This is a genomic window from Neorhizobium sp. USDA 3394 (assembly GCF_056280385.1).
The window spans coordinates 1,132,076-1,188,665 of record NZ_JBWCDU010000002.1 but is presented as its reverse complement, the minus strand read 5'-3'; the positions used below and the strand labels follow the sequence as shown (position 1 = coordinate 1,188,665).

Here is a 56,590-nt window from a genome sequence, read left to right as displayed (position 1 = left end):
CGCGAAGGGCGGGGCAGGGTGCATCTCGAGCCTGAAGCCAAGATGTGCGGTGTAGAAATCGATCGCGGCCTTTACATCGTTGACGATATATCTGAAGCATGCGGACATGGTCTGCGCCCTCCCGGTGCCAGATGGATATCCGAAACGCGGAGCCTAACACTCCAGCAACAGAGGGCAAGCGCCTCTGCTTTGCTCAGCAAGGCCCGCTGGACGTCTGCCGCGAACGTATGGAAACCGCGTAAATGCGCGGGGAAAGCCCGAAACTGCGGGTGAAGATGCGGGTCATGTGGCTCTGATCGGCAAAGCCGCTGGAAAGCGCCGCCTCCGCAAGCCCCGCCCCACCAGCGATCAGTTTTCGCGCCAGCTCGACACGCCGCTGGATCAGGTAGGCATGCGGAGTGAGGCCGATCGCCTTGTCGAAAGCACGCAGGAGCTGGAACTGGTTGATGCCGGCGAGGCCTGCCAGATCGGCAAGGCTGACCGCTTCGGTCGGATCGTCATCAATCCGCTCGCGCGCTGCCCGGACCCCTCGCGGCACCGCTTTCGGCTCCGGCGCCTCCCGCATCACCTCGGCCAGCAACGTCAGCAGCAGTTCCTGGCGGCGGAGTTCGGCGCCCGCTTGCTCGGCGATCATCTCGGCGAAGAGCTGCCGCATCGTCGCGGCCTGCGGCGGTTGCCGCAGCACCGGATCGGCAAATTCGAACTCGCCGGGCTGGCCCTGGCGGATATCCGCGACCGCGCCGGTTATCACATCCGGATCGAAATAGAGCATCTGCCAGAAACGGCCCCCATCGCCGATTGGCGCGCCGTCATGCACTTCACCGGGGTTGACAGTGATGACGTCGCCCGGCCCGGCTTCCACCGGACCGCGTCCGCTTGCGGATTTCTGGGCTCCGCTCTCGATCACGCCGATGCCGAACTGGTCGTGGGTGTGACGGGAAAAATGGTGGTCGGAGCGGGCCACGACCGCCTGCACGCCGGTCATGCCGCATCGAAACATCCGAAATCCGTTTCGTCCCTTCGCTCGCATCGGCTCCTCGCGTTCGAGCCAGCATAACCCGGCTCAAGAAGATCACCAACCGGCGCTCCCAGCCGCGCGCAGCTTACAGGACGGTGCGCACCCGCCAGAGTTCGGGGAACAGTTCGACTTCCAGCATCTTCTTGAGATAGGACGTTCCCGAGGTGCCGCCGGTGCCGCGCTTGAAGCCGATCACCCGTTCCACCGTGGTGACGTGATTGAATCGCCAACGGCGGAAATAGTCCTCGAAATCGACCAGCTTTTCGGCGAGTTCGTAAAGCTCCCAATAGGTGCCGGGCGCGCCATAGACCTGTTTCCAGGCCTCCAGCACCTGCTCGTTCTCGCTGCGTTTTGTGCGCCAATCGGCTCTCGCCGCGTCCCCGCCGATATCGAACCCGCGCCGGGCAAGCAGCATCAGCGCCTCGTCGTAAAGGCTCGGGCGGGCGAGAATGCCTTCCAGCATCTCGATGATGTCGGGCCGATGCGTATGCGGGCCGAGCATCGCGAGATTGCGGTTGCCGGCAAGGAACTCGATCGCCCGATACTGATAGGACTGGAAACCGGACGACTGGCCAAGCGAGGCGCGGAATTCGGTGTATTCGCTCGGCGTCATGGTGCGCAGCACATCCCAGGCATTGTTCAACTGCTCGAAGATGCGGGCGACGCGGCTGAGCATCTTGAAGGCCGGCTGCGGATTGTCGTCGCGGATCGCCGAGATTGCCGAAGTGATCTCGTGGATCGCAAGCTTCATCCACAGTTCCGACGTCTGGTGCTGGATGATGAACAGCAGTTCGTCATGCGCCGCCGAAATCGGCGCCTGCGCGTCGAGCACCTTTTCGAGATGCAGGTAGTCGGAATAGGACATCTTCTCGCGGAAGGACATTTCCGCGCCATCGGCGCTGGGATCGTAGGGTTTCGAGCTCATGATGTCCGATATGTCTTCCGCCGCTTAGAATTCCACTTCCAACTCGACGATTTCGTCGGGTTCCGCAAGAGCCCCCTCCGTCCATTCCAGCATCAGCGGCCAGGCAAGGACCATCTCCGCATAAGCCGCCAGCTTCGGTTCAAGCTCGACCGCGTAGGTGCGGAAACGGCTGCAGACCGGCGCATACATGGCATCCGCCACGGTCGGATTTTCGCCGAACAGCCATGGACCGCCGCTTGCCTCCAGGCACTCCGCCCAGATCGTCTTGACCCGCTCGACATCCGGCCGGGCGCCCGAAAAGATCTTGAACCGCTCGTGCCGTGCCTTGAGGTTCATCGGCAGGGCGGAACGGAGATTGTGGAAGCCCGAATGCATTTCCCCCGAAACCGCGCGACAGCGGGCGCGGTCGGCGATGTCGACCGGCCAGAGACCGGCATCAGGCGTGACCTCGTTCAGATATTCGGCGATCGCCAGCGTATCCCAGACAGTGACGTCGTTATGGGTCAGCCGCGGCACCAGCACGGAGGGCGACAGAAGTAGCAATTCCTGGCGCGCGTCGTCATTCATCTCGACCAGCACTTCCTCGAAATCAAGACCTGCCATGCGGCATAGGAGCCAGCCCCGCAGCGACCAGGAGGAATAGTTTTTCGAAGAGATCGTCAGTGCCGCCTGCGTCATCAGTTTTCAACCCTTGCCGGACAATCATACTTGTCGCTTACAATCTTCTCGCATCGCGAGACATATTGCACTAGCATTTTTGCACTGCCGCATTTTAGCGGCGCGGGGGTCCGTTCATGCTCTACCAGGCCTATCAATTCCAGGACGACATCCTCGCCCCGATGCGGGATATGGCCCGACGCCTGCAACTGATGTCCTCCACCCTGTTTTTCGGTGCGGGAAGCGAGATGGGCCGACATGCGGCCGCCGCACTCGAACTGATGTCGCGCTTCAAGATCACCCATGAGCGGCCGGAATTCGAGATTACCTCCGTCACGATCGGCAATCGCGACGTGCCGATTGCGGTGGAAACGGCGCTCGACTTGCCCTTCGGCCGCCTGCTGCATTTCGTGGCCGATGTCGATACGCCCCGCCCTCGGGTGCTGGTGGTCGCGCCGCTGTCGGGCCATTTCGCGACACTCCTGCGCGGCACGGTCCAGACGCTGTTGAAGGATCATGACGTCTATGTCACCGACTGGGCCAATGCGCGGGACGTTTCCACGGCCGCCGGCCGCTTCGGCATGGACGACTATGTCGATTATATTATTCGTTTCCTGGAGGAAATCGGACCGCGCGGCCACATCCTCGCCGTCTGCCAGCCCTGCGTCCAGGCGCTCGTCGCGGTCGCCGTGATGTCGGAGGCAAGGAACCCGGCGACCCCGCGCACCATGACGCTGATGGCCGGACCGGTCGATACCCGCGAGAGCCCGACCAAGGTCAACGAACTGGCCGTCTCCAAGCCGCTGTCCTGGTTCAAGAGCGAGCTGATCACCGGTGTTCCGATGGGCTTTCCGGGTAGCGGACGGCGCGTCTATCCGGGCTTCCTGCAACTCGTCGCCTTCATGAGCATGAACATGGAGCGGCATGTGGAGGCGCATCGCAAGCTCTACGGCCATCTCGCCAAGGGCGAGACGGCCGAGGCGAACAAGATCAAGCATTTCTACGACGAATATTTCGCCGTGCTGGACATGACCGAGGAATTCTACATCGAGACGATCGATCGCGTCTTCCAGAGGGCGGAGCTCGCGAATGGCACCTACACCCATCATGGCCGGAAGGTGGATCCCAACCACATCCACGCCACGGCGCTTCTGACCGTCGAGGGCGGACGCGATGATATCTGCGGGCTCGGCCAGACCTCCGCCGCCCACGACCTCTGTCATTCGCTGCGGCCGCATCTGCGACGCCACCACCTGCAGGCCAATGTCGGACATTACGGCGTCTTCAGCGGCCGCCGCTGGGAGAAGGAAATCTATCCTGTCGTGCGCAACCTGATCCTCGCAATGGAATAGGCCCGAGGGCGGCAAGTCTCATGCCGCAGCTTGCATACGATCCTCTATCTGCTGTATGCAATGAACGGGTAGGAGAAAAGAGATGAGCAGCAGGGATCCAGTTTTTGGCTGGTGGGACGCTCCACCGTTTATCGGCGAGCTGATCCAGTCCTTGTCCGGCCGCGGCCGGGCCTTGTTCGGCCTCTCGTCGCCGCCCGTGCAGAACCGCGACCTTACCGGCCTTGCCGAGATGATTCTGTCGCGCCGCGGCGAAGTTTCAGGTGCCATCCTCGCCGAAGCCTTCCTCGAAGCCTACAGACAGGCGAGCGCCCCGGACCGTGTCGTCTTCATGCGCGCGCTTCTGGATCGTTTCGGTCCCGATCGCACGGCCCTCGATGCCGCGGCGGCCGCCTATAACACTGAGCCGAGCGCTCAGAATATTGCAAGGCTGCACGAGACGGCCGAACCGCGCCGGCAGGAGCTTTTCCGCCGCATCAATTTCGCCAAGCGAGGCACTGCGACGCTGGTCGAGATGCGCGAACACCTGATGGACATGCTGTCCAAGGAACCGGCGCTGCAGCCGGTCGACCTCGATTTCTGCCATCTCTTCTCTTCATGGTTCAACCGGGGCTTCCTGATGTTGCGATCGATCGACTGGACCACGCCCGCCAATATCCTGGAGGCGCTGATCCGCTATGAGGCCGTGCACGATATCGACGGCTGGGACGATCTGCGCCGGCGGCTGGCACCGGCCGACCGCCGTTGTTTCGGTTTCTTCCATCCGCAATTGGAAGACGAGCCGTTGATCTTCGTCGAGGTGGCGCTGACCGATCATCTGCCGGCCTCGGTCGATGCGCTTCTCGCCCGAGACCGCCAGCCGCTGGACGTGCAGCAGGCGACGACGGCGGTGTTCTATTCGATTTCCAACTGCCAGCGCGGCCTTGCCGGCATTTCGCTCGGCAATTTCCTGATCAAGCAGGTGGTGAACGATCTGAAGCGCGACCTTCCGCGGCTTGAAAATTTCGTGACGCTTTCTCCCATCCCGGGCTTCGGAGCCTGGCTGCGTGGCGAAAGCCGCGTGACCGACAGCGAAGAGATTGCCCAAGAAAAGCAGCGGCTTGTCGCGCGGCTTGAAGGTGATTGGTCATCGGCCGGCGAGCAGCAACTGGACCAGATCCAGCGCGCCATGCTGCCGCTCGGAGCGCATTATCTGTTGAACGTCCGGCGTGGCAATGGCCGGCCGGTGGATCCGGTGGCGCGGTTCCATCTTGGCAACGGCGCCCAGGCCGAACGGCTCAACTTCCTCGGTGATCGATCGCCAAAAGGCATGCGCCAGTCCTACGGCCTGATGGTCAACTATCGCTACCGGCTCGGCGAGATCGAGAAGAACCACGAGGCCTATGCCGAAAATGGCCATATCGCAGCCACGCCGGCGCTGCGCAAACTGGCCCAACCGGTTTCCCAGGAGGTATTTTGATGGCTGGTAATCTCTACGACGCGCTGCTCGGCGGGCTCGACCGGGAGGACCGGCTGCTCCTGACGGACGAAACCGCCGGCACGATGAGCTACCGCGCCTTCGCCGAACAATGCGCGCGGCTGGCCGGCGCGCTTCTCGAAGCCGGCCTGCAGCCGGGTGACCGGGTCGCCGTCCAGGCGGAAAAGTCGGTCGCGGCTTTGGCGCTTTATCTTGCGACAGTCAGGGCCGGCGGCATCTATCTGCCGCTCAACATCGCCTATACACCAGCGGAAATCGAATATTTCCTGACCGACGCCGAGCCCGCGATCTTCGTCTGCGATCCTTCGAAACTCGAGGCTCTGCAGCCGATTGCCAAGGCGGCCGGTGCGAAAATCCTGACGCTCGACCCGGTGGGCCAGGGGACGCTCACCGACGCGGCCGCTGTCGCCACGTCGATTGCTAAAACCTCGGCGCGGGGAGGGGCGGATATTGCCGCGATCCTCTACACGTCCGGCACGACGGGGCGTTCCAAGGGCGCCATGCTCAGTCATGACAATCTTCTGTCGAACGCGACGGCGCTGGTCGAAAGCTGGCGCTTCACGAATAAGGATGTGCTGATCCACGCGCTGCCGATCTTCCACACACACGGGCTGTTCGTCGCCACCAACGTGGTGCTCGCCGCGCGCGCCTCGATGATTTTCCAGGCGAAATTCGATCCGAGCAAGATCATGGAGGCGATGCCGCAGGCGACCGCGCTGATGGGCGTGCCGACCTTCTACACCCGCCTGCTGCAGCACTCGGGGCTGAACAGGGATAGCACCGCCCATATGCGCCTGTTCGTCTCCGGCTCGGCGCCGCTTCTGGCCGAGACCCACGAGGAATGGCTGGCGCGCACCGGCCACGCCATTCTCGAACGCTACGGCATGACCGAAACCAATATGAACACCTCCAACCCCTATGACGGTCGGCGCGTCGCCGGCACGGTCGGCTTTCCGCTGCCGGGGGTTCAGGTGCGCATCACCGACCCGGAAACCGGCGCCTCCCTCGGCACCGAGGAGATCGGCATGATCGAGGTACGAGGCCCCAATGTGTTTTCGGGCTATTGGCGCATGCCGGAAAAGACCGCAGCTGAATTCCGAAAGGACGGCTTCTTCATCACCGGCGATCTCGGCAAGGTCGACTCCGACGGCTACCTGCATATCGTCGGCCGCGGCAAGGACCTCATCATCACCGGCGGCTATAATGTATACCCGAAAGAGGTGGAGATGGAGATCGACGCCATGCCAGGCGTCATCGAAAGCGCCGTCTTTGGGGTCACGCATGCGGATTTCGGCGAGGGCATCATTGCCGCGATCGTCCTGAAACCGGGTGTGAAATTGACCGAACAGGAGGTCATCAAGGCGCTCGACGGCCGGCTCGCCGGCTATAAACGCCCGAAAAAGGTGGCGTTCCTGGCCGAACTGCCGCGCAACACAATGGGCAAGGTCCAGAAGAATATACTCCGTGATCAGTTTTCCCGAGTTTTCGAGTCCGCAGCCACCGCAAAATAAACGATCGTGATTTTAGGACTTGACGGTTCATGTATACGCGTGGACTATGAATTGCATACCAGCACGGATCATTTCGGGAGGAAATGGGATGTTGCAGCAGGGAAAGCCGGAGAGCGCTCAGCCGCTCGTCACTGTCCACAACCCGATGGGTTATCCGCCGAAGGTCAGCCGCAAGCAGCCGGCCGATCGGCCCGCCAGCCTCGACGGTAAGGTCATCTATCTCGTCGACAGCCGCTTTGACGATTCCGTCGAGCTCCTGAAGGAGGTCGAGGCCTGGTTTGTACGCAACATGCCGTCGGTCGAGGTGCGGATACGCCAGATGGCGAACACCTATTCCAAGGACGATCCGACCCTCTGGGAAGAGATCAAGGCGAACGGCCATGCCGCGATCATCGGCGTCGGCCATTGCAGCACCTGCGCGCCGGCCGTCACCACCCACGCGATCACGCTCGAAACCAAATACGGCGTGCCGACCGCGGCGATCCATACCGAAAAATTCGACAAGGTGGTCCGCTCGGTGGCCAAGATGGGCGGGCTTTCGCAGCAGCCGCTGGTCTTCGTGCCGCAGCCGGTCATGGGCAAGACGCCGCAAGAGCTGCGCGCCTATGTGGAAGGCACCGATCCGATCAGCGGCAAGCCGGTAATGAAGGAGATCATCGAGGCCCTGACCGTCGGCCTTTCGGCAAGCGCCGAGGACGCGCGGTTCGAGCGCAGCACACCGCGCCTCATTGAGCCGGATACGGAGGACAATCTCCAGGCCGCTTTCCTGCGCAACAACTGGACCGACAAGCTGCCGATCATCCTGCCGACCGACGCCCGCGTCGCCGACATGCTGGCCGGGACAAGTCGAAAGCCGGACGAGGTTGTCGGCCATATGCAGCCGACCACCAATCGCGGCCTTTGGGAATACACGGTCGAGAAGGTCGCCGTGAATGCCGTCATGGCCGGTGCATCGCCCGAATATTTCCCGGTGATCCTGGCGCTGGCAGCGGCCCAGGTCTCAGCGCGCGGCTCGACCTCCTCGTCGGCTGCGGCGATGGCCGTCGTCAACGGACCTGTCCGCAACGAAATCGGCATGAACTGCGGCGTCGGCGCACTCGGGCCTTATAGCCATGCCAATGCCACGATCGGCCGCGCCTTCGGGCTGCTGTCGCAGAACCTGCAGGGTGGCTCGGTTGTGGGCGAGACCTTCATGGGTTCGCTCGGCAACAACTACACCTACAACAATCTCACCTTCGCGGAAAACGAGGAGCGCAGTCCGTGGGAGCCGCTGCATGTGCAGAAGGGCTTCGACGCCAGGACGAGCACGGTCAGCATCTTCCACGGCTGCCGTTCCACGACCTTCAGCCTCGGCCTGCGCAAGGAATACTGGCGCGAGCATGTGCGCGACATGCTGCTCGGCACCGATGCGATCACGGCGCCGACGCTGGTGCTCGACCCGATCTGCGCCAGGCAGTTCATCGATCGCGGCGGCTTCGTGAACAAGCAGGACCTCTTGAACTTCATCTACGAGACGGCGCAGATGCCGGCGGGGCGTTACTGGGATCTGCAACTCGTCCAGAATTATATCTATCCGCGCGCCACGTTCGGCGAGGAGCCGATGGCGGGCAAGCTGAAGCCCGGCAAGGACGAACTCATCCACATTTTCCGCCCGCAGGACATCAATGTCGTGGTCGTCGGCGGCGAATCCAACGGCTATTGGCAGATCTACGGCGCGCATTACCGCACGACCGTTTCCATCGACGATTGGCGCTGACGATGGCGAATGACTACGACATCGCGGTCATCGGCGCCGGCGTGGCGGGGCTCAATGCGGCGATTGCGGCCGCCCGGCATGGCGCGCGTACGATGATCATCGACATGCTGGGCGCCGGCGGCCAGGTGATCAATGTCGACCGCATCGACAATTTTCCAGGGCCAGCCGAGGGCATGTCCGGTTTCGAACTTGGCCCGATGCTGCAGATGCAGGCGGACGAGGCCGGCGTCGAATTCGCGCTCGATACGATCGAAACCATCTCAAAGACGGATACCGGTTTCCGCATCGCGGGTAGCGATCTCGATCTGACGGCAGGCGCGGTGATCATCGCCGCCGGCTCGGCCAAGCGCACGCTCGGCATTCCGGGCGAGGCGGAATTCGAAGGCCGCGGCGTGTCCCATTGCGCCTCCTGCGACGGACCGCTGATGCGCGGCAAAGACGTGTGCATCATCGGCGGCGGGGACTCGGCACTGGATGAGGCCTTGGCGCTCGTTCCCCATGCCGCCCGCATCACCGTTATTCATCGCGGTTTCCATCTCACCGCTTCCGCCGCGCTGCAGACGAAAGCGCGGGAAGCCTCCCACATCGAAATCAAGCTGAATACAATCGCCATCGCCATCAGCGGCGAAGGCGGCGTCAGCGCCATAACCGTCCGCGATCTTTCGACCGGCGCGGAGAGCGAAATCCCCTGCCACGGCGTCTTCGTGTATGTCGGGCTCGAACCCAATACGTCTTTCCTCGGCGATACCGTGACGCTTGCGGCCGATGGCCGGATCGTTGTCGATCTCGACATGCAGACCTCGATGCCGGGCATTTTCGCGGCCGGAGACATCCGTGCCCGCTCGGTCGCACATCTGGCGGCCTCCGCCGGCGACGGCGTGACGGCCGCGATCTGCGCGGTGCGCCATCTGGCGGAGCGTCAGGGAAATACCCAACAGGCGGAACCGCGTTTTGCGGTGGTCGCACCGGCAGGATAGGCCCATGAACGTGCAGATCAAAGGCAAGCAGGGCAAACCGAGCGTTCGCGATGCGATCGAGCAGGATATCGTCACGGGTTTTTATTCTCCCGGCGACCGGCTCGACGAGGCGGGGCTTGCGGCCCGACACCAGGTCTCCCGCACGCCGGTACGCGAGGCGCTGATCCAGCTCAGCACCATGGGCCTCGTCAAGATGGTGCCCAATCGCGGCGCTTTCGTCACCCAGCTGTCGATCACCGAACTGGTCGAGATGTTCGAGGTGATGGGCGAGCTCGAGGCCATGTGTGCCCGGCTTGCCGCCCGCCGCATCCGCCCGGAACAGCTGAAGCTGCTCGAAGAGGCGCAGGCCGCCTGCGCCACGGCCCAGCAGGCCGGCAATTCGGACGATTATTATTACGCCAATGCGGAATTCCACCGCCTGATCTACGAGGCGAGTGGCAACGGCTTCCTCGCCGAGAACGCCCATGCGCTGCAGCGGCGGCTGAAGCCCTATCGGCGCCTGCAATTGCGGGTGCCCGGACGCGTCAACAGTTCGCTGTCGGAGCACGGGGAGGTGCTCGCGGCGATCCGTGCTCGCGACGACGCCCGTGCCCGCGATGCGATGCGCAACCACGTGGTCATCCAGGGCGAATATTTCAGCGACTTCCTGGCGTTGATGCGCCCGGTGGAACGCCAGTTGATCCCCGGCGAATGATGAGGAGCATCCCCACCAGGATCGAGCAGGACGGGACCTACGCATGAATTTTTAAGCTCGGGAGGGTCGAGCTTATCGCCGGCAATGGGCCGGAATCAAATGGAGGAGAGATCATGAAGCATGCCATTACCTATATGGCCGGCCTGGTTCCGGCATTCTTGCTGGCGGCCGGTCTTGCCGGCGCGGCCGATATGACGGCCAGCGAAAAGCAGCTCTACGACGCCGCCAAGAAGGAAGGTTCTGTCACCTGGTACGTCTCCCAGACGACCACCGAGTTCGCCGACGGCATGTGCGGTCTGTTCAAGGCGAAATATGCCGGCGTCGGCTGCAACGTCGTACGCGCCTCCGGTCAGGTCATCTTCCAGCGCCTCGTCCAGGAATTGCAGGCCAAGGCCGTGCAGGGCGACCTGATGTCGACCAATGACGACGGCCAGATGCTGCAGCTCAAAGAACAGGGTGCGCTTGCCCAGTTCGCACCGGAAAACCTCAAGGACATGGTCCCGGAACTTCGCGCACTTGCCGACAAGGAAAATTACTGGATCACGTCGGGCGTCTCACCGCTTGTGATTGCCTACAACACCAAGCTGGTAACGGAGGCGGAAGCGCCGAAGAACTGGACCGATCTTGCCGATCCGAAGTGGAAAGGCCAGGTGGCTATCGGCCACCCGAGCTTCTCAGGCAGCGTCGGGCTCTGGACGATCCTGATGAACGACCTCTACGGCTGGGACTTCTTCAAGAATATCGAGAAGAACAAGCCGCAGATCGGCCGTTCGGTGGCCGACGGGCATAACCTTGTCGCCTCAGGTGAACGCAAGGTGGCGCTGGCGCCGCTGCCGCTGATCCTGTCGGACTCGATCCTGAAAAAGGTGCCGATCGGCGTCATCTATCCGGCTGACGGCGCCCTGCTGCCGCCTTCGGCAACCGCGATCATGAAGGACGCGCCGCATCCGAATGCCGCGCGGCTGTTCGAGAACTTCCTGCTCGGGCAGGAAATTGCCGAGTATTTTGCCAAGGATTACCGCTACCCGCTGCGAGCCGGCGTGCCGCTTGCACCGGGCATGCGTCCGCTCGACAGCTACAAGACGAAGTCGATCGCGACGGCCGACGGCATCAAGAAGCTGCCCGAGGTCCAGGAAAAATTCCGCGACACGTTCGGAATCTGAACCGCAACCCGGCGGCCGGCATCTGCTGGCCTCCGGCCACCACGCCGGCTGGCATGCCCTGTTTCCGACGTCTCCAGTGACAAAGCGAGCGCCGATCATGACGAGTGTTTCCCATCCCGCAGCCACCACCTGGTCGCAAGACCAGCCGGTAAAGGCGCGCGTGCCCTGGCACCAGCGCCTGCAGCCAGCCAATCTGCTCTGGGTGTTCCTGGCGGGCATCCTGGTCGTATTGATCGTCGCGCCGATGTGGACGCTCGTCGTCTCCAGTTTCACCGACGCCAAGACGGGCGGCTGGACACTTCAGAACTATGTCGAGGCTTATGGCAAGGAACGGCACATCACGGCGCTCACCAACACGCTGAAGATGGGAGCCGTCGTCGTCGTGCTGAAACTGGCTTTCGGCGTGCCGCTCGCCTGGGCCTGCACCCGCACCGATATGCCGGGCCGCAATTTCGTGCGCTACAGCGTGTTCGGTGCCTTCATCATGCCACCCTATCTCGCCGGCGTCGGCTGGATCCTGCTCGCCGGCCCCAATACCGGCTGGATCAACCGCGTCTGGCACAGCCTTTCCGGTTCCACCGAGCCGCTGGTCAACATCTTCTCCTTCGGCGGGCTGGTGCTGGTCACCGCGATCGGCGGCTTTTTCCTCGTCTTCGTGCTGGTAAGCTCGGCCTTCGAGATGATCAATTCCGAGATGGAGGATGCTGCCAATATCCTCGGCGCCGGGCCGTTCAAGACGGCGATGAAGGTGACGTTCCCCCTCGTCATGCCGGCGATCATCGGTGCCGCACTCCTCTCCTTCCTCGGTGCGATCGCGCTCTACGGCGTGCCGGCGCTGATCTCGATCCCGGCGCGCTATCCCGTCGTGGTCATCCAGCTTACCGAATTCTTCTCGTTCCCGCTGCGAATCCAGGTGGCGGCCGCCTATTCGATCCCGCTGCTGCTGATCACCGCCGCGATGCTCGGGCTGCAGAAACTGATCCTGCGCCGCAAGGGTTATGTCTCGGTCAGCGGCAAGGGCGGCGAGCGGCGCATCGTCAAGCTCGGCCGTTGGCGCTGGGTGCTGTTTGCCTATTGCTTCTGCGTCGTGGCGCTGTCGGTGCTGATGCCGCTATTCGTGCTGCTTCTTGCTGCCTTTTCCGACTCCTGGACCACAGGCTTTTCGTTCAGCAACCTGACGTTTTCCAATTTCCACTACGTGCTCTTCGAGCATTCCAGCTCGCAGAAGGCACTGATCGGCAGTATCGGCCTCGGCATTGTGGCGGCGACGGTGGCGATCACCCTGGCGCTGTTCATCGCCTATATAGTGCAGCGCAGGCTGATCCCGTTCTCGGGCCTGCTCGCCTTCCTGGCGGTCTCGCCCTATGTCGTGCCCGGCATCGTGCTCGCGATCGGCTTTTATGCGGCTTACGCCCTGCCGCCGATCGCGCTTTACGGCACCTATACGATCATGGCGCTTGCCTTTATCACCCGCTTCCTGCCGATCGCCTTCACCACCAGTTCGGCCGGCGTGCGCAGCATCCATCCGGAAATGGAGGAGGCGGTGCGCATCCTCGGCGGCGGACGGGTGACGGCGCTCCGCCATGTAGTCGGGCCGCTCCTGAAGCGGACACTGGCCGGTGGCTGGCTGCTGATCTTCGTGCCGGCGGCACAGGAACTCTCGACCGCCATCTTCCTGGTCGGCCCCACCACGCGCGTCGTTTCCGTTGTGTTGCTCGATCTCAGCGAGGAAGGCGAGCTCGAAAAGCTCGCGGCGCTGGGCTCTTTGTTGTTGATCATCATTGTCGCAGTCGTCGCCATCGGGATGCGTTATCTCGGACGCGACTTCATGTTGAGGAGAAGCTAATGGACGGACTTGTCCTCAGGAAACTCGGTCGCCGTTTCGGCGCCGTGGATGCGGTGCTCGATTTCGACCTGCATATCAAGCCCGGCGAATTCGTCTCGCTGCTCGGTCCTTCCGGTTGCGGCAAGACGACAACGCTTCGGATGATCGCCGGCTTCATCGACCCGACCTCCGGCTCGATCGAGCTCGACGGCAAGATATTGTCCGCACCCTCGGGCTCGGTGCCGCCGGAAAAGCGCGGCATGTCGATGATCTTCCAGTCCTATGCGATCTGGCCCAACATGACGGTTTCGCAGAACGTCGCCTTCGGCCTCAATCTGCGCAAGCTGCCCTCCGACGAGGTCAAAAAACGCGTCGGTGCGGTGCTGGAAACCGTGCGGATGAGCCATCTCGCCGACCGTTATCCGGCCGAGCTTTCCGGCGGCCAGCAGCAGCGCGTGGCGCTCGCCCGCGCCGTCGTCATCCGCCCGGCGGTGCTTCTGCTCGACGAACCACTCTCGAACCTCGACGCAAACCTGCGCGAGGAAATGCGCTTCGAGATCAAGCGCATGCATGACGAGTTCAAGATCACCTCCGTCTACGTCACCCACGACCAGGGCGAGGCTATGGTGACCTCCGACCGCATCGCCGTGATGAACAACGGCCATCTCGAACAGATCGACACGCCTTATGCTCTCTACAGCCGCCCGAAGACGCGGTTCGTGGCGAGCTTCATCGGCCGCACGAATTTCCTTTCCGGCAATTGCGGCAACCACATGATCGACTTTGCGGGCTTCAGCGTGCCGGTTGCGATGATCGGCGAGGAGGTGACGGGCGGCGGGCCGATCACGGTATCGATCCGGCCACAGGCGATGAAGCTTTCGGCGACCGAGGCCCCTCGCGACAAGGCCATCAACCTGCAGGGCTCGGTCCAGCAATCCGCCTTCCTTGGGGAGACCTGGGACTATGTCTTCCAGTCCAAGGACAGCGGCCTGCAGTTTCGTGTCGCAGCGCCGCCGGCGGATGTTTTCCAGGTCGGCGCCCCGGCTTGGCTGCAGATCGACCCGGCCCAGATCGTGCCGATCGCGGATTGAGGCCTGTCTCGGACCGCTATTTTACCTTGAAGCCCATGCGGCGCACGACGTCGAGCAGCACGTGCCGGCCTTTCAAAGCCGGTGCGTCGGCAATGCGGCTGGCGACGACGCTGGTCCAGCCCCGCACCGCCATGCCCTGGCCGGTCTGAAAAGACCGCATCGTGTCATCGTATGTGGCGAGATCCGCTTCCGGCGGTGCTGCCTGATATTGTTCGCGATGAAGCACGACGGATTGCGGCAGGCGAGGCTTGACCTCAGTCTCGACCGCCGGGTCGGGATATCCGACCGTCATCCCGAACACCGCCAGGGCCTCCGGCGGCAGGCCGAGCAGTTCGCTCACTTCGGCCGGATGGTTGCGAATACCGCCGATATAGCAGGTGCCGAGGCCGAGCGATTCCAGCGCGACCAGCGCATTCTGGGCGGCCAGCGACGCGTCGATCGTCGCCAGCAGGAAGCTTTCGAGATAATCGAGGCCTTCACCCGTCTTGCCGTTCTGGGCAGTGATTTTCCGGAGCCGTGAGAGATCTGCGATCCAGACCAGGAACAGTGGCGCGGAGATGATCTGCGGATTGGGGGAGGCGAGTTCGGCGAGTTTCGCCCGCCGCTCCTGGTCCTCGACCGCCACCACACTCCAGGCCTGCAGGCTGGAGGAGGTCGGCGCCGATTGGGCGGCCGCGACGATCAGCTGCAGCACGCTTTCCGGCACTGGTTTCGGCAGGTAGGTGCGGACGGAACGGTGCGAGAGGATGGTGTCGAGCGCGGCATTCCACTCCGCCGTCGCGACCGGCTGGTCCGATCCGTAGCGCCGGCGCACCAGATCGACCGGGTTCGGTGAAGTCTCAGGGGCGGAGGCGAAGCGGGAAACGGACATCGAAGAACTCCTTTGAATATGAGAGAGGCATCAGGCCGGCATGCGGGGAATGCTGGCCAAGAGTTTCTGCGTATAGGCATGGCTTGGAACGGCAAGGATATCGCGGGTCTTGCCGCTCTCGACGATCCTGCCGCGTTCGAGAATGATGGTTTCCTCGCAGAGCGAGGCGACGAGGCCAATATCGTGGGAGACGAGCACCAGGGTCACCGTCTGCGACAATTGCTTCAGAAGCTCGACGATGCGGATGCGGGTCGAGAGATCGAGCGCGCTCACAACCTCGTCGGCGAGTACCACGTCCGGCCGCGAGACGATCGCCCGGGCAATCGCGATGCGCTGCCGCTGGCCACCCGAGAATTCGTGCGGATAACGCTCCGCCGCATCGGCCGGCAGCCCGACCGAGGCGAGCGCGGAACCGACAGCGGCCCTGGTGTCGCCCGCTATCTTCAGTGAGCGCAGCGGTTCGGCGATGATGTCGAAGACGCTCTGGCGCGGATCGAGCGAGGAATAGGGGTCCTGGAATACCGCCTGGACGGTGCGCCGAAAGCCGCGCATGAACGCGCGATTGCCGGGATCGAGCGGGGTATCGTTGACGGTGATCGAGCCCTGTGAAGGACGGTTGAGGCCGAGAAGCAGGCGCAAAAGCGTGGTCTTGCCGGAGCCGGATTCGCCGACGATGCCGAGATTGGCGCCCTGCTTCAGCGTCAGGCTGACGCCGTCGAGGGTCTTCTGGCTGCGGCTGTAGCTGAAGGAGACGTCTCGGACATCGATCAGGCTCATGGCGCGATCTCCAGCGCATCATCGAAGGAGCGCGCGGCCGCGACCAGGCTCTGCGTATAATCGTGCGCGGGCTCGCGGAACACTTTGGCCACCGGCCCCTGTTCGACGATCCGGCCATGCCGCAGCACCACGACCCGGTCGGCGGCGCTTGCAACGACAGGCAGGTCGTGGCTGATGAACAGCAGCGCCATGTTGCGCTCGCGGACCAACTGGCCCAACAGTTTAAGAATTTCCGCCTGGGTGGTGACGTCGAGCGCCGTGGTCGGCTCGTCGGCTATCAGCAGTTTCGGACGGCAGGCGAGCGCCATGGCAATCGCCGCGCGCTGGCGCTGGCCACCGGAAATCTCATGCGGCCAGGACTTCGCGATCCGGTCCGGCTGGGGCAGGGCGACCTGGTCGAGAAGGTCCATCACCTCGCGCATGACGCTCTTTTCGTCGGCTGGCCGGCCGTCCCGCCTGGCGCGGCGACGGACGGGTTCGGCGACCTGGCGCCCGATCTTCATCAGCGGATCGAGGGCGGTCAGCGGTTCCTGGAAGATGACGGCAGCCGTCGTGCCCCGCAGGGCCACGAGATCCCGGTCGCGGGCACCAACGACTTGGCGGCCGTCCAGCAATACCGAACCGCTGGCACTGAGCCCGTCCGCGAGCAAGCCGATCGCGGCCAGCGCCGTCAGCGACTTTCCGGAACCGGATTCGCCGATCAACCCAAGTCGTTCCCCCGGCGCGACCGAGAAGGACACGTCCGAGACAAGCGCCTGGCCGCCGGCATGCACCGACAGGCCGTCGATTGCGAGAAGGGGGCTCACCGGCGCCTCCTGCGGGTCGGATCACCGATATCGCGCAAGCCGTCGGCGAGCAGGTTGATGCCGATTACCAGCGAAACGAGCGCGATGCCCGGAGCGATGGCGCCGAAGGGTGCGGTGTAGACCGTCCCTTGCGCCTCCTGCAGCAGCCGACCCCAGGAGGCGTTCGGCGGCGGCGCGCCGAGGCCGAGATAGGAAAGTGAGGCTTCGGCGATGACCGCCAGCCCGAATTGCAGCGCCAGATTGACGAGCAGGGTCGGCCAGATGTTCGGCAGGATATGGATGGTCACCACGCGAATCCAGGAGGTGCCGGATATTCGCGCGGCTGTGATGTAATCCATCCGCAGCACGCGTTTGGCAAGGATCCGGGTCAGCCGCGCGACGATCGCGGAATTGGCGATGCCGATCGCGACCACCGCCGTCCAGAGGCTCGCGCCATCGCTCGAGGCGACGATCAGCATGGCGAGAAGCAGGGTCGGGAAGGCGATCAGAATATCGAGGCCGGCGGCCAGCACGTCGTCGAGCGTCTTCGATGCGAAGGCCGCCAGAAGGCCGATCGTCACGCCGAGTGCCGCGCCGATGATGACCGCGCCGGTTCCGACGATCAGCGCGATGCGAGAGCCGATCATGATCAGCGTGAAGAGGTCGCGGCCGAGCCGGTCGGTGCCGGCAAGGTGGGCGAACGAAGGCGCCTCCAGGCGCCCGCCGGACATGGCGGTCGGATCATAGGGCGCCCAGAACAGCGTCAGCAGGCCGATGACCAGATGCAGCCCGACGACAACAGCGCCGATGGTGAAGGTCAGCGAGCGACGAGTTCTGCCTTCGGGGGAGGTGGCGATGAGGCGCGTATCGGTCATGGCTCGGTCCCCGCTGCCCGGCCGCGCAGCCGTGGATCGATGAGACGCTGTGCGAGATCTGCCGCGAAACCGACCAGCAGGACCAGCAGCGTCGAGATGAACAGCACGCCCTGCACGTTCGGATAATCGCGCTGTTCGATGCCGAGCAACAGCATCGAACCGAGGCCCGGCAGCGAGAAGACCCGCTCGACCACCACGGCGCCGAGCAGGGTCGAGGCGAGTTCGATGCCGAGAATCGAGATGACCGGCGCCGCGCCGTTGCGGATACCGTGGCGGATCAGCGCTTCGGGATAACTGGCGCCAAGCGCGCGGGCCGTGCGCAGGTAGTCGCTGCCGAGCACATCCTGAGCGGCGGAGCGCACATAGCGGATCAGCGAGGCGGACATGACGATGGCGATCGTTATGACAGGGAGGACGAGGGCCTCGAACGCCGCATCCGGCCGCTGCCAGCCGCGCGAGGGGAAACCGCCGGAGGGAAAAAGCCGCAGGTTCACGGCAAACACGGTCACCAGCAGGATGCCGATCCAGAAGACCGGTACGGCGATGCCGAACTGCGAGACGACGGAAATGAAGGAGCCGTACCAGCGGTCGGATTTCACAGCGGCGATAATACCGAGTGGCACGGCGATGACGATCGCCAGTAGAAAGGACATCAGCGTCAGCGGCACGGTCACGGTCAGCCGCTTGCCGATCTCAGGCAGAACCGGCGCGCGGCTGACGAAGGACTGGCCGAGGTCGAAACGGGCAAGGCTCGACACGAAGCGGACGAACTGTTCGGATAGCGGCAGGTCGGAACCGACCTGCCGGCGGGCCGCCTCGATCTGCTCCGGATCGGCGCCGACCGAGACCAGCGCATTGGCCGGATCGCCCGGAAGCAGGCGCAGCAGCAGGAAAAGCACCGCCGCCGCGATCAGGGTCGAGACAATCAGGATGGCCAGACGACGCAGGAGATAGGAGAGAATGGCCGGCACCTTTCATCGGAAAACCGCCCGGTTCTACAGCGCCGCCCCGTCGATGACGGGGCAAGCTGCAGCATTTCAAACACCGGGCGGGCAGGTATGTAGCGCAAGTTCGGGACTTGCCGATAGGGGCGATCAATCGTCCTTCTTGATGCCGGCGACGAAGAATTGCGAGTTGAGACCGTTCAACGGATAACCCGTCACCGACTTCGCAGAGACGACGATCTGCGGGTAGAGATAGAGCCAGTTGCTGGCGGCGTCTTCCGCGATGATCGTGTTGGCTTCCTTCAGCCTCGCGGTCTGCTCGTCTGTGGTGGCGCTCGCCTCCGACTGCTTGATCAGATCGACGACCTTTGAATTGTTATAACCCCAGTAGAAGTCGGGATTGCCATAAAAGACGATGTCGCGGTGGTTCACGTGTTCCTGCAGGGTCGCCTGGAAATCATGCGCCTTGTAGACCTTGGTGTACCACTCGTTGGCGGTGATGACGTTGATGTTCACCTTGACGCCGACTTTCGCGAGCTCCGTCTGCAGAAATTGTGCGGCAATCGGATGCGGATCGTAGTTCGGCGTATCGATGGTGAAGGTGAAGCCGTTCGGATAACCGGCCTCGGCCAGCAGTGCCTTGGCGCTTGCCGGATCGTAGGCGTCGGACTTGGTGAGGTCGACATACCAGGGGTCGGTCGGCGGAACCATCGAGCCGATCGGCGTGCCGGAATCGCCCCAGACCGCCTTCAGCAGCCTGGCGTCGTCGACCGCGCGGGCGAGCGCCTTTCGGACCTTGACGTTGTCGAACGGGGCGACGCGATCGTTGTAGGCGAGCAGGAGCTTGGTCGTCGACTTGCCTTCGGCGACGGTGAAATCCTTGTTGCCCTTGAATTGAGCGAGCGAATCCGGGCTCTGGACCGAGGTGATGATGTCGACCGAACCGGTCAGCAGCGCGTTGTTGAGCGCCGTCGCCTCGGTGAAATACTGGAAGACCACGTCGCCATTGGTCGGCTTCCGGCCCCAATAGCCGTCGAAACGGGTCAGCGCCAGCGAGGAGCCGCGGCGCCAGTCTTCCAGCTGATAGGGGCCAGTACCGTCTTCGCTCGCGGTCAGGTTGGTCGCCTTGTCGTTGACGATCCACACATAGCTCAGATTGTAGGGCAGCGAGATCGAGCGCGAGGCAAGCTTGACGACGACGGTCGCCTCGTCCGGCGTCTCGATGCCGGCGATCGGCTTCAGGCTGTTCTTGCGCGAGCTCTTGGAATCGGCGGCGGTAACGCGTTCGATCGAGAATTTTACGTCCTTGGAGGTCAGCGGATCGCCGGAATGGAACTTGACGCCCTGCTGCAGCGTGAACGTATAGGTGAGGCCGTCTTCGCTGACCTTGTAGTCCTTGGCGAGAGCCGGCACGACGGTACCCGCATCGGTCAGCTGGAAGAGCGCTTCATAGACGTTGCTGTTGAAGGCCTCGTTGATCCCCTGGCCGGCGCCGGCGGTGTTGTCGAGGTTCTGCGGTTCATAGAGCGAGCCGATGTTGATCGTCGCGTCGGCGTCGAAATCCTGAGCCTGAACCGACCCGGCGGCAACCGCGCTGACGATAAGCGCCGCGGCGGTCACCATGCGGACATGGCGCCGGCTGGTCTTCAAGCTTGCGTCACGATGGATCGTCAAACCGGTCATCTTAAACTCCCTGATCATGCTGGCCGTTTTCAGCCATTGTATACCGGCGCGGAGAATATCGCAGTCCCGTTCAGCCGGAAGGGTGGCGGAAGATGATTTTGGGCAGGGGCGGGAAACGCTCTTCGTCGCCATGGCAACATTCAGGAATTTTGTTCCACCCGCTGGCGATTTGATCGGAGGCCGGCTAAGGCCTTGAGGAAAGACGGATTTGGAGAATGCGATGAGTGATATCGACCGCCGCCATGCAGAGCGCCTGATGGCGCAAGCCGGCCTCGACGCCCTGGTCGTCTTCCAGCCCGAAGCCTTTCGGTATGCGGTAGGCGCGCCGGCCGGTGTCGCGACCATGTGGGGCAGGGCGGGTGCCGCAATCGCGCTTGTACCGGGCGACGCCTCGATGGGTCTGGCCGCAATCGCCAGCGACCACGCCGCCGGATCCATCCGCAAGGCTGCGGCAGACATGGACCTGCGCACCCATCGGATCTGGATCGACATGCTCGATCTGACGGGAGCCGAAAGCGTCGGGCAGATAAATGCAGCCTATCGCCGCCTCGGTTCTGGCGGCCCCCGGCCGGAAACCTTTGACCGGTCCGCCTGTTTCGGCCTGCTCGGCGATCTGCTGAACGAGCGTGGCCTTGATCGCGCTCGGATCGGCGCCGACCTGGAATTCATGCCGGCTGCCGATTTCGAGGCCCTGAAACTGGCCTTGCCGACGGTCACCTGGACCGATGGCTCGGACGTGCTGCGCCGCCTGCGCGCCGTCAAGACGCCGCGCGAAATCGAACGGCTGCGGCGTGCCGCCAAGGCGGCGGAGGCCGGGCTCGTGCGCATGGCGGCGGCGGTGAAACCCGGTGCGCGGCTCACCGAACTCTCTTGCGCCTGGAAGGCGGGCGCCCAGGCAGCTGCGGCGGAAGGCGGTTTTGAACTGAGCGGCCACTGGGATTTCATCTCGGTCGGCGCCGATCTCTCGGACATGTCGGCGGTCGTGACGCCGGGTGCGCTGATCAAGGCCGACGTCGGGACGCTGGTCGACGGCTATTCCTCGGACGGTGCACGCACCTTCACCCATGGACCAGCCTCGCCGCTGGCCCGCGACATCTTCAGGGCGCTGGAAAACGCGTTCGCGGCAGGACTTGATGAACTTCGTCCCGGCAATACGTTCGGCGCCGTTCACGCGGCCATGCTCGCCTCGATGCGCAGGGACGGCTTTGCGGAATATGAGCGAGGACATTTCGGCCATTCCGTCGGCGGCGGCGTCGGCATCGAGGAATGGCCGTTCTTTTCTGCCGGCAACCCGGAGATCATCCAGTCGAACATGGTGGTGGCGCTGGAGACGCCGTTCTACGGGCAGGGCATCGGCGCGCTGATGATCGAGGATCAGTTCCTGATCACCGGAACGGGAGCCGAATGCATGAATACGCTGCCGCGGACGTTACGCGATCTTTCGGCAGAATAGGGCCGACGAGCAAACCGACATTGAACCTTTGGCGCCGGTCCTGTATCGGTGTCACACCTTCGGCGATCTCGTCGGGAAGGACACCAGTCAGGCGGAATTTCGATACTCGATGCTTACGAAAAAGGGAAAATACGGGCTCAAGGCGCTTGTCCACCTGGCACAGCTTGAACCCGGCAAGACCGCCTTCGTCAGCGACATCGCCCAACAGAACAATATTTCCAAGAAATTCCTTGATGCGATCCTGCTGGAACTGCGCAAAGGCGGCATCCTGCGCTCCAAAAAAGGACCCGGCGGTGGTTATGCGCTGTCCAAGCCCGCGTCGCAGATTTATGTCGGCCAGGCAGTCCGCATTCTCGATGGTCCACTCGCGCCGATCCGCTGCGCCAGCAAGACGGCGTTCGAACCTTGCGACGATTGCGACCACCCGGAAGATTGCCAGATCCGCCATTCGATGACGGAAGTGCGCGATGCGATCGCCGCGGTGCTCGACAACATGACGCTGGAGCAGATGGTCGCCAAGCGCTCGAGCGGCCTTCTCGACGAGACCCAGACAAGCAGCAAATAGATCTCCTGCCGCGGCGGCAAGCCGACCCACGCCCGGCGGCAGAGACTAGAACTGTCCGTTCGGCCGCGGCACGTTGCCGTTCAGGTGGAAATCGCCGATCGCGTGATGTTTCCAGCGCACCGGATCATGCACCGTGTGCGTGCGGGCATTGCGCCAGTGCCGGTCGAGGTTCAGGTCTTCCTTGGTCGCGGACGTTCCGGCAAGTTCGAAGAGGCCGTTGGTCGCGTCGAGCGCGGCTTCCGTGGTCAGGATTTTTGCCGCAGCGACGATGAGCGATGCCTCGATGGCCGTCTCGGATGACGGGTTGATCTGGGCGATGTCGACCTTGCGCCCGGCACGATCGAGGACCGCACTTGCCGCTTCCAGTTTCACGGCGATCGAACCGGTCCGCGCGATGGTCAGAGGGTCGGCGCTCGCGGTCTCGACGCCGACATTGCGGATGCCCCGGGATTTGCTCCGCACGAAGCCGATCATGTCGGCAAAAGCGGCGCGTGCGATCCCGAGGTCAACGGCGGCGTGCAGCAACTGGCCGAGCGATCCGAGCGGCGCATGCCGCTCGAAACTCCGGTAATAGCTGATGACGGAATCCGGAGAAACGTAGACATTGTCGATCACGACGGTGCCGCTTGCGGTGGTTCGTTGACCAAACCCGTCCCAGTCATCGACGATCGACAGTCCTTCCGCGTCGCGCGGAACGATCGCCATCACCATTCGCCCCTGGGGATCGAGGCCGAAGATCGCCACCCAATCGGCAAACAGCGCGCCGGTCGAGTAATATTTGCGGCCGGTGATGCGGTAACCGAGCCCATCGTTCACCAGCCGGGTTTCGATGTCGCCGGCCGCCTTCGTACCGGACTCGGCAAGGGCATTGCCGAAATGTTCGCCGGCCAGCGCCCGCGCGAAGAAATATTTCTTCTGCTCCTCGCTGCCCGCAAGGCGCAGAGCTTCAAGAATGGTAAAATGGTTCTGCGGAATCTGCCCCACCGATGCGTCGGCCTCGGACAGGATGGCGATCACCTCCGCCAGGAAGGCGTTGGAAATATCGGCGCCGCCATATTCGGCGGGCACGGTGATCCCCAGCAATCCCGACCGGGCGACCAGTTCCATCTCGTCATGCGGCAGAAGCCGCTCCCGGTCGCGAAGACTCGAACCTTCGGCGATGCGCGCCGACAGCCCCGTCGCCACCTCGATCGCCTGGTCCTCTGTCGCGAGATATGGAGCCACTGCCCTGATCTTTCCTGCCAAATGGAAAACCCTGCTCATCTGCGCCTCCGGGATCAAGTGCGCCATTCAGCCACGCCACAGAGGCAGGGAGAAGGAATAAAGCTTCAATTGCACCCGCCGAATGAAGCGAATTTTCTCTTTTTGGCGGCCGGATGGAGAGATTTGGGATTGTCACGCTAAATTGAGCGGAAGGAGTGAGAATTTCTCCGGCACGATGCGATGGGCGCAACAACGTTGCTTAGCACGCGAAAGCGGAATGCTTACTCTAAGGGTATTAGCTGTTTCTCCTCCCATAAGAGCGTCTCCCCATGACAAGATCCCTGCACCTCACCGCCTTCATGCGTCCCGTCAGCCTGCATACCGGCGCGTGGCGTTATCCCGGCGCCTATGCGGACGCCAATTTCAATTTCGGGCATATCAAGTCCTTCATCCAGAAGCTGGAGGCCGCGAAGTTCGATGCATTCTTCATGGCCGATCACCTGGCGGTGTTGAACATGCCGGTCGAAGCTCTGAAGCGTAGTCATACGGTCACGTCGTTCGAGCCGTTCACGCTGCTGTCCGCGCTTGCCGCGGTCACCGAGAAGATCGGTCTTGCGGCAACCGCCTCGACGACCTTCGACGAACCGTATCACGTGGCCCGCCGGTTCGCCTCGCTCGACCACATCAGCAACGGCCGCGCCGCCTGGAACATCGTCACCACGTCCAATCCGGATTCAGCCCGCAATTTCGGTCTCGACGAGCATGTGGAGCACGGCGAGCGCTACAAGCGGGCGCGCGAGTTCTATGACGTCGTCACCGGGCTGTGGGACAGTTTTGCCGACGATGCCTTCATCCGCGATCAGCAAAGCGGCATTTTCTTCGATCCGGAAAAGATGCATGTGCTCGATCACAGGGGCGACGAACTCAGCGTACGCGGGCCGCTCAACATTGCCCGCCCGGTGCAGGGCTGGCCGGTAATCGTGCAGGCAGGGCAGTCGGAGCCGGGACGTCAGCTTGCGGCCGAGACCGCCGAACTGGTCTTCTGTTCGCCGCGCGATCTCGCAGCCTCGAGGGCTCTGTATGCGGACATCAAGGGCCGTATGATTGCCGCCGGTCGCAATCCCGACCACCTGAAGATCCTGCCGGCCGCCTTCATCGTCGTCGGTGATACGGTGGAAGAAGCAAAGGCGAAGCGGGCGGCACTCGACAGCCTGGTGCATTACGACAGCGCAATCGCCTCGCTGTCGATCGCCCTTGGCCATGATGCCTCCGGCTTCGATCCGGACGCTCCGCTGCCGGACATCCCGGAAACCAATGCCAGCAAGTCCGGCCGCGCCCAGGTCCTCAAGCTGGCCGAGCAGGAAAGCCTGACGGTGCGCCAGCTTGCCCAACGTTATGGCGGGTATTCCGGCCTGGCGTTCGTCGGCACGCCGCAAACCATTGCCGACGAGATGCAGGCCTGGCTTTCGGAAGAGGCAAGTGACGGCTTTACCGTCGTCTTCCCCTACCTGCCGCAGGGCCTGGACGACGTGACGCAAAGGGTCATTCCGGAATTGCAGCGGCGCGGCATCTTCCGTCGCGATTATGAGGGTGCCACGCTTCGCGAGCATCTCGGCCTGCCGCGGCCGGCGAACCGCTTTTTTGCCTGAGCACGCGCCGCCGAAAGCGGACGGGATCGCTATTTCGCCGACTGCCACATTTTGGACATAACAATTTCAAATGTGTCAACGAATTAGTATAGGGTTTTGATAGACTACATTGACCGAAACGGAATTTGGCCTGAAAGTTGGGCGGTATGACGCTCAACCAACTGGAGGCTGACGATGATCGCTTGTGGCTTATCCCTGTTTGGATTTGATCTGTTCGGACTGGCCCGGCGCGGCCCTAGCAAGGCGGGTTCCGACAGCACTGAACGCAAGACCTTCGAAAAGGATCGAGAGGAACTTCGCGATCCTGATCGCGAACATTCGGAAAGCTTCTTCTGGGGCATGTATCCCGTCTATTGAGACCGGCCGTCCGGCACGGGCGGTTATCCCGAATACGCAGAAAGGCCGGCGAAGCGATCCGCTCCGCCGGCCTTTTTTGTGCGAGTAGAAGAGCCGATATCAGGCCGTGGGCTGCCTGGTCTTGCGCAGATAGGGCAGGACCGTATCGAACGAGCCGAAGCGGGTGATCGCATCCTCGTTGGAAACCGCGGCTGTAATGATCACATCCTCACCCTGTTTCCAGTTGGCCGGCGTCGCTACCTGGTGCTTCGCGGTCAGCTGGATCGAGTCGATCGCCCGCAGGATCTCGTTGAAGTTGCGGCCGGTGGTCATCGGATAGGTGAGGATCAGCTTGATCTTCTTGTCCGGGCCGATCACATAGACCGAGCGGACCGTCGCATTGTCGGCGGGCGTGCGGCCCTCGGAGCTTTCGCCGGCTGCGGCCGGGAGCATGTCGTAGAGCTTGGCGACCTTGAGGTCGCGGTCGCCGATCAGCGGATATTCCACCTCGAAACCGGTCGCCGTCTTGATGTCATCCTTCCACTTGCCGTGGCTTTCGACCGGGTCGACGGAGATGCCGATGATCTTGACGCCGCGCTTTTTGAATTCGCCCTCAAGCCCTGCCATGGCGCCGAGCTCGGTGGTGCAGACGGGTGTGAAGTTCTTCGGGTGGGAAAACAGCACGGCCCAGCCGCTGCCGATCCAGTCGTGGAAATGGATCGTCCCTTGCGTGGTTTCGGCGGTGAAATCCGGTGCTATGTCGTTGATGCGAAGGCTCATGTTTCAGCTCCCTTGAATTGTTGTTGCTGTGATCGGGACTTCCAAGCCGGCTCGATCGATCTTCTGCCCGGGCGGCCTTGCCCATCGTCAGCCCCGAAATGCTGTTTTCCCCCGCACACGATAGGCGAAAGCGAGGATCGACCTTGCAAAGTTCCGGTTCCTTGTCTCATCACAGGAAGGATATAGCCGCTTTGAGGTGGCAGACCGACGCAGTTTCTTCCAAAATGCCACCGGGAAAGAGTGCAGCTTTCCAAATCGTGCCGCAACTGTATCAGTTCCATCATTCGCTTCAAGAATAAGCCTCACCGGCGGTATCCAAGCGCCCGACTGATCTCGTCGGCTGCGCTTCGGACCATCAGCAGAAAGCCTTCGCGCTGCTCGTTGTAACGCACGGTCGGCACCCCGAGATTGAGCGCAGCGACAACTGCGCCGTTGCCGTCGAAGATCGGCGCGGCAATGCCGGTCGAGCCGGTGACGAATTCCTGGTCGTTCAGTGCATAGCCATCGCGGCGGATCTTCACGAGCATCTCGCGGATACGCTCGATATCGGTCACCGTATAGCGGGTATAGGAGAGGAGCTGAACGCGGGAGAGGTAATGCTCCAGCGCCTCCTTCGGCGTGAAGGCGAGCAGCACGCGACCGGTCGCGGTGCAATAGGCGGCGATCGCCGCGTCGAGGTTGACGTCATAACGGACCCGATGCCGGCTGACGCATTTCGCCAGCCGTCTTATGTCGCAATGAGCGTTCATCGTGGCGAGGAGGATGGTCTCGCCGGACTGATCGCGAAGCTTTTCCATGAACGGTTTTGCCAAAACGACCAGCGGCTCTTCATGGCGCCTGAACGGAAAGCCGTGGCGACTCGCCTCGACCAGCATATAGCGCCCGGCATCGTCCTGGACCACATGGCCGCGGGCAGCCAGCGTCTGGACGAGGCCGTGGGCGCTGCTTTTCGGGAAAGAAAGATCGCGCACGATCTGGGCCAGTGGCACGGCTTCCCGCCGGGAAGCCATATATTCCAGGAGATCGAGAATCCGGCCAGCGCTTTTGATTTCGGAGTTCATGTATGTGAACGAAACCCCCGTTGATGGTTATCGGATCGGCTCATAACAATTCTGCCTAGAAAGCAGCCACTCACGTTATCGAGTGTCGCGCTGATAAGGATGAACGATCTCATGAATGCGCCGAATAAGCAAAACGATGCCTCCGAACCCTGGACCTGGCCGGATAGTGTCTGGCAGCAAAAGGTTCAAAAGGTGCGCGCCGGGCGTTCGCTTCGACCGGCGAAATGGAAAAACGGCGCACGCATGGCAGTCGCATTGTCCTTCGATTCCGATCACGAGACGTTGGAACTGAAGAATGGCGGCATATCCTTTGGCAAGATGAGTCAGGGCCAGTATGGTGCGCGCTCCGGCATGCCGCGCATTCTGCGCCTTCTGGAAAAGTATTCCGTTCCCGCCTCCTTCTTCATGCCGGCCGTCTCGGCGATGATCAACGCTGAGGAAGTGAAGACCGTCGTCTCTGCCGGCCATGAACTCGGCATCCATAGCTGGATCCACGAATTCAATTCCCGCCTCGACGAAAAAACGGAACGCGATCTGGCGCTGCGCGCCGCAGATGTTCTGGAAAAGCTTTCCGCCATCCGCCCAGTCGGCATGCGCACGGCCTCGTGGGATTTCAGCCCCTATACGCTGAAGATCGCCCGCGAGATGGGCCTGCTCTATGATTCATCATTGATGGCCGACGAGGAGCCCTACGAACTTCTGGAAGACGGCGAGCCGACCGGCATGGTGGAAATCCCGGTCGAATGGATCCGCGACGACGCGCCTTATGTGGCGATGGACCGGATGACCGGGGCGCGACCCTATGGCGGCCCTACCATGGTGCTCGACATTTTCGCCCGCGAACTCGAGGTCGCGTGGGAAGAGGGCGGGTTGTTCCAGCTCACCATGCACCCGCATCACGTCGGACACCGTTCACGCATCTTCATTCTGGAAGAGATCATTCGGCTCGCCAAGTCGAAGGACGACGTCTGGTTCTGCACCCATGCAGAACTGGCGCGCTACTGTGCCGACGAGGCCGGGCTAAAGACCGCCGACAAGGCGGCGTAAGCGTTCTTGAATACAGCAGCAACAACATTGAGGGTAAGGAACATGTCTGCCAAATTCGCATCCATCGCCGCTATGCTATTGGCGTTCACCGCGTCGACTGCGCTAGCGCAAACCAAGGACACGCTGACTATCGACCTGCCGAACGATGCGGCAACGCTCGATCCGCATCTGCAGTGGAACACCGACAGCTACTCGATCTACCGCAATATCTTCGACAACCTTCTGACGCGCGACGTGAAGGGCGAGATCGTGCCGCAGATCGCCAAGTCGTGGAAATATCTCGACGACAAGACGATCGAATTCCAGATCCGTGACGACGTCACCTTCCAGGACGGTACGAAACTCACGGCCGAGGACGTCGCCTTCTCGATCAACCGCATCATCGATCCGAAGTTGAAGAGCCCCCAGCTTTCGCAGTTCGACCAGATCGCCAAGGCCGAGGCGGTGAGCCAGACCGTAGTCAAGATGACCACCAAGTCCGCCTATCCGGCGCTGCTCGCCCAGCTCGTCAAGCTTTCGATCGTGCCGAAAGCCTATGTCGAAAAGGTCGGCGACCAGGAATTCAACTTGAAACCGCTCGGTTCCGGCCCTTACAAGATGGCCAACTGGCAGAAGGGCGTTCAGACCGAACTCGAAGCCTACGGCAGCTACTGGCGCGCCAAGCCGCCGTTCCAGAAGGTGATCTTCCGCACCGTGCCCGACGTCTCCACCCGCATCGCCGACTTGAAGACCGGCAAGGCCGACCTCGTCCGCGACGTGCCGCCGGATCAGGCCGAGAGCATCAAGAGCGACAGCAATTCCCAGGTCCTCTCGGTTCCGACCGAGCGCATCGGCTACCTGTTCATCAATGCCCAAGGCGGCGTTACCAAGGACGTCCGCGTCCGCCAGGCGATCGCCTATGCGATCGACCGCCAGGCGCTCGTCGAGGCGCTGCTCGAAGGGTACGGCAAGCCGGTGGAAGTGCTCGGGGCCGAACCGGTCTTCGGCTACACTGACAAGGTCAAGGGATACGAGTACAATCTCGACAAGGCGAAGGAACTGGTGAAGGCCGCTGGTGCCGAAGGCGCGACCGTCGAATTCCTCACCTCGCCCGCCTATAGTCGCGCGACCGTCGAAGCCATTCAGCAGATGGTCAACGAAGCCGGCCTCAAGGTGGAGATCTCCTCCAGCGACCAGGCGACCTTCCTCAAGCGCCGCCAGGGCGATCCCGCCAATGCCGGCGGCCTTGCCTTCGGTGCATGGTCCTGCGCCTGCCAGGACGTCGACGGCGTGATCTTCCCGCTGTTTCGCACCGGCAGCATCTGGGCCAAGTATTCGAACCCGAAGTTCGATGAGGCGGTAGACAAGGCGCGCGTCATCCTCGACCAGAAGGAGCGTCTGAAGCTCTACGAACAGGCCTATCAGGTCCTGAAGGACGACGTTCCGGGCATGGGCCTCTACCAGGCCTATGCGCTCTACGGCGCGGCCAAGAAACTGAAATGGCAGCCGACGGCCAATGAAGCCATGTTCGTCATGGACATGAGCTGGCAGCAGTAACAGACGGATAACACGATCATGTTGAGATACGCCGTCGAACGTTTGATACAGGCGATCATTGCGATCTTCGGCGTTCTCACCATCGTCTTCGTCGTCATGCATCTCTCGGGCGATCCGACCCTGCTGCTGGTGCCGCAGGACGCATCGGCCGAGATGATCGCCCAGCTGCGCAGCCAGCTCGGTTTTGACCGGCCGATCTGGGTACAATACCTGGAATATCTGGGCGGCCTTGCGCATTTCGATTTCGGCATTTCCGTCGTCCAGCGGGTGCCGGCATTCGATATCGTCATTTCGCGTGTGCCCTATACGGCGATGCTCGCCGCTGGCGCGCTGGTGGTGGCGATCGGCATGGGCATTCCGGCCGGCATCATCATGGCGACCAGGCGCGGCGGCTGGCTCGAACGGTTGCTGACGGCGATCGTCGTCACCGGCCAGAGCGTGCCGACCTTCCTCTCTGGGATCGTGCTGATCTTTTTCTTCGGCGTGACGCTGCGCTGGCTGCCGACGTCGGGCTCCGGCGATTTCGCCTCGCTGATCATGCCGTCGCTGGCGCTCGGGGCGATCTCGATGTCGACCTTCGCCCGCATGACCCGCATCTCGATTATCGACGAACTCGGCAAGGATTATGTCAGGGCAGGGCGCGCCCGCGGTCTGTCGCTCGGTTCCGTGGTGTTTCGCCATGTGCTGCGCAATGCCGCGATCCCGGTCATCACCATCGCGGCGCTCGAAATTGGCAACCTGCTTGCCGGCGCGGTCATCGTCGAGACGGTGTTCGCCTGGCCAGGCATCGGCCAGCTCGCCATCCAATCCATCCAGTCGCGCGACTTCCTGGTCGTCCAGGTGATCGTGCTTTTGATTTCCTTCGTTTATGTGCTGACCAGCGTGATCGCGGATTTCGTCTACGCGCTCGTCGATCCGCGCATCCGTCTGGTCCGATAAGGAGAAGGCTTTGAGCACCGCTGTCCTCGCCCTTAGCCAACGCCTTCGCCGGGTCCCCCTCTCGGTCATTATCGTATCGATCATCTTCCTGGTGATCGTGCTTCTGGCGATCTTCGCGCCCTGGGTGGCCCCAGCCGACCCCAATCGGCAGAACCTGCTCGGCCGCCTGAAGCCGCCGGGCTTCGAGATGCGCGGCGTCACCTACTGGCTCGGCACCGACGATCTCGGCCGCGATCTGCTGTCGCGCACGCTCTACGGTGCCGGTGTCTCGCTCTCCGTCGCGGTGCTTTCTGTGGTCGTCTCGTCGCTGGTCGGCGTCACGCTCGGCATGATCGCCGGCTGGTTCCGCGGCAAGATCGAGATTCTCATCATGCGTCTGGTCGACATCATGATGTCGATCCCGGCGATCCTGCTGGCGGTGCTCACCGTCGCGGTGCTCGGCCCCGGCTTCCTGAAGCTGGTCCTGGTGCTCGGGCTTACCCGCTGGCCGCGCTATACCCGCGTTGCCTATGCCCAGACGCTACAGGTCGCGAACCTGCCGTTCATCAAGGCCTCGGAACTTGCAGGGGCAGGGGCGGCGCGTATTCTCTTCCATCACATCCTGCCGAATATCGCAGGCCCGGTTCTGATCGTCGCCACCGCGGAGTTCGGCCTGATGATCCTGATGGAAGCCGGTCTTTCCTTCCTCGGCCTCGGCATCCAGCCGCCGGCCTCGAGCTGGGGCTCGATTATGAGCGTCGGCCGTCAATATATCGAGCGGGCCTGGTGGATTGTCGCCTTTCCGGGCGCCTGTCTCTTCCTGCTCGTCTTTTCCGTCAACGTGCTTGGCGACTGGTTGCGAGACCAGCTCGACCCACGTTCCCGTACCCGTTGAGTCATTTGGCGCGTTGAGGTTTTAAGTCATGGAATTCGAAAACAAGACCATCGTCATCACCGGTGCCGCCGGCATTTTCGGCCGCTGGACCGCCGCCTATTTCGCCAGGCAAGGCGCAAAGCTTTGCCTCAGCGACGTCCGCATGGATGGTCTGGAAAAGGCGGTCGCCGAGCTCGACCTCGACCGCTCGAAGGTGCTGCTACACGCGACGGAACTGACCAGCGACGCCTCGATGCTCGAACTCGTCGATCTCGTGAAGCGGGAATGGAAGGCGCCGGATATTCTCGTCAACAATGCCGGCATCTATACCCGCTTCAGCCTGCTCGACATGGAGTTCTCTGACTGGGACCGCGTCTTCGGCGTTAACTTGCGCGCGCCCTTCGTGCTGTCGCGCGAATTCGCCAAGCTGATGATCGCGCAAGGCAAGGCCGGCTCGATCGTCAACATCTCCTCGGGCGCGGCGCGCAAGATGAACCAGAATTCCGTGCCCTATTGCACATCGAAGACAGCCATCGAACGTCTGTCCAAGGGTTTTGCACTGGAGTTGGCCGAATACGGCATCCGCGTCAACGTCGTCGAGCCGGGCTTTGCGCCGGGCAGCGAAGTGAGCGAGCTTTCCGACGAATACGTCACCAACATGCTGAAGAACATTCCGCTCGGCCGAGCCAGCGGTCCGGAGGATGCCCCGGGCGCGATCGCCTATCTCTGCTCGGACCAGGCGGCCTTCATCACCGGCGCCGTAATCAGCGTCGATGGCGGCAATTCGATCGGCAACTACAAGCGCCCCGAACGGGCAAAGACGGCAGGCTGAGGAGACATGATGGACGCCGTCAATCCGCTGCTTTCCGTCGACAGGCTGACCATCGATATCGGTGGTGCCAATGTCGTCGATGACGTCTCCTTCACCGTCGCGCCCGGCAAGGTCATGGCGCTGGTGGGGGAGTCGGGCTGCGGCAAGTCGCTGACCTCCTATGCCATGCTCGGGCTGCTGCCGCCGGCCGCCAGACGTACCGCCGGCCGGATCATGCTCGAAAACACAGATCTCGCCTCGCTCTCCGAGCGACAGTTCCGCAAGGCGCGCGGCAAGGACATCTCGATCATCTTCCAGGAACCGAGCGCTTCGCTCGACCCGCTGACCACGGTCGGTTCGCAGATTGCGGAGGCCTATCGGGTCCACCATGGCGTCTCCAGGGCAGAGGCCTACGAGAAGGCGCGGCAGATGCTGGTCGATGTCGGCATTCCCGACCCGACCCGAAGGCTGGATCAATATCCGTTCGAATTGTCCGGCGGCATGTGCCAGCGCATCATGATCTCGATCGCGCTGATCTGCGGCCCGCGCGTGTTGGTCGCCGACGAGCCGACCACGGCACTCGACGTGACCATCCAGGCGCAGATCCTCGACCTGATGAAGAAGCTGGTCGCCGATCGTGGCACGGCGATTGTGCTGATTACCCATGATATGGGCGTGGTCGCCGACATCGCCGACGACGTGGCGGTCATGTATGCCGGCCGTATCGCCGAGATCGCGCCAGTTCACGATCTCTTCCGGCAACCGAAACACCCCTACACGGCCCTGCTGCTTGCCAGCGTTCCCAAACTCGATGATGCGCCAAAGGCGGACCTCGCGACCATCGAGGGGACGGTGCCGACGCCGAACGAATTCGGCGCGGGTTGCCGTTTCACCGAACGTTGTCCGCTCGCGACCGACAAGTGTCGCACCGAACAGCCGCCGCTTTTCGATTGCGGCGGAGGCCATCGCTCGGCCTGCTGGCATATCGGCCGCATGGCGGAAATCCGCGAGGTGGCGGCATGAGCGAGCTTAGGAGTTCCGGGAAAAACGGCAACGTTCTCGAAATCCGCGACGTCGCCGTCCATTTCGGCGGCCGCGGCGGATTGCTCGGCAAGGCCGGCCCGGTGGTCAAGGCCGTCAACGGCGTCGATCTCGATATCGCCCGCGGGGAGACGGTCGCGCTGGTCGGCGAATCCGGCTGCGGCAAGTCAACGCTTTCCAATACGATCGTCGGCCTGCAGACTCCCATTTCGGGAAGCGTGCGGATCAGCGGCGACGAAGTGGTTGGCGCCCGCCGCCGCGAGCTCAACGACATTCGCCGCAAGGTGCAGATGATCTTCCAGGATCCGGCGCTGTCGCTCGATCCGCGCTCGACCGTCGGCGCCACGATCGGCGAACCGCTGATCGTACGTGGCGTCGCCAAGGGCAGGGCGCTGAAGGAGCGTGTCGCGACGCTGCTGCAGCAGGTGGGCCTCAGGCCCGAACACGCGGACCGTTATCCGCACCAGTTCTCCGGCGGCCAGCGCCAGCGCGTGGTGATCGCCCGTGCGCTCGCCCTGGAGCCGGATCTCCTGATCTGCGACGAGCCGGTCTCGGCGCTCGATGTTTCGGTCCGCGCCCAGATTCTCAACCTGCTGGTGGCGCTGCAGAAGCGCACCGGCGTTTCCTATCTCTTCGTCAGCCATGACCTTGGCGTGGTCCGGCATATCTGCGACCGGGTCGTCGTCATGTATCTCGGCCGTTTCGTCGAGATAGCAGATCGCGACACTTTTTTTACCAGCCCGAAACACCCCTATACCAAGGCGCTGATGTCGGCTGTGCCCGAAGCCGATCCGCAGGTGCAACGCTCCAGGGAGCGCCTGATACTCGGCGGCGAACTGCCGAGCCCGGCCAACATCCCCTCCGGTTGCGCCTTCCATACCCGCTGCCCCCTTGCGACCGGCATCTGCTCCAAGGAGCGACCGGAGCTGACATCGCGGGCCGATGGCGCGCGCGTCGCCTGCCACCATGCATGAGAGAATGAGATGACCGACGCCCCGGCCAACACAACCTTTCGATTGCCCGGCCTCGAAGCTCGGGCGGAAATCCGCATCGATCGCTGGGGCATCCCACATATCAAGGCGGAAAACGAGAAGGACCTGTTTTTCGTCCAGGGCTTCAACGCCGCTCGCGACAGGCTGTGGCAACTCGACCTGTGGCGCAAGCGCGGCCTTGGCCTGCTCGCCGGCGACTTCGGCCCCGGCTATCTGGCGCAGGACCACGCCGCCCGGCATTTCCTCTATCGCGGCGACATGGCGCCGGAATGGACGGCTTACGCACCGGACACGCAAGCGATCTGCACGGCGTTCGCGGCCGGAATCAACGCGTATGTCCGGCTCTGCGATGCCGAGCCCGCCCGCCTGCCGCCGGAATTCGACCTCTTCGGGACCAGGCCCTCGCGTTGGGAACCGGCCGACGTGGTGCGGATCCGCAGCCATGCGCTGACCCGCAACGGCATTTCCGAAATCCTGCGCGCCAATATCATGGCGCTGGCGGATGCCGAAACCGACCTCCTGCGTTTCGAGCTTGCTCCTCCGGTCTCGCCGCGACCGGAGCAGGGGATCTCGCTTGCCGATATTCCGCTCGCCGCCGCCCGTCTGTTCAAGCTCGCTACGGCGGCCGTCACCTTCGACAAGGCCCGTCTGGCGGCTCCGCTTGACGACGTGTGGAAATGGACCGACGTCACCGATCTCGGCGATATCGTCCAGGCGATCACTGAGGAGGGGTCCAACAACTGGGCGGTGCACGGCTCGCGCACCGAGACCGGCCGGCCGATCCTTGCAAGTGATCCGCACCGCGCGCATGCGGTCCCGTCCTTGCGTTATCTCGTCCATCTCGAGGCCCCCGGACTGAATGCCATCGGCACTGGCGAACCAACCGCACCCGGCATCTCGCTCGGCCATAACGACCGCATCGGCTTCGGCCTGACCATCTTCGGCGCCGACCAGGAAGACGTCTATGTCTACGAGACCAAGGACGGCGATTGGGAGCGCTACCGCTACGGTGACGGCTGGAAGAAGATCACCCGCGTCGAGGAGAGGTTCCCGGTCAAAGGCCATCCCGACCAGACGCTGACGCTCTCGTTCACCCGCCACGGCCCTATCCTGCATGAAGACCGCCGGAAACGGCAGGTCATCGCCATGCGTTCCGTCTGGCTGTCGCCCGGATCAGCCGCCTATCTCGGCAGCCTGTCCTATATGCGCTGCGCCTCGGTTCAGGGATTTTCCGAAACGCTGGAGTTCTGGGGCACGCCTTCGGTCAACCATGTCTGCGCGGATGTGGACGGCAATATCGGCTGGTTCACAGCCGGCTTCACGCCGGTGCGCCCCAATTGGGAAGGGCTGCTACCCGTGCCGGGCCACGGCAGCCATGAATGGGACGGCTTCATCCCCGCCGATCAGTTGCCGCGCATGCGTAATCCGCCCGATGGTTTCGTCGCGTCTGCCAACGAGATGAACCTGCCTGCCGACCGTGACCCAAATGCGCCGTCGATCGGTCACGAATGGGCGGAGGTTAGCCGCGCCGAGCGCATCAAATCGGTCCTGCGAACCGGTGCCAGGCAGACTCTGAAGACGTCGATGGCGCTGCAGACCGACGTCTATTCCCGCCCCGCCGCGATCATCTGCGGCCTGTTGGAAAAAACTGCCAGCCGTCAAGCGCTTGATGAGCGGCAGAAACGTGCGACAGAACTTCTCCATGGCTGGGACTATTGCCTCGAAGGCACGAGTGCACCGGCGGCGCTCTTCGAAATATGGTGGATGAAGCATCTACGGCCCGCACTGCTGGTAAGGTTCGCACCGAACCCGATCGTCCGCCAACTTCTGCTACCCGGCGATGTCGACCGTTTGTTGGCTCTTCTCAGCCAGCCTGGGTCGCACTGGGACGCAGGCGAACGCGACACCATGCTGCTTTCGACACTTTCCGCCGGCTTTTCCGACTGCGAAACCCGGCTCGGCTCCGAGCCGGCCCTTTGGCGCTGGGGCGACGTGCACCGCGCGCTCTTTGAACATGCGGCCAGCCGCATCAAGACGGCAGGTGAGACGGACTGGAACGTCGGCCCGTTACCCATTGGGGGAAGCCGTTCAACGCCGATGCATGCCGGCTACCGGATGGGGGATTTCGGCGTCAACGCCGGAGCCTCGGTCCGCCTCGTGCTCGATATCGGCGACTGGGACAACAGCGTCTGCATCAACACACCCGGTCAATCCGGCGATCCGCGTTCGCCTCATTATGGGGACTTGTCGAGTCTTTGGTCGAAAGGCGAATATGTACCGCTCCTTTATAGCGACGCCCCGCATCGCCCAGGAAACGACCCATCTCATCACGCTTCTGCCGGCGTGAGTTGTCGAGAGTGGGACGTGTGCGACAGGACGCCCCGCTGTCCGCTCAGATCGGGTGCCACAAAGACGAACCTGGCCCCTGCGAGGAAGCACATTTGCCGCCGAGGGAGCCGAACGACCGATCCTATGACCGCGACGTCGAACGTGAGTTCCGCAACATGTCTCCCGAAGAGCTCGACCGGCTCTTGAACAGCGAGGACTGAACGCCGCGCCATTTGATGATGGGGCGGTCGGGGCCAGCCGTTGTGCGCCCCTCAAAGGCGACACGTGATCAAATGCGGGATCTGTGAAATTTCCCATCCTGCCGCGCGGACATTCTATGGCGGCCTGATCGGTGCGCTTGCGGTGCTGCTTGGATTTAGCCGAGCCGATCTCTTGCGGCAGTCTGTCTTCAGCGCCGACGATCCGTCGCTAGTTTTACCGACGAAGAGAGAAGCCCGCGACCTTTACGAGAATAGCCGGATTCGCCGATCAGATAGCGCCTGTGGTATCCGGAATGGGGCTGAAAAGCCGCGAGCGGGTGAGGAACCGTTTCTCACGGCCGTTGTCGAGCGAAAACATGCCACCGCGGCCTGGCACGACATCGATGATCAGTTGCGTGTGCTTCCACGCCTCGAACTGGCTGGCGCTGATGTAGACCGGCACGCCTCCAATCTCGCCAAGTTTCACGTCTATCTCCCCGACGCGAAATTCGCCCGCCGGATAACACATCGGCGACGACCCGTCGCAGCAGCCGCCGGACTGGTGAAAGAGGATATCCGGATGGTCGCTGCGGATCTCGCTGATGAGAACAAGAGCCGCATCCGTTGCAAGCACGCGCGGTTCGCCGTTGACGGTCGTTTCCATACTTGGTTCCTTGATGTGCGAAGCCTTCTCCCCGGACAGGGAGAAGGCCGTTATTTGCAATCAACCCGCTTCTCAGAAGAAGCCGAGCGCCTTGGGGCTGTAGCTTACCAGCATGTTCTTGGTCTGCTGGTAGTGGTCGAGCATCATCTTGTGCGTCTCGCGGCCGATACCGGACTGCTTGTAGCCGCCGAATGCTGCGTGCGCCGGATAGGCGTGGTAGCAATTCGTCCAGACGCGGCCTGCCTGAATCCCGCGGCCGAAGCGGTAGGCACGGTTTCCGTCACGCGTCCATACGCCGGCTCCCAGGCCGTAAAGCGTATCGTTGGCGATCTCCAATGCTTCCTTCTCGTTCTTGAAGGTCGTAACCGACACCACCGGCCCGAAGATCTCTTCCTGGAAGACGCGCATCTTGTTGTGGCCCTTGAAGATCGTCGGCTTGACGTAATAGCCGTTGGCGAGTGCTCCGCCGAGATCGTTGCGCGTGCCGCCGGTCAGGACTTCGGCGCCCTCCTGCTTGCCGATATCGAGATAGGCGAGAATCTTCTCCAACTGTTCGCTCGATGCCTGCGCACCGATCATCGTCTTGCTGTCGAGCGGGTTGCCCTGCTTGATGGCTTCGACGCGCTTGACGGCCTTTTCCATGAAGCGGTCATAGATCGATTCCTGTATCAGGGCGCGACTGGGGCAGGTGCAGACCTCGCCCTGGTTCAGCGCAAACATCGCAAAACCTTCCAGTGCCTTGTCGAGGAAATCGTCGTCCTCGGCCATGACGTCGTCGAAGAAGATGTTCGGCGACTTGCCGCCAAGTTCGAGCGTGACAGGGATGAGGTTCTGGCTGGCATATTGCATGATCAGCCGGCCCGTCGAAGTCTCACCGGTGAAGGCAATCTTGGCGATGCGCGGACTGGTGGCAAGCGGCTTGCCCGCTTCCAAGCCGAAGCCATTGACGATATTGAGGACGCCGGGCGGCAGCAGGTCGCCGACAAGTTCGGCCCAGACGAGAATCGAGGCCGGGGTCTGTTCGGCCGGCTTGAGAATCACGCAGTTGCCGGCCGCAAGGGCGGGAGCGAGCTTCCAGGCGGCCATCAGGATCGGGAAGTTCCAGGGAATGATCTGGCCGACGACTCCAAGCGGCTCGTGGAAGTGATAGGCGACGGTATCGTGATCGATTTCGCCGATAGAGCCCTCCTGCGCGCGAATGCAGGCGGCAAAATAACGGAAGTGATCGATGGCAAGCGGAATGTCTGCGACCATCGTCTCGCGGATCGGTTTGCCATTGTCCCAGGTTTCCGCCTGAGCGAGCACTTCGAGCGAATCCTCCATGCGCTGGGCGATCTTCATCAGGATATTGGAGCGGTCGGCCGGCGAAGTCATCGCCCATCTGTCCTTCGCGGCATGGGCTGCATCAAGGGCCGCGTTGATGTCCTTCTCGTCGGAGCGCGGGATTTCGCAGAGCTTGCCGCCGGTGACCGGCGTAATATTGTCGAAATATCTGCCTTCGATCGGCTCGCGCCACTCGCCACCGATAAAGTTGCCGTATCTCAGTTTAAAAGGCGTCTCAACGATCTTCTGATGCAACATGTCATCCTCCCTAGATGGACCAGGTTCAGGAGTGAACCAGTGGAGGAAATCTGCGCGTATTTTGATGGTCGAACCAGACGCGCGACGCATTGTTGCAGCGCACAGTGTCGCACAGTTGCGACATGATGATCGAACTTCGAAATGCGCGAGCTTGTTCAGTGGAGATCGAGTTTCTTCATCTTGCGATGGAGCGTCGCGCGGCTCATGCCGAGATCCATCGCAGCTCGCGAGACGTTGCCGTTGGTGCGGGTGAGCGCTCGCAACAGGGCCGCACGCTCTGCGTCCAGAAGCGCATCGCCGTTTGTGGCGCGGCTTTCATGAAGCGCGTCGGCTGCGGGAACCCCCGCCGCAATCTGCCGGTCATCGAGCTTCAGCGCCAACCGCGCCGCGCGGGTGGCTCCGAGCACCAGATCGTGCCTGTCTACGGCGAGCAACGCTGCCCCAGAATTCACGCCCGATGGCACCATCAGGAAACGCGCGCCGCTAAAAGCACTGCGGAAAATATTGAGCTCTATGCGCAGCGCCGAGTCGCGCACCGTCTGCGAGAGGATCGACAGCGTCATCTCGTTGACATCGTCGCGGCAGGTGGAAATGTCGAGTGCGGCTGCGAGCTGACCGCGATGATCGCGGATCGGCGCGGTCGTGCAGCTGAGACGAATGTTGGAGCAGTAGAAATGCTGGTCACGGAAGATCGCAACGGCACGCTCATCGGCAAGCGCGGTGCCGATGCCGTTCGTGCCAATGCTTGCCTCCGTCCAGATCGATCCGGTCCAGAGGCCGAGATCGTTAAACTCCTTATCGTCGCCGGCGTTGCCCCGGCGTTCCAGCGCAATGCCATTGCGGTCTGTCAGCAGCAAGCAACAACCCGCTTTGCCGACCGTCGCAAAAAGTCGGTCGAGCTCATCGGTCGCATCCTTGATCAATTGCTCCGATTGCTCGCATGCCCGCCGGAATTCGTGATCAGTAAGCCGCAGAGGCGCGCGCTCGTCCTCCGGCGCCAGCTGATGCATGGTCATGCAACGCCGCCATGAAGCCACGATCGGTGAACTTGCCGCAGCTGAATTCTGCTGCGCGCTTGTATAGACATGACCCGCATGCGCGGAGTGGTCGTGCATCGGCTCCTCCCACGGAACGCGAGACCACTCTGTCGGAAAGCGGCAGTCTCCGCAAGACTGCTGAAATATGAAGATTGTCGCATGACCAGGCGTAACTGTCGCAAGATTGTGACAGTTGGTGGTTTTGTAGAGGACCGACATCAAGTGCGACCCGTCAGACTGGAGGGTAGGGGACCGGTCACTTTCCCCCATATAGGCCGTGGACAGTTCTGCAGGTCTCGTGGAGCCTCGGCTTTGCGCGGCTGCGCATCCAGGTGGCCAAGTTCGACGAGCTGCTGAGTGCCATCGGATAGATCAGTGTCGCCGGGGGGAGGCGATGGGTCCGATTGTTGGCGTTTTCCACGGCATGTTTCTGCCAGGATGAGTTCGGGCCGCAGAGGCAGAGCGCCTGGCGCCGATCCCGTCATCCTGAGCTCTGGAGCCGCAAAGTTCGGTACCGTGGTCGAGCGAAGCTTCGACGGGCAGAAGACGGTAGCGGGAAGACCGCGTTGATGGCCGGCTGCGATTGGCGGCTGCGGTTCCTGATCAACACGATGTAGCGGCCCATCTTTGGGCTGGACAGATAACTCCATGCGAAAAACGGTGCCTAATCTTCCGTACTGCAGGCTCTACCTCCCGTTTTCGAGAAAGCCCTGAGGCCTTGCCCTCACTCCACGTCACAACCGAGGAGCGGACATGCCGGATCAACATCTACTGGAACTTTCCCGCCGAGATCTTCTTATCTCGTCGGCCGCCGCAGTCGTCGTCACGGGGACCTCGACAGGTAACGCAGCCGCCCAACCAACGGGAAGCGACATGAAACTGACTACGCCTGTAGCGCTTGTTGTTAACGGAGAACGCCGCGAACTGGATGTCGACAACAGGACCACTCTTCTCGACGCCCTGCGCGAGCACCTGCATCTGAACGGAACGAAGAAGGGATGCGACCATGGACAGTGCGGCGCATGCACCGTCATCGTCGGCGGCCATCGGATCAACTCCTGCTTGACGCTTGCGGTCATGCACGAAGGCGATGAGATCACGACAATCGAAGGACTGGGCCAGCCTGACAACCTTCATCCGATGCAAACAGCGTTCGTCAAGCACGATGGCTTCCAGTGCGGCTACTGTACGCCCGGTCAGATCTGTTCCTCCATCGCAGTCCTTGAAGAGATGAAAGCGAACATCCCGAGCCACGTCACGGGCGATCTGACGGAAATAGTCAAGCCTAGCGCCGTCGAGATCCGCGAACGCATGAGCGGCAACATCTGCCGGTGCGGAGCCTACTCAAACATCCTGGACGCCATCTCGGAAGTCGGAGGAATTGAAGCATGAAGGCCTTTACATACGAACGCGCCTCATCCGTTGAGGGCGCCGCCAAGTCTGCAGCAGCGAACCCTGCATCGAAGTTCATTGCCGGTGGCACCAACATCCTTGATCTGATGAAGTTGGAGGTCGAATGTCCAACCCATCTGATCGACGTGAACGGTCTCCACCTCGACAAGATCGAGCCGACACCTGAAGCGGGTCTGCGCGTCGGCGCGCTTGTCCGAAATACGGCCCTTGCGGCAGACGAAACAGTGCGTCGCCACTACGGCCTGCTGTCGCGCGCCTTGCTGGCAGGTGCTTCTGGCCAGCTTCGCAACAAGGCGACCACCGCCGGAAACCTGCTGCAGCGAACGCGCTGTCCGTATTTCTACGATCCGAACCAGGCCTGCAACAAACGGCAGCCGGGCAGCGGCTGTTCTGCGATCGGCGGGTTCACGCGCCAGCACGCAGTCGTCGGAACGAGCAATGCCTGCATCGCCACGCATCCGAGCGACATGGCAATTGCGATGCGCGCGCTCGATGCGGTAGTGGAGACCGTCAAGGCCGACGGCACCAAGCGATCCATTCCAATAAAGGACTTTCACCGTCTTCCCGGAAATACGCCGCATATCGAGACTGTTCTCGAACTGGGCGAAATCATCACCGCGGTGGTCCTGCCGCCGCCGATCGGTGGCAAGCAGATCTACAGAAAGGTGAGGGACCGCGCGTCCTATGCCTTCGCCCTCGTCTCCATCGGTGCGATCATTCAGCCGGACGGAACGGGTCGCGTTGCCGTTGGAGGCGTTGCCCACAAGCCTTGGCGGCTTGAAGAGGCGGACGTCGAGCTCAAACAGGGCGCAAAGGCTGCCGCCGGCGTTCTCATGGCGGACGCCCGTCCGACCGAGCAGAACCGTTTCAAAATCGACCTTGTCGAGCGCACGCTCGGCGCAGTTATCGCTCAGGCAAGGGGTTAAACATGCAATTCGACAAGCCAGCAACGACGAACCCCATCGACCAGCTCAAGGTCGTCGGCAAGCCGATTCACCGTATCGACGGCGAACTGAAGACAACCGGCCTGGCGATATACGCCTACGAATGGCATGACAAGAACATACCCTACGTCTACGGCTACCCTGTCGGCTCCGCGATCGCCAAGGGCAGGGTGAAGTCGATCGACACGTCGGCTGCCAAGCGGGCTGATGGCGTCCTCGGGGTCGTCACCACGCTCGATGTAGGCGATCTGGAGAAGGGCAAGTTCAACACCGCCAAGCTATTCGGCGGTGCGGAGATCCAGCACTACCACCAAGCCACGGCCGTGGTCGTCGCGCGGACCTTCGAACAGGCCCGAGCCGCAGCAGCGCTGGTGAAGGTGGCCTACGAACAGGAGACGGGATCGTACGATCTGCGAGCCGCGATGCCGTCGGCCAAGAAGCCGGACGAATCTCAGGAGCCGGACACCGCCGTCGGCGACTTCGACGCGGCGTTCAGGGCAGCCCCCATCACCCTGAGCGAGACCTACACCACCCCTGACCAGTCGCATTCGATGATGGAGCCGCACGCCTCAATCGCCGCCTGGGACGGCGACGAAGTCACGGTCTGGACGTCCAGCCAGATGATCGACTGGTGGCGGACCGATCTTGCGATGACGCTCGGGATCGACAAGGAGAAGGTCCACCTTATGTCGCCCTTCATCGGCGGCGGTTTCGGCGGCAAGCTCTTCCTGCGCGCCGACGCCGTCCTCGCAGCCTTCGGCTCCAAGGCGGTCGGCCGCCCAGTGAAGGTTGCCTTGCCTCGACCTTTTATGCCGAACAACACGACTCACCGACCGGCGACCATCCAGCGGATCCGCATCGGCGCCCAGCGGGACGGCAAGATCACCGCAATCGCCCACGAGAGCTGGTCGGGCGACCTGCCGGGCGGAAGCCCGGAGACAGCAGTTAACCAGACGCGCCTCCTGTACGCGGGAGCAAACCGTATGACGGCAATGCGCCTCGCCACGCTCGACCTGCCGGAAGGCAACGCGATGCGTGCCCCAGGTGAAGCTCCTGGCCTGATGGCACTCGAGATCGCTATTGACGAGATGGCCGAAAAGCTCGGCATGGACCCGATCCTGTTCCGTATTGTCAACGATACGCAGGTGGATCCGGAGCATCCGGAGCGCGCCTTTTCCCAGCGGAACCTCAGCGGTTGCCTCACCCTCGGCGCCGATCGGTTCGGGTGGAAAAATCGACGGGAAGTGGCCTCGCGCAGAGAAAATAATTGGCTTGTCGGCATGGGGGTCGCCGCCGCCTTCCGGAACAACCTCGTCATGCCATCCGGAGCACGTGTGAAGTTAGACCGTGAGGGCGTCGTGACAGTCGAGACCGACATGACCGACATCGGCACCGGCAGCTATACCATCATCGCCCAGACAGCCGCCGAAATGATGGGCATCGGCATCGACAAGGTGGCGGTCCAGCTCGGCGATTCACGCTTCCCAGTCTCGGCGGGATCCGGCGGCCAGTTCGGTGCGAACTCCTCGACCTCCGGTGTCTATGCGGCGTGCGTGAAGCTTCGCGAAGCTGTTGCGAGCAAATTGGGCTTCAACTCTAACGACGTCGTGTTTGAGAACGGTCAGGTCCTGAGCGGTAACCGCTCCATTCCGCTGGCCGACGCCGCGGGAGGCGAGGGGCTGGTCGGCGAAGACACAATCGAGTGGGGCGATCTGACGAAGACGCACCAGCAGTCGACCTTCGGTGCACACTTCGTGGAAGTCGGCGTCGATGCCGCGACCGGCGAAACCCGAATTCGCCGAATGCTGGCCGTCTGCGCTGCTGGTCGAATCCTCAACCCTATCACCGCCCGCAGCCAGGTCATCGGCGCGATGACCATGGGCGCTGGCGGAGCGCTCCTCGAAGAGCTTGCCGTCGACACGCGCCGCGGATTCTTCGTCAATCATGACTTGGCGGGATACGAGGTTCCGGTGCACGCCGACATCCCTCATCAGGAGGTTGTCTTCATGGACGAAGCGGATCCGATGTCATCGCCGATGAAGGCAAAGGGCGTCGGGGAGCTCGGGCTTTGTGGCGTGTCTGCCGCGATCGCGAATGCGATCTACAATGCGACAGGCATCCGTGTCAGGCGCTATCCGATCACGCTCGACAAGTTGATCGGCGGATTACCCGAGCTCGCGTGAGGGAGCGACGTGGGCCGACGCACCAGCGCTTCGTTCGCCTATAGTGCGATCGCCGACGGCCCTGAGCAGATCCTGTTGTCCGCGGCCTACTGCGCGGACAATTGCGCGGCGCTTGAGACCCGTGCTGAGATTCGTGCAAGTGCCGCTCGATCTCCATGGATGGCACGCTGCGGCATATGAACAACCATGTCGGAACCAACATCCAGCTTGACGAAACCACTGTTCGGAAGCGCGGATCGCAACGACAAGCGGAGGGCTGTAAGTTTATTCAGAACTGCGATCTGAACGTATGATGCTATCTGACAGGTCATTTGAGCGAGCAGTTTCCTGCGCAAGACTTCCGCAGGCGTTCGGTAGGCAACGCACTTGCGCGGTGTCGAGTGAGCCGATCGCAGATGTTCCTGTAGATACGGCCAGTCGATGAACTTCGTCCCGTGGTCAAAGGTGATCGACCGGCGGGCAAGACGGTGCAGTGCCTGCATGGCTTTCATAGGACCATCCATGACACACCGGGACTGCCGGCCGTTGCTGCGCAGATGGCAAAGTGGCTAACCCGCTCGACAAGCGATATGATATTGGTCCTGCCGAACTTCTTTGCGAAAATGGATCGTGTCACGTTTCCAGTGCTGCTCGCCCTGGGTGTCCAGGCCATCCACGGCACCAACCTCAGCGTCGTCGCGGCTCTGAATCCACAACGGAGCATCAGCTGATTAGCGGCTATATGATGTTCTATTCCATGGCAGCGCCCTCGGCACGCTCGCAGGAACGTCCGCATACGCCGGGTCTGGTTGGCCAGGAGGCTGCGCGGATCACGTTGAGCCGAAAAGGTGTTAAACTCAGGCAACAATCAATGATCCGGCCGTATGCCGATGGCTGTGCCGAACGGCCGCCTCCGCTGCTTCAATTATCGAATCGGTATCGATGCCGAAATGCGCGTAGAGATCGGCGACCGTGCCGGTCTGGCCGAAATGCTCAACGCCGAGGCTGGTCAGCGTATGACCATGAACCGAACCGAACCAACCGAGCGTTGCTGGATGACCATCCGTGACGGTTATCATATGGGCATGCTGGGGTAGGGTCGCGAGCAGATTTTCCACGTGGCTGCGGGCGGCAGCATATCCGTGCCGTCTGGCGCGTTGTGCCGCCGTCCAGCCGGCATGGAGACGGTCCGCGGAAGTCACGGCCAGTACCGCCACGTCGCGGTGCCGATCCGCCAGCCGCCCGGCAGCGGTAAGCACTTCCGGCGCAACGCAGCCCTGATACGCCAGCACCAGACCGGTATTCGCTTGCGGTTCGCGAAGCCAGTAGGCGCCGTCGACCACACCTTGACGAAACACTTCGCTTTCGCGGCGCACCGGTTGTTCCAGTGGCCGGGTCGTCAAGCGCAGATAAACCGAGCCGCCGGCTTCGTCCCGCAGCCATGTCCGCGGGTCATGCCCGCCTTTGCCTTCTCGCTGCATATAGTCGAATGACCAGTCCATGATGATCGAGAGTTCGTCCAGATAGGCCGGTTCGAAACTCGCCAAGCCGTCCTGACTCATCCCGATCAACTGTTGTCCAATGGATTGATGAGCGCCCCCCTCCGGCGCGAGCGTGACGCCCGATGGCGTGCCGACGATCATGAAGCGGGCATCCTGGTAACAAGCGTAATTCAGCGCATCGAGGCCGCGGGCGACGAAAGGATCATAGACGGTGCCGATCGGTATGAGCCTTTCCCCGAACAGCGAATGCGACAGCCCGGCTGCACCCAGCAGCAGGAACAGGTTCATTTCCGCGATGCCGAGTTCGATATGCTGTCCTGCAGGACCGAAAGACCATTTCTGAGTGGAGGGCACTTTCTCCTCCCGGAACGTATCCGCCAGCGCGTCTCGCGCAAACAGCCCACGCCGGTTCACCCAGGGACCGAGGTTGGTGGAAACGGTGACATCCGGTGATATCGTGACAATTCTGTTGGAGAGATCGTCATCGCGCCGAGCGATCGCATCCAAAATTTTGCCGAAGCCTGCCTGTGTTGAAAGTTCGCGATCATCGAGGAAGACCGGCCCGGGCGATGCGACACGGGCAGCGGCGTAGCGGCGTGAGCCCTTGGCGAAAAAGGGGATTGTTTTGAGATAGGTCTTGACCGCCGATGCATTCTTGATGGCGCCGAACTCCTCCCATTCCTGGCCCGCGGCCACGCCAATGCGGTTCTGGAACTCCTCCATCTGGGCCTTGGTCATCAGACCGGCATGATTGTCCTTATGTCCGGCCAGCGGTGTCCCCCAACCCTTGATCGTATAGGCCAGAAACACCGTCGGCCGATCATGGTCGATGCTTTCGAAGGTTTTCGCCAGCGTTCCGATGCAATGGCCACCGAGATTGTTCATCAGCTCGGAAAGTTCTGCATCCGTGCGCCGGTCGATCAGCCGTGTTACCTCGCTCTGATCGCCGATCTCGTCGGTCAGGCGCTTTCGCCATGCTGGTCCGCCTTGATAGGTGAGTGCCGAATAAAGCTGGTTCGGGCAACGGTCGATCCAGTCGCGCAGCGCCGCACCGCCGGGCTCGCGAAAGGCGGCCTCCTGTAATGCGCCGTATTTCAGCACCTTCACGTCCCAGCCGAAAGCAGCAAATATGGCTTCGATGCGCTTCCAAAGCCCCTCGCGCACCACGCCGTCGAGGCTCTGCCTGTTGTAGTCGACAATCCACCATGTATTGCGCAGGTCGTGCTTCCAGCCCTCCTGCAGGCATTCATAGATATTGCCCTCATCCAGTTCGGCATCGCCGACAAGGGCGATCATACGGCCCTTAGGACGTGGCGATGAAAAGGATTTGGCTTCGATGTAATCCTGGATGATCGAGGCAAACGCCGTGATCGCCACGCCCAGCCCGACCGAGCCCGTGGAGAAATCGACGTCGTCAATATCCTTGGTGCGGCTCGGATAGGATTGGGCTCCACCATAACCGCGAAAGTTGACCAGCTTTTCTCGCTGCTGATTGCCCATAAGATACTGGATCGCGTGGAAGACCGGGGAGGCGTGTGGCTTTACCGCTATCCGATCCTCCGGCTTCAGGGTGTGAAGATAAAGCGTTGTCATGATCGACACCATGGAGGCTGACGACGCCTGGTGGCCGCCCACTTTGACATCGCCTCTTTCGCGATTGTGGTTGGCGTTGTGTATCGTCCAACAGGCATGCCAAAGCACTTGGCGTTCAAGATCCTTCATCATCCGGAGCTTTTCCTGCGACAGGCTCAACTTCATCTCCAATCCTCCCTTATTGCAGTGAAAAACTATCACCCTTGATGCGGAATTACTGGTCTTTCTAACTTGATCGCCGTCCAACTTCCGGTAAGATTCGCCCGCTTAATCGGGAAAGTGGAAATTTCATGCCGATTGTCAGCTATGATGCTGCAACGTTGAAGCTCCTGGATCTTTTGCAGAACGATGCCGAACTCAGTACGGCGGAACTCGCCGCAGCGACTGGTCTGTCGGCTTCTCCCTGCTGGCGGCGTGTCAATGATCTAAAGGAGAACGGCGTAATCAAGGGAACGGTTGCGCTCGTGGATGCGCAATCCCTTGGTCTCGCCGTCAACGTCTTCGTCCATATTTCGTTGAAGCAACAGGACAGAGCATCACTCGACATCTTCGACGAGGCGGTGCGGTCCATGCCTGAAGTCATGGAATGTTATCTGATGACCGGCGAATCGGACTATCTTCTTCGGGTTGTCGTCGAGGATCTCAGAAAATACCAGTCGCTCGTGACTGACCGGCTGACGACCATTCCCTGCGTATCCAACATCCGGTCCAGCTTTGCCTTGGGGCAGGTCAAGTATACGACCGCATTGCCCACCGCTCACCTTCGGAAATAGCGAGGGAAATGAGTCGTGGGCATAACTTCCCTCTTATCGAAACGTTGGTCGCTTTGCCCCATCAATTTGTGTGGGGCATTATGTTTAAGACACGATGATTTGCTAGCGGAAGGTTTCGGCGCACCGTCTTTAAATAATCCGGATCAATCTTGGCGGTGACGGCGGTTACCAAATCCGGGCTTTGCGCAATTGGCCTGCCCCCAGGGGGTGATCCGTTTGGAATGTTAGTGGATGCTCGGTCTTCTGGCCATCGCTGTTGTTGAAGCCGGTCCGTTCTGGCGAGGCCAAATGGCCGTTTCGGGTGCCGGTGGCTTGTACCCCGGCGATGAGTGGGGCCGCACTGTGTTGTAATGCTGTCTCCAGTTTTTGATGACGATCTTCGCCTCCTTGAGCGTGTAGAAGATTTCTCCGTTGAGCAGTTCGTCACGGAGTTTCGAGTTGAAGCTCTCGCAATAGCCGTTTTCCCAGGGGCTGCCCGGCATGAGTAGGCGTTGGCTCCCACCGCCGCGATCCACTCCCATAGCGCCTTGGCGATGATCTCCGGGCCATTGTCAGAACGAATATGCGTTGGGACGCCCCGAAGGATCAAGAGGTGGGAAAGCACGCCGATGACATCGACGGCCTTCAGCTTTCTCTCGACCCGGATAGCGATACATTCCCGGGTGAACTCATCGATCACGTTGAGCATGCGGATTTTCCTGCCATTGTGCGTCCGATCCTTGACGAAGTCGTAGGAGCATTCAGCACGTCAACCTGACGAAGCTTCGTGACGATCTCTTCTGCCTTGTGTCTTTTCGCTGCCATTTCAATGTCCTTTTGAGGCTCGTAAGCCATACTTCATGAAGGATCACTTTTCAGGGGGCAGACCACGCCGCGGCCTTCGCCATAACGCGTCCGCAGACGCTCTAGTGCGTCGTCATCGAAAGCCATGGGCATATATCCTTCTGATCGGCAGCTTTTACAGACGGGCCGCTTCCTGGGCCTCAAAATGGTCGGTGATTTCGCGGCCTGTGGCGATCCACACATCGCCCTTGGAAAGCAGGTGCTTCAGGAAGTCCCGCAGCAGGTGCCAGCGCATCGGGCGGCCGGAAACCTGGGGGTGAAGCACGAGCGTCGTCACCCCGCCCCAGGCATGGGTTGCCTCGAACTCGTCGATCCAGAGTGGCAGGATTGCCTCCCGCCCGAAGATCGGGCGCGGGCTGGTGCGGCTTGTCATGCCGAAATTCCAGTCGTCGAAGGCGTAGTTGACGGGGATTTCGACCGGGCCTGGCACGCCACCGCTTGCCGCGTGCCTGTAGGGCAGGATGTCGTCCCGGAAGGAACTGGAATAGCGGATGCCGGACTTTTTGAGATAGGCGAGAAGCTCAGGAAAATTCTCGCCCGACGGAGCGCGATAACCGACCGGGCGGACTCCGAGCGCCGATTGCAGCGCCTCGAAGCCTCGGTCGATTTCCTCCATGGCTTCATCGAGCTTGCTGCGATCGGGCAACTTGTGCAGGTATCCGTGATGACCGATCTCGTGGCCGGCCGTCACCATGGCCTCGCATTCGGCCCGATGCGCGAGCGCCGTCCAGCCAGGCGTGAAGAAAGTGGCCTTCAGGCCGAGCTCGTCCAGCAGGCCAAGGATCCGGGCAATGCCGACGCGGGCATCATAACCGCCATGCGACGTGGTGACCATGCGATCGACATTGGATGGGTTGTTACCGATCCAGGCGGTCTCGGCATCGACGTCAAATCCGATGAACAGCGCGCTTTTCGTGCCGTTCGGCCAGGTCATGTCCGGTGTCTTCGCCGCCGGGTTGAGGGGGCGTGGTGTCAGATCGAAGGTCATGGAATTGCCTTTCAGCGGAAGGTGGGAAGCGTTTCTGCGTGGCCGGTCATTTGCGCCTCGATCTCCGTGCAGTCCCTGATCTGCTCAAGGTTGCCGAGCTTTTGCCAGAGCGTCTCCACTCGGTCTTCGGGCAGACTCATGGTGGCAAGTTCACGGAATTTGGCCGCGATGGCGGAAGCAGGCATCGGTCGCTCGGCCGAGCCCGTGGCGCGTGGCACCATCCGCCCGACAACCAAGCCATCGCAGAAGCTCAGCGTCACCATCGGCTCGGCCATGGCATCCATCGATGCGTCAACGGAAATGCCGATCCGTTCCATCATCGCGTGGACGTCCGGATGCTGGCGCCGCTCCTCGGTATAGGCCTGAAGGCCAGCGGTGCCGAAGACACACCGGGCGGCAAGCGCGAAAGGCAGGCTCATCTGGGTTGGTGCCATGGCGCCGCCCTCCTTCGCGCCGCACATATTCTTCAGCATGCCGCTCATGCGAAGATCGATCCGGTTGATCTCCTGCGGCAGTCGGTCGGTTTCGACGAGCAGGTCCTCCAGCGCATCGACGGCGGAATGCGCGCCACGGCAGGAAGCATAGGGTTTCAATACCGCCCGGTTGAGCTTCCAGACATCGCCGAGCCCCTCCGACAAGAGGTCAGGCTGGCAGGCGGACTTGTTGAACGAGGTGAAGAAGCCACCCCAGACGTCATCGAACACGCGCGAGGGTCCGGCAAAGCCGTTGGCTGCGAGCAAGGCCGCAAGCAGACCACCTTCCGCTGCCCGACCGGCATGAAGTTTTTTTGCCTGGGAGCCATCATGGATGAAGGCCCAAAGGCCGGAAGAGAAGCTTGTCGCCAGCGTCATGGCGTCTCGGGCGGCCGAGGCATCGAGGCCGAGCAGGCTTGCAACGGCGGCTGCCGCGGCAAACGTACCGCATGTACCGGTCGAATGCCAGCCGAGCCCATTATGGGCATCGTAACCGCCGGTGGCTTCAAGGATGCGGCGTCCCGCATCGTAGCCTGCGACAACAGCGGTGATCATGCGTTTGCCATCCACAGGCCGTGCCACTTTATGCAGGGCTGAAAAGACGGCGGGCATGATCACGGCGCCGGAATGATCGCAGCCGCCGGCGTCGTCGAGTTCGAAGGCATGGGCTGCGACACCATTGATGAAGGCGCTGTCACGCGGCGAACCGGTAAGGCCTGTGCCCCAAAGCAGCGTACTGCCCGCCGAGTGCATCGCCTGCACCGCGCTTGCAAACTCTTGAGAGCGGGCGCCCGCGATGGCCGCGCCGAGGGTATCGGCAATGTGGACTTTTGTCTTGGCGACAACACTTTCCGGTATGGAGCCGTAGTCAAGACCGGAAACGAAGCGGGCGAGCCTGTCAATCGGCGTGTCGGCGAGAGAATTGTTCATAAGAAAACTCTGAAATAAAGGAAAGGCCGGCAACGTCAACGCGGGAGAGATACCGGCCGCAAAACCATCGCGGCCGGATAATTTTTTGTCACGGACGTCTTGCCACTTACTTTGCGGGTTCGCCGTTGATGTAGATGCCGTCCAGCAGCGTGCCTTCCAGCCCGTGCTTTACGAAGATCGCCTTATACTCGCCGGATGCCATGATGGCCTTCAGCGCGCCGGCATAGGCATCCCGCAAAGCAGGATCCTTCTTGGAGAAGGCAATGCCCTGGTAAACGGCCGTGATCGGTTCACCGACGATGGCGTAGGTATTCTTCTCCAGAGCCATCAGGTAGGGCAGCGTTTCAGAGCCCTGCACGGCGCCATCGAGGCGGCCCTGCTTCAGCTGGGCGCGCGCATCGGCCGAGCCCTCCGTGCCAACGACCTTGATGGCGGCAAGACCCTTGGCCTCGCAGTTAGCCGCGCTCCACTTGGCGGTTTCGTCCGGGAAGGATGTGCGGCGGCTCATGCCCACCGTCTTGCCGCAGAAGTCGGCCGGGGTCTTGAATTCCTCCTTGCGGGCGGCGGAGGTGTAGAACTGTGCGCCGGATTTCATGTAATCGACGAAGTCGAGAGTATCGCGGCGTTTCGGAAGGTCGCTCATGCCGCTATGGATGAGATCGACGCGACCCGTCTCGAGAGACGAAATCATCTGTTCGAAGCCGATTTCCGCCCATTCGACCTTGGTGCCAAGCTGCTTGGCAAGCGCGACGCCAAGATCGATGTCGACCCCCATCAGCGTGTTGGTGGCCGGATCCTTGTATTCCATCGGCGGATAATTGGGCTGGTTTGCGACGACGACCTTGCCCGCAGTCTTGATGCGGTCCGGCAGTCCTTCGGCATGCACCACAGTAGAGGTGAGAAGTACGGCGAGCGTGATAAGAGCTGTTTTCATGCGAATTCCCCTTTTTTTAAGCTGACTGGATTGGTGTAGTCTTGAAGCGCGGGCCGGCCGGAATGACCGGGCCGATTGATTTCAGCCGTGAACGGCCCTGATGAACTCCACGGTGCGAGGGCTTTTCGGCGAACTGAGAACTTGAGAGGCAGGGCCGACTTCGACCATCTTGCCCGCCTCCATGAAGGCGACGGTGTTGGCGACGCTACGGGCAAAGCCCAGTTCGTGTGTCACCACGATCATGGTCATGCCGCTTGCGGCGAGATCCTTCATCACGTCCAGGACTTCGGAGACAAGTTCCGGGTCGAGTGCGGAAGTCGGTTCGTCGAACAGGATCAATTCGGGGCGCATGCACATCGCACGGGCAATTGCCACCCGCTGCTGCTGACCGCCGGACAGTTGCGAGGGATAATGCCCGGCCTTGTCGCCTAGCCCCACACGGACGAGCAGGTCTTCTGCCCGTTTGTGGACATCGGCTATCGGCTCGCGCAGAACGTGGACCGGACCCTCCATGATGTTTTCCAGCGCGGTCTTGTGCGGAAACAGGTTGAACCGCTGGAAAACCATGCCGATGTGGCGGCGCTGCCGCGACATTTCCACATCGCTTATCTCGTGAAGATTGTTGCCTTCGCGGCGATAGCCGACCAGTTCATCATTCACCCAGATTGCCCCGGCGTTCATCTTTTCGAGCTGGTTGATGCAACGGAGAAAGGTGCTCTTTCCCGATCCGGAAGGGCCGATAATGCAGCACACCTCGCCCTTGGCTATTTCGAGGCTGACTTTATCGAGCGCTGTGAACGTGCCGAACAGCTTGGTAACGTCAACGGCTTTTACAACGATTTCCTTGCTCATCTCATCCCCTCACATCGAAGCGCTGACGGCTTTGCTGCCGCGGCCGAAATATTGCTCGATATAATGCTGGACGATCGAGAGGACGGAGACGACCGCGAGATACCAGAAGCTGGCAACCAGCAACAATTCCAGCACGCGGGTATTCGCGAAATAGATGATCTGCGCGTTGTGCAGGATTTCCGAATACTGGATGACGCTGGCAAGTGAAGTGAGCTTGACCATGCCGATCACTTCGTTGCCGATCGGCGGAACCATGACGCGCATGGCCTGCGGAAGCACGATGCGCCGCAGCATCACCATTTGCGTCATGCCGATCGAGCGTGCTGCTTCATACTGCCCGCTATCCACCGACAGAAGGCCGCTGCGCACGACTTCGGACGTGTAGGCCCCCTGGGAAATGCCAAGCCCCAGCATGGCCGCGACAAACGGCGTCATGATGTCCACGGTGCGGAATTCGAATAGGCCGGGAATGCCCATAGTTGGAAAAATGAGCGCCAGGTTGAACCAGATCATCAGTTGCAGGAGCGCTGGCGCGCCGCGGAAGATCCAGACATAGCCCACCGCGATGGACGACAGGACCGGGTTGCCCGAAACGCGCATCAGGGCGATGACCACACCAAGAACGATGCCGAGCGTCATGGCGGCCACGGTCATCACCAGGGTGCTCTGCAGCCCCTGCAGGATGGCCGGCGCGAAGAGGAAGTCCCGGACATAGCTCCACTCGATCTGGCCGACGCTGAAGGCGCGTACGAGGGCGGCAAGAGCGGCCAGAACCAAGGCGGCGGTCACCATGCGCCCGATATGGCGCTTGGGAACGAGCGTCAGGTGGGCGATCTCGTATTTCTGGTCGAGCGATGCCGCTTGGGGTGCTGGCATGGTCATCGGACGCCTCGTGCGTTCTCGGAGGGGGAAACTCTGCCCGGCAGGTTCAGCGTGCTCTCTGCGAAGACCTTTCGTGCCTCCAGCGCGCCGGTGAAGCGCTCTATCTGTTCCCGCACTCTGGTCGGCGACGTCGAGCCAAAGCCGGTGCGGCTGGCAAGCGCGCCTTCCAATGTGATGGCTTTGAGAACAGCGGGCGCAAGGCGGGCGTCGATACGGGGCAGATCTTCCTCACTCAGACCGGCAAGATCATGGCCGCGCTCTTCGCAATAGCGGACCACAGCGCCGGTAATGTCATGCGCCTGCGCGAACGGCACGTTCTGAGATACCAGCCAGTCCGCCACTTCCGTTGCCAGCGTGAAGCCCCTCGGCGCTTCTTCGCGCAATTTCGCGACATCGAATTCCAGCGTTTCCACCATGCCGGCGAAAGCGGGCAGGATGAGTTCGAGAACATCGATGCTCTCAAAGAGCGCCCGCTTGTCTTCAGCGAGGTCGCGGTTATAGGCGAGTGGCATGGCCTTCATCGTTGCCAGGAAGCCGGCGATGTTGCCGATCAGCGTGCCGCTCATGCCGCGGGTCAGTTCGGCAATGTCGGGGTTCTTCTTCTGTGGCATGATGGAGGAGCCGGTCGAGTAGGAATCATGCAGCCTGACCCAGCTGAACTGCTTGGAACTCCAGATGCAGATTTCTTCCGCAAGGCGAGATAGGCTGATGGCAACCAGTGAGCAGATGAACAGGAATTCGGCCACATGATCGCGGGCCGAAACGGCGTCGATGGAGTTTTCGCAGGCCGCGGCGTAGCCAAGTTCGACCGCCGACAGGTCCGGGCGGCAGGCGATACCGGAACCGGCCAGAGCGGCGGCGCCAAGAGGCGAGCGGTCGAACCGCCTGTCGAAATCCTCGAAACGCTCAAGGTCTCGAAGCAGGCTCTGCGCATGCGCCATGAGATGATGGCCGAGCACGACAGGCTGAGCAGGCTGCAGATGCGTGAAGCCCGGCATCACCGTTTCGATATGTCGGGAGGCCTGGGAGACAAGCGCCAGTTCGATTTCGACAATGTCACGTGACAGTTCCCGTGCCATCCGGCGCAGATAAAGACGGGTATTGTTGGAGGTCTGGTCGTTGCGCGAGCGCCCGGCGCGCAGCTTGCCACCCAGCACGCCGAGACGCTGCATCAGCAAGCGTTCAAGGAAGGTATGAATGTCTTCGTCGGTGGTGATTGGCTTTTCGTTCTCGGTCGCAACATCGGTCTCGATATGGTCGAGCGCTTCACGGATCGTAGCGAATTCTGCTTCATCCAACACGCCTGCGCGCTTCAGTTCGGAGGCATGAGCACGCGAGCCGGCCAGGTCTTCGCGGTAAAGCCGGAAGTAAGAAGGGTGCGCGCGTGAAAGATTGGCAAGCGCTTCCGAGGGGCCGGACTTGAAGCGTCCACCCCAGAGCTGGGTCGGCTCTGACATGATAGTTCCCTTTTATGTTTAATATTGAGGCAATGCTCCTATTCGGCGCTAATTAAGGCAAGCGAAGTTAATTCCTTGGCCTATGACAAAAACGACTAGCCAGCCATGCCTTGGACGCTTAGTCTGAAAACGACTGAACGGGCGAGGTGAATATGTCTGGCCGCAAGCAATTTCCGTCCATGACGGCGCTACAGGTTCTGCTGGCCGTCGGCGAGCGCGGCTCGACGAGTGCTGCCGCAGAGCCGCTCTCGCTCTCGCAAAGCGCGGTCAGCAAGCAATTGATCGGATTGGAAGAACTCATCGGTGGCCCAGCTTTCCAGCGCACGCCGAACGGTATGGTTCCAACCGAGTTGGGCGCCATTTACATCGAGCATGCCCGCACCGCCATCA

The 56,590-nt window shown here is 61.9% G+C and carries 49 protein-coding genes and 2 pseudogenes (2 of these 51 cut by a window edge); 26 read left to right on the top strand and 25 right to left on the bottom strand.

Annotated elements, in window-relative coordinates:
• The 4 genes from ACZ9EJ_RS27235 to ACZ9EJ_RS27220 all read right to left on the bottom strand — a co-directional run.
• Positions 1–108: the start of a VOC family protein gene (locus ACZ9EJ_RS27235; protein ID WP_046627082.1), read on the bottom strand. The gene continues 315 nt to the left of window position 1, outside the view; the window shows 108 of its 423 coding nt (coding positions 1–108); the start codon lies at positions 106–108; its stop codon lies beyond the left edge, outside the window.
• An 85-nt stretch (positions 109–193) separates the two neighbouring features.
• On the bottom strand, positions 194–985 hold the full coding sequence (locus ACZ9EJ_RS27230) for an AraC family transcriptional regulator (RefSeq protein ID WP_476100176.1): 792 nt from the start codon (positions 983–985) through the stop codon (positions 194–196).
• Between the two features lie 118 nt (positions 986–1,103).
• Positions 1,104–1,943: a tryptophan 2,3-dioxygenase gene (kynA, locus tag ACZ9EJ_RS27225; protein ID WP_046627078.1), complete on the bottom strand. Its 840-nt coding sequence runs from the start codon at positions 1,941–1,943 to the stop codon at positions 1,104–1,106.
• A gap of 24 nt (positions 1,944–1,967) precedes the next feature.
• The gene (locus ACZ9EJ_RS27220) at positions 1,968–2,621 is read right to left on the bottom strand and encodes a glutathione S-transferase (protein WP_046627076.1); all 654 of its coding nucleotides are present in this window, start codon (positions 2,619–2,621) and stop codon (positions 1,968–1,970) included.
• A 116-nt stretch (positions 2,622–2,737) separates the two neighbouring features.
• Here ACZ9EJ_RS27220 and ACZ9EJ_RS27215 point away from each other — a divergent pair, with 116 nt between their 5' ends.
• From ACZ9EJ_RS27215 to ACZ9EJ_RS27175, 9 genes are all read left to right on the top strand, one after another.
• Complete coding sequence (locus ACZ9EJ_RS27215) at positions 2,738–3,952, top strand: polyhydroxyalkanoate depolymerase (protein WP_046627074.1); 1,215 nt, start codon at positions 2,738–2,740, stop codon at positions 3,950–3,952.
• Between the two features lie 82 nt (positions 3,953–4,034).
• The gene (locus tag ACZ9EJ_RS27210; RefSeq protein WP_046627072.1) at positions 4,035–5,408 is read left to right on the top strand and encodes a malonyl-CoA decarboxylase; all 1,374 of its coding nucleotides are present in this window, start codon (positions 4,035–4,037) and stop codon (positions 5,406–5,408) included.
• Positions 5,408–6,937 carry a malonate--CoA ligase gene (locus tag ACZ9EJ_RS27205; protein ID WP_046627070.1) on the top strand — a complete coding sequence of 510 codons (1,530 nt, stop codon included), beginning with the start codon at positions 5,408–5,410 and terminating at the stop codon, positions 6,935–6,937. The genes ACZ9EJ_RS27210 and ACZ9EJ_RS27205 overlap by 1 nt, the downstream gene beginning before the upstream one ends.
• 88 nt (positions 6,938–7,025) lie before the next feature.
• Positions 7,026–8,693, top strand: coding sequence for a UGSC family (seleno)protein (locus tag ACZ9EJ_RS27200; protein ID WP_052764676.1), 1,668 nt, complete (start codon positions 7,026–7,028; stop codon positions 8,691–8,693).
• 2 nt (positions 8,694–8,695) lie between these two features.
• Positions 8,696–9,670 carry an NAD(P)/FAD-dependent oxidoreductase gene (locus ACZ9EJ_RS27195; protein WP_046641799.1) on the top strand — a complete coding sequence of 325 codons (975 nt, stop codon included), beginning with the start codon at positions 8,696–8,698 and terminating at the stop codon, positions 9,668–9,670.
• Between the two features lie 4 nt (positions 9,671–9,674).
• Positions 9,675–10,364 (top strand): GntR family transcriptional regulator, encoded by a 690-nt coding sequence (locus tag ACZ9EJ_RS27190; RefSeq protein WP_046641786.1) that lies wholly within the window; start codon positions 9,675–9,677, stop codon positions 10,362–10,364.
• Positions 10,365–10,477: 113 nt separating this feature from the next.
• Complete coding sequence (locus tag ACZ9EJ_RS27185) at positions 10,478–11,527, top strand: ABC transporter substrate-binding protein (RefSeq protein WP_052764674.1); 1,050 nt, start codon at positions 10,478–10,480, stop codon at positions 11,525–11,527.
• A 97-nt stretch (positions 11,528–11,624) separates the two neighbouring features.
• Positions 11,625–13,373 carry an ABC transporter permease gene (locus ACZ9EJ_RS27180; RefSeq protein ID WP_052764673.1) on the top strand — a complete coding sequence of 583 codons (1,749 nt, stop codon included), beginning with the start codon at positions 11,625–11,627 and terminating at the stop codon, positions 13,371–13,373.
• Positions 13,373–14,443, top strand: coding sequence for an ABC transporter ATP-binding protein (locus ACZ9EJ_RS27175; protein WP_046627067.1), 1,071 nt, complete (start codon positions 13,373–13,375; stop codon positions 14,441–14,443). The genes ACZ9EJ_RS27180 and ACZ9EJ_RS27175 overlap by 1 nt, the downstream gene beginning before the upstream one ends.
• A gap of 16 nt (positions 14,444–14,459) precedes the next feature.
• Here ACZ9EJ_RS27175 and ACZ9EJ_RS27170 read toward each other — a convergent pair whose 3' ends face one another.
• The 6 genes from ACZ9EJ_RS27170 to ACZ9EJ_RS27145 all read right to left on the bottom strand — a co-directional run bounded on the left by ACZ9EJ_RS27170 (position 14,460) and on the right by ACZ9EJ_RS27145 (position 20,318).
• Positions 14,460–15,314: an NADPH-dependent oxidoreductase gene (locus tag ACZ9EJ_RS27170; RefSeq protein WP_046627065.1), complete on the bottom strand. Its 855-nt coding sequence runs from the start codon at positions 15,312–15,314 to the stop codon at positions 14,460–14,462.
• A 30-nt stretch (positions 15,315–15,344) separates the two neighbouring features.
• The gene (locus ACZ9EJ_RS27165) at positions 15,345–16,091 is read right to left on the bottom strand and encodes an ABC transporter ATP-binding protein (protein ID WP_046641785.1); all 747 of its coding nucleotides are present in this window, start codon (positions 16,089–16,091) and stop codon (positions 15,345–15,347) included.
• Positions 16,088–16,897: an ATP-binding cassette domain-containing protein gene (locus ACZ9EJ_RS27160; RefSeq protein ID WP_046627061.1), complete on the bottom strand. Its 810-nt coding sequence runs from the start codon at positions 16,895–16,897 to the stop codon at positions 16,088–16,090. Before ACZ9EJ_RS27160 ends, ACZ9EJ_RS27165 begins: the two co-directional genes overlap by 4 nt.
• A complete protein-coding gene (locus tag ACZ9EJ_RS27155; protein WP_046627059.1) occupies positions 16,894–17,751 on the bottom strand; it encodes an ABC transporter permease in 858 nt (285 codons plus the stop codon). The genes ACZ9EJ_RS27160 and ACZ9EJ_RS27155 overlap by 4 nt, the downstream gene beginning before the upstream one ends.
• The gene (locus tag ACZ9EJ_RS27150) at positions 17,748–18,722 is read right to left on the bottom strand and encodes an ABC transporter permease (RefSeq protein ID WP_370650421.1); all 975 of its coding nucleotides are present in this window, start codon (positions 18,720–18,722) and stop codon (positions 17,748–17,750) included. Before ACZ9EJ_RS27150 ends, ACZ9EJ_RS27155 begins: the two co-directional genes overlap by 4 nt.
• A gap of 123 nt (positions 18,723–18,845) precedes the next feature.
• Positions 18,846–20,318 (bottom strand): ABC transporter substrate-binding protein, encoded by a 1,473-nt coding sequence (locus ACZ9EJ_RS27145; RefSeq protein ID WP_255736809.1) that lies wholly within the window; start codon positions 20,316–20,318, stop codon positions 18,846–18,848.
• A gap of 280 nt (positions 20,319–20,598) precedes the next feature.
• Between ACZ9EJ_RS27145 and ACZ9EJ_RS27140 the strand changes: the two genes are divergently transcribed.
• Positions 20,599–21,831, top strand: coding sequence for a M24 family metallopeptidase (locus ACZ9EJ_RS27140; protein ID WP_046627057.1), 1,233 nt, complete (start codon positions 20,599–20,601; stop codon positions 21,829–21,831).
• 109 nt (positions 21,832–21,940) lie between these two features.
• The gene (locus tag ACZ9EJ_RS27135; protein WP_046627653.1) at positions 21,941–22,396 is read left to right on the top strand and encodes an RrF2 family transcriptional regulator; all 456 of its coding nucleotides are present in this window, start codon (positions 21,941–21,943) and stop codon (positions 22,394–22,396) included.
• A 45-nt stretch (positions 22,397–22,441) separates the two neighbouring features.
• Here the strand turns inward: ACZ9EJ_RS27135 and ACZ9EJ_RS27130 are convergent, their stop codons facing one another.
• Complete coding sequence (locus ACZ9EJ_RS27130; protein WP_046627055.1) at positions 22,442–23,659, bottom strand: SfnB family sulfur acquisition oxidoreductase; 1,218 nt, start codon at positions 23,657–23,659, stop codon at positions 22,442–22,444.
• 269 nt (positions 23,660–23,928) lie between these two features.
• On the opposite strand from ACZ9EJ_RS27130, the gene ACZ9EJ_RS27125 reads away from it, so the two are divergent.
• Both ACZ9EJ_RS27125 and ACZ9EJ_RS27120 read left to right on the top strand, forming a co-directional pair.
• Complete coding sequence (locus ACZ9EJ_RS27125; protein ID WP_046627047.1) at positions 23,929–25,248, top strand: LLM class flavin-dependent oxidoreductase; 1,320 nt, start codon at positions 23,929–23,931, stop codon at positions 25,246–25,248.
• Positions 25,249–25,422: 174 nt separating this feature from the next.
• Positions 25,423–25,605 (top strand): hypothetical protein, encoded by a 183-nt coding sequence (locus tag ACZ9EJ_RS27120; RefSeq protein ID WP_251090798.1) that lies wholly within the window; start codon positions 25,423–25,425, stop codon positions 25,603–25,605.
• A 99-nt stretch (positions 25,606–25,704) separates the two neighbouring features.
• Here ACZ9EJ_RS27120 and ACZ9EJ_RS27115 read toward each other — a convergent pair whose 3' ends face one another.
• Together ACZ9EJ_RS27115 and ACZ9EJ_RS27110 are read right to left on the bottom strand one after the other, a co-directional pair.
• The gene (locus tag ACZ9EJ_RS27115) at positions 25,705–26,364 is read right to left on the bottom strand and encodes a peroxiredoxin (RefSeq protein WP_046627045.1); all 660 of its coding nucleotides are present in this window, start codon (positions 26,362–26,364) and stop codon (positions 25,705–25,707) included.
• Between the two features lie 302 nt (positions 26,365–26,666).
• The gene (locus tag ACZ9EJ_RS27110; protein ID WP_046627043.1) at positions 26,667–27,425 is read right to left on the bottom strand and encodes an IclR family transcriptional regulator; all 759 of its coding nucleotides are present in this window, start codon (positions 27,423–27,425) and stop codon (positions 26,667–26,669) included.
• A 111-nt stretch (positions 27,426–27,536) separates the two neighbouring features.
• On the opposite strand from ACZ9EJ_RS27110, the gene ACZ9EJ_RS27105 reads away from it, so the two are divergent.
• From ACZ9EJ_RS27105 to ACZ9EJ_RS27070, 8 genes are read left to right on the top strand one after another with little or no spacing between them, the layout of a single operon-like run.
• A complete protein-coding gene (locus ACZ9EJ_RS27105) occupies positions 27,537–28,472 on the top strand; it encodes a polysaccharide deacetylase family protein (RefSeq protein ID WP_046627651.1) in 936 nt (311 codons plus the stop codon).
• Positions 28,473–28,514: 42 nt separating this feature from the next.
• Positions 28,515–30,008, top strand: coding sequence for an ABC transporter substrate-binding protein (locus tag ACZ9EJ_RS27100; RefSeq protein WP_046627041.1), 1,494 nt, complete (start codon positions 28,515–28,517; stop codon positions 30,006–30,008).
• Between the two features lie 18 nt (positions 30,009–30,026).
• Entirely contained in the window at positions 30,027–30,947 is a 921-nt protein-coding gene (locus ACZ9EJ_RS27095; RefSeq protein WP_046627039.1) for an ABC transporter permease, read from the top strand.
• 10 nt (positions 30,948–30,957) lie between these two features.
• Positions 30,958–31,821, top strand: coding sequence for an ABC transporter permease (locus ACZ9EJ_RS27090; RefSeq protein WP_046627037.1), 864 nt, complete (start codon positions 30,958–30,960; stop codon positions 31,819–31,821).
• Between the two features lie 28 nt (positions 31,822–31,849).
• On the top strand, positions 31,850–32,632 hold the full coding sequence (locus ACZ9EJ_RS27085; RefSeq protein ID WP_046627035.1) for an SDR family NAD(P)-dependent oxidoreductase: 783 nt from the start codon (positions 31,850–31,852) through the stop codon (positions 32,630–32,632).
• A 6-nt stretch (positions 32,633–32,638) separates the two neighbouring features.
• Complete coding sequence (locus ACZ9EJ_RS27080; RefSeq protein ID WP_251090791.1) at positions 32,639–33,634, top strand: ABC transporter ATP-binding protein; 996 nt, start codon at positions 32,639–32,641, stop codon at positions 33,632–33,634.
• On the top strand, positions 33,631–34,626 hold the full coding sequence (locus ACZ9EJ_RS27075; RefSeq protein ID WP_046627033.1) for an ABC transporter ATP-binding protein: 996 nt from the start codon (positions 33,631–33,633) through the stop codon (positions 34,624–34,626). The genes ACZ9EJ_RS27080 and ACZ9EJ_RS27075 overlap by 4 nt, the downstream gene beginning before the upstream one ends.
• A gap of 9 nt (positions 34,627–34,635) precedes the next feature.
• A complete protein-coding gene (locus ACZ9EJ_RS27070; protein ID WP_476100167.1) occupies positions 34,636–37,179 on the top strand; it encodes a penicillin acylase family protein in 2,544 nt (847 codons plus the stop codon).
• Positions 37,180–37,461: 282 nt separating this feature from the next.
• On the opposite strand, the gene ACZ9EJ_RS27065 is transcribed toward ACZ9EJ_RS27070, so the two are convergent.
• The 3 genes from ACZ9EJ_RS27065 to ACZ9EJ_RS27055 all read right to left on the bottom strand — a co-directional run bounded on the left by ACZ9EJ_RS27065 (position 37,462) and on the right by ACZ9EJ_RS27055 (position 40,532).
• The gene (locus ACZ9EJ_RS27065; protein ID WP_046627029.1) at positions 37,462–37,836 is read right to left on the bottom strand and encodes a DUF779 domain-containing protein; all 375 of its coding nucleotides are present in this window, start codon (positions 37,834–37,836) and stop codon (positions 37,462–37,464) included.
• A gap of 72 nt (positions 37,837–37,908) precedes the next feature.
• A complete protein-coding gene (gene adh, locus ACZ9EJ_RS27060; protein WP_046627027.1) occupies positions 37,909–39,417 on the bottom strand; it encodes an aldehyde dehydrogenase in 1,509 nt (502 codons plus the stop codon).
• A 155-nt stretch (positions 39,418–39,572) separates the two neighbouring features.
• On the bottom strand, positions 39,573–40,532 hold the full coding sequence (locus tag ACZ9EJ_RS27055; protein ID WP_046627025.1) for a helix-turn-helix domain-containing protein: 960 nt from the start codon (positions 40,530–40,532) through the stop codon (positions 39,573–39,575).
• 675 nt (positions 40,533–41,207) lie between these two features.
• Here ACZ9EJ_RS27055 and paoA point away from each other — a divergent pair.
• Genes paoA through paoC form a run of 3 tightly spaced genes read left to right on the top strand, consistent with a single transcriptional unit; the run spans position 41,208 to position 44,994 of the window.
• Positions 41,208–41,846: an aldehyde dehydrogenase iron-sulfur subunit PaoA gene (gene paoA / locus ACZ9EJ_RS27050; RefSeq protein ID WP_046627022.1), complete on the top strand. Its 639-nt coding sequence runs from the start codon at positions 41,208–41,210 to the stop codon at positions 41,844–41,846.
• Positions 41,843–42,793 carry an FAD binding domain-containing protein gene (locus ACZ9EJ_RS27045; protein ID WP_046627020.1) on the top strand — a complete coding sequence of 317 codons (951 nt, stop codon included), beginning with the start codon at positions 41,843–41,845 and terminating at the stop codon, positions 42,791–42,793. Before paoA ends, ACZ9EJ_RS27045 begins: the two co-directional genes overlap by 4 nt.
• A gap of 2 nt (positions 42,794–42,795) precedes the next feature.
• Entirely contained in the window at positions 42,796–44,994 is a 2,199-nt protein-coding gene (paoC, locus tag ACZ9EJ_RS27040) for an aldehyde oxidoreductase molybdenum-binding subunit PaoC (RefSeq protein ID WP_046627019.1), read from the top strand.
• Positions 44,995–45,398: 404 nt separating this feature from the next.
• Here paoC and ACZ9EJ_RS27035 read toward each other — a convergent pair.
• Together ACZ9EJ_RS27035 and ACZ9EJ_RS27030 are read right to left on the bottom strand one after the other, a co-directional pair.
• Positions 45,399–45,620: pseudogene (locus ACZ9EJ_RS27035) on the bottom strand (IS30 family transposase); the annotation flags it as partial.
• 210 nt (positions 45,621–45,830) lie between these two features.
• Positions 45,831–48,233 (bottom strand): transketolase-like TK C-terminal-containing protein, encoded by a 2,403-nt coding sequence (locus ACZ9EJ_RS27030; protein ID WP_046627016.1) that lies wholly within the window; start codon positions 48,231–48,233, stop codon positions 45,831–45,833.
• Between the two features lie 125 nt (positions 48,234–48,358).
• Between ACZ9EJ_RS27030 and ACZ9EJ_RS27025 the strand changes: the two genes are divergently transcribed.
• Complete coding sequence (locus tag ACZ9EJ_RS27025; protein WP_046627014.1) at positions 48,359–48,841, top strand: Lrp/AsnC family transcriptional regulator; 483 nt, start codon at positions 48,359–48,361, stop codon at positions 48,839–48,841.
• A 224-nt stretch (positions 48,842–49,065) separates the two neighbouring features.
• On the opposite strand, the pseudogene ACZ9EJ_RS27020 reads toward ACZ9EJ_RS27025, so the two are convergent.
• From ACZ9EJ_RS27020 to argH, 7 genes and pseudogenes are all read right to left on the bottom strand, one after another.
• A pseudogene (locus ACZ9EJ_RS27020) lies at positions 49,066–49,577 on the bottom strand (integrase core domain-containing protein); the annotation flags it as partial.
• A 222-nt stretch (positions 49,578–49,799) separates the two neighbouring features.
• Positions 49,800–50,672, bottom strand: a complete 873-nt coding sequence (locus ACZ9EJ_RS27015) for a polysaccharide deacetylase family protein (RefSeq protein WP_046627007.1) — start codon at positions 50,670–50,672, stop codon at positions 49,800–49,802.
• Positions 50,673–50,683: 11 nt separating this feature from the next.
• Positions 50,684–52,075: an MmgE/PrpD family protein gene (locus ACZ9EJ_RS27010; RefSeq protein WP_046627006.1), complete on the bottom strand. Its 1,392-nt coding sequence runs from the start codon at positions 52,073–52,075 to the stop codon at positions 50,684–50,686.
• Positions 52,076–52,181: 106 nt separating this feature from the next.
• On the bottom strand, positions 52,182–53,009 hold the full coding sequence (locus tag ACZ9EJ_RS27005; protein ID WP_046641784.1) for an ABC transporter substrate-binding protein: 828 nt from the start codon (positions 53,007–53,009) through the stop codon (positions 52,182–52,184).
• An 81-nt stretch (positions 53,010–53,090) separates the two neighbouring features.
• Complete coding sequence (locus ACZ9EJ_RS27000) at positions 53,091–53,861, bottom strand: amino acid ABC transporter ATP-binding protein (RefSeq protein ID WP_046627004.1); 771 nt, start codon at positions 53,859–53,861, stop codon at positions 53,091–53,093.
• 9 nt (positions 53,862–53,870) lie between these two features.
• Complete coding sequence (locus ACZ9EJ_RS26995) at positions 53,871–54,743, bottom strand: amino acid ABC transporter permease (RefSeq protein ID WP_046627003.1); 873 nt, start codon at positions 54,741–54,743, stop codon at positions 53,871–53,873.
• Positions 54,740–56,200, bottom strand: coding sequence for an argininosuccinate lyase (gene argH / locus ACZ9EJ_RS26990; protein WP_046641783.1), 1,461 nt, complete (start codon positions 56,198–56,200; stop codon positions 54,740–54,742). The genes ACZ9EJ_RS26995 and argH overlap by 4 nt, the downstream gene beginning before the upstream one ends.
• Before the next feature lie 152 nt (positions 56,201–56,352).
• Between argH and ACZ9EJ_RS26985 the strand changes: the two genes are divergently transcribed.
• Positions 56,353–56,590: the beginning of a LysR family transcriptional regulator gene (locus tag ACZ9EJ_RS26985; protein ID WP_046627001.1), read on the top strand. It continues 662 nt past the right edge of the window; only the first 238 of its 900 coding nucleotides appear in the window; it begins with the start codon at positions 56,353–56,355; the stop codon falls past the right edge of the window.

Bases quoted from the DNA above. Each gene is read 5' to 3' on its own strand.
- ACZ9EJ_RS27140 (WP_046627057.1), top strand. From the start codon at position 20,599: ATGAGTGATATCGACCGCCGCCATGCAGAGCGCCTGATGGCGCAAGCC.
- ACZ9EJ_RS27130 (WP_046627055.1), bottom strand. From the start codon at position 23,659: ATGAGCAGGGTTTTCCATTTGGCAGGAAAGATCAGGGCAGTGGCTCCA.
- ACZ9EJ_RS27165 (WP_046641785.1), bottom strand. From the start codon at position 16,091: ATGAGCCTGATCGATGTCCGAGACGTCTCCTTCAGCTACAGCCGCAGC.
- ACZ9EJ_RS27120 (WP_251090798.1), top strand. From the start codon at position 25,423: ATGATCGCTTGTGGCTTATCCCTGTTTGGATTTGATCTGTTCGGACTG.
- adh (WP_046627027.1), bottom strand. From the start codon at position 39,417: ATGTTGCATCAGAAGATCGTTGAGACGCCTTTTAAACTGAGATACGGC.
- ACZ9EJ_RS27185 (WP_052764674.1), top strand. From the start codon at position 10,478: ATGAAGCATGCCATTACCTATATGGCCGGCCTGGTTCCGGCATTCTTG.
- argH (WP_046641783.1), bottom strand. From the start codon at position 56,200: ATGTCAGAGCCGACCCAGCTCTGGGGTGGACGCTTCAAGTCCGGCCCC.
- ACZ9EJ_RS27055 (WP_046627025.1), bottom strand. From the start codon at position 40,532: ATGCACGACCACTCCGCGCATGCGGGTCATGTCTATACAAGCGCGCAG.
- ACZ9EJ_RS27085 (WP_046627035.1), top strand. From the start codon at position 31,850: ATGGAATTCGAAAACAAGACCATCGTCATCACCGGTGCCGCCGGCATT.
- ACZ9EJ_RS27135 (WP_046627653.1), top strand. From the start codon at position 21,941: ATGCTTACGAAAAAGGGAAAATACGGGCTCAAGGCGCTTGTCCACCTG.
- ACZ9EJ_RS27230 (WP_476100176.1), bottom strand. From the start codon at position 985: ATGACCGGCGTGCAGGCGGTCGTGGCCCGCTCCGACCACCATTTTTCC.
- ACZ9EJ_RS27070 (WP_476100167.1), top strand. From the start codon at position 34,636: ATGACCGACGCCCCGGCCAACACAACCTTTCGATTGCCCGGCCTCGAA.
- ACZ9EJ_RS27170 (WP_046627065.1), bottom strand. From the start codon at position 15,314: ATGTCCGTTTCCCGCTTCGCCTCCGCCCCTGAGACTTCACCGAACCCG.
- ACZ9EJ_RS27045 (WP_046627020.1), top strand. From the start codon at position 41,843: ATGAAGGCCTTTACATACGAACGCGCCTCATCCGTTGAGGGCGCCGCC.
- ACZ9EJ_RS27220 (WP_046627076.1), bottom strand. From the start codon at position 2,621: ATGACGCAGGCGGCACTGACGATCTCTTCGAAAAACTATTCCTCCTGG.
- ACZ9EJ_RS27215 (WP_046627074.1), top strand. From the start codon at position 2,738: ATGCTCTACCAGGCCTATCAATTCCAGGACGACATCCTCGCCCCGATG.
- ACZ9EJ_RS27175 (WP_046627067.1), top strand. From the start codon at position 13,373: ATGGACGGACTTGTCCTCAGGAAACTCGGTCGCCGTTTCGGCGCCGTG.
- ACZ9EJ_RS27080 (WP_251090791.1), top strand. From the start codon at position 32,639: ATGATGGACGCCGTCAATCCGCTGCTTTCCGTCGACAGGCTGACCATC.
- ACZ9EJ_RS27015 (WP_046627007.1), bottom strand. From the start codon at position 50,672: ATGACCTTCGATCTGACACCACGCCCCCTCAACCCGGCGGCGAAGACA.
- ACZ9EJ_RS27190 (WP_046641786.1), top strand. From the start codon at position 9,675: ATGAACGTGCAGATCAAAGGCAAGCAGGGCAAACCGAGCGTTCGCGAT.
- ACZ9EJ_RS27005 (WP_046641784.1), bottom strand. From the start codon at position 53,009: ATGAAAACAGCTCTTATCACGCTCGCCGTACTTCTCACCTCTACTGTG.
- ACZ9EJ_RS26995 (WP_046627003.1), bottom strand. From the start codon at position 54,743: ATGACCATGCCAGCACCCCAAGCGGCATCGCTCGACCAGAAATACGAG.
- ACZ9EJ_RS27180 (WP_052764673.1), top strand. From the start codon at position 11,625: ATGACGAGTGTTTCCCATCCCGCAGCCACCACCTGGTCGCAAGACCAG.
- ACZ9EJ_RS27155 (WP_046627059.1), bottom strand. From the start codon at position 17,751: ATGACCGATACGCGCCTCATCGCCACCTCCCCCGAAGGCAGAACTCGT.
- ACZ9EJ_RS27100 (WP_046627041.1), top strand. From the start codon at position 28,515: ATGTCTGCCAAATTCGCATCCATCGCCGCTATGCTATTGGCGTTCACC.
- ACZ9EJ_RS27030 (WP_046627016.1), bottom strand. From the start codon at position 48,233: ATGAAGTTGAGCCTGTCGCAGGAAAAGCTCCGGATGATGAAGGATCTT.
- ACZ9EJ_RS27145 (WP_255736809.1), bottom strand. From the start codon at position 20,318: ATGGTGACCGCCGCGGCGCTTATCGTCAGCGCGGTTGCCGCCGGGTCG.
- paoC (WP_046627019.1), top strand. From the start codon at position 42,796: ATGCAATTCGACAAGCCAGCAACGACGAACCCCATCGACCAGCTCAAG.
- ACZ9EJ_RS27110 (WP_046627043.1), bottom strand. From the start codon at position 27,425: ATGAACTCCGAAATCAAAAGCGCTGGCCGGATTCTCGATCTCCTGGAA.
- ACZ9EJ_RS27200 (WP_052764676.1), top strand. From the start codon at position 7,026: ATGTTGCAGCAGGGAAAGCCGGAGAGCGCTCAGCCGCTCGTCACTGTC.
- ACZ9EJ_RS27075 (WP_046627033.1), top strand. From the start codon at position 33,631: ATGAGCGAGCTTAGGAGTTCCGGGAAAAACGGCAACGTTCTCGAAATC.
- ACZ9EJ_RS27095 (WP_046627039.1), top strand. From the start codon at position 30,027: ATGTTGAGATACGCCGTCGAACGTTTGATACAGGCGATCATTGCGATC.
- ACZ9EJ_RS27115 (WP_046627045.1), bottom strand. From the start codon at position 26,364: ATGAGCCTTCGCATCAACGACATAGCACCGGATTTCACCGCCGAAACC.
- ACZ9EJ_RS27010 (WP_046627006.1), bottom strand. From the start codon at position 52,075: ATGAACAATTCTCTCGCCGACACGCCGATTGACAGGCTCGCCCGCTTC.
- ACZ9EJ_RS27210 (WP_046627072.1), top strand. From the start codon at position 4,035: ATGAGCAGCAGGGATCCAGTTTTTGGCTGGTGGGACGCTCCACCGTTT.
- kynA (WP_046627078.1), bottom strand. From the start codon at position 1,943: ATGAGCTCGAAACCCTACGATCCCAGCGCCGATGGCGCGGAAATGTCC.
- ACZ9EJ_RS27000 (WP_046627004.1), bottom strand. From the start codon at position 53,861: ATGAGCAAGGAAATCGTTGTAAAAGCCGTTGACGTTACCAAGCTGTTC.
- ACZ9EJ_RS27125 (WP_046627047.1), top strand. From the start codon at position 23,929: ATGACAAGATCCCTGCACCTCACCGCCTTCATGCGTCCCGTCAGCCTG.
- paoA (WP_046627022.1), top strand. From the start codon at position 41,208: ATGCCGGATCAACATCTACTGGAACTTTCCCGCCGAGATCTTCTTATC.
- ACZ9EJ_RS27195 (WP_046641799.1), top strand. From the start codon at position 8,696: ATGGCGAATGACTACGACATCGCGGTCATCGGCGCCGGCGTGGCGGGG.
- ACZ9EJ_RS27025 (WP_046627014.1), top strand. From the start codon at position 48,359: ATGCCGATTGTCAGCTATGATGCTGCAACGTTGAAGCTCCTGGATCTT.
- ACZ9EJ_RS27105 (WP_046627651.1), top strand. From the start codon at position 27,537: ATGAATGCGCCGAATAAGCAAAACGATGCCTCCGAACCCTGGACCTGG.
- ACZ9EJ_RS27065 (WP_046627029.1), bottom strand. From the start codon at position 37,836: ATGGAAACGACCGTCAACGGCGAACCGCGCGTGCTTGCAACGGATGCG.
- ACZ9EJ_RS27205 (WP_046627070.1), top strand. From the start codon at position 5,408: ATGGCTGGTAATCTCTACGACGCGCTGCTCGGCGGGCTCGACCGGGAG.